Origin of the sequence: Duganella sp. sic0402, assembly GCF_019219065.1 — a bacterium.
Classification (GTDB): Bacteria; Pseudomonadota; Gammaproteobacteria; order Burkholderiales; family Burkholderiaceae_D; genus Rugamonas.
On record NZ_JAHUWK010000001.1, the window covers coordinates 806,627 to 864,297 of the forward strand.

A 57,671-nucleotide genomic window follows, 5' to 3' on the forward strand; every position below is an offset into this window, starting at 1 on the left:
ACGGCATCGCCTTCGGCTTCATCACCTATGCGGGCCTGAAACTGCTGACTGGCCAGGCGCGCCAGGTCAAGCCGGTGGTGTGGGTGATCGCCATCGTCTTCCTGATCAAATACACCTACGTCACCGCCTGACGCAAGCTGTTGTTCACCACCAGGGCCGGCATCTCACGGATGGGCAGGATGCCGATCAGATTATGCAGCCGCATACGGCACAACGTCAGAATATCTTCCTCCGGCGCCGCCAGCCGCACCTGCACCTCCATGCCATAAGGCGTGGCGGTGGTGCGCAGACTGCGCAAATCAATATCCAGCCGCCGTATCACCTGCAACGCCGCCTCCAGCGTGGCGATGGGCGCATCCGGCTCGATGCAGAAGCGATAGCTTTTTTGTGTCGTATCCATGCTCACAGCATAGCCAGAATGGCGAAAAATAGGCTTCCTGTTTTTATCCGATTTTACTCCAGTCGCAGCAAAATATCCTGATCAATGTAAAATATGCAGAATATTCATCTTGGACGACTATGGAAATCGACGAACTGGATCGCCGCATCCTGCGCGAGCTGCGCAACGACGGCCGCCTGAGTAACACCAAGCTGGCGGAAAAAGTCGGCCTCTCCACCACGCCATGCTGGAACCGTGTGCGTGCGCTGGAAGAAGGCGGCATGATCGAAGGCTACGCAGCGCTGATCAGCCAGACCGCGCTGGGCTATCCGGATACGGTGATCATTGAAGTCACGCTGGACCGCCATGATGACGACATCTTCGAAAAATTCGGACTAGCCTTGGCCGGACTGCCGGAAGTGATGGAAGCCTATCTGCTCACCGGCGATTACGACTACCTGATCAAAGTGGCCGTGGCCGGCACAGCGGGCTACGAGGAATTTCTACGTAAAAAGCTCTACAAGCTGCCAGGCCTGAAACACAGCCGCTCCACCTTTGTGCTGCGCTGCCTGAAGCGCGCCCACTCGGTTGAGCCTTAAACATAGTGCGCTTGCGTACAGATGCCATCTGTAAATAGGTTCATGCTTAGGCTTCATCCAATCAGGAGAAGACAATGAACAACACCATTAAAATCGCCGTGGCTGCAGCCGCCATGGGCATGGCCTCGCAAGCCGCTTTTGCACAAATTACCTTCTACGAGGGCGATGGCTGGCGTGGCCGCGCCTACACCGCCAATGGCCAGGTGCGTGACCTGGCCCGCAACGGCTATAACGACCGCGCCTCCTCCGTCGTGGTCGAACGCGGCCAATGGGAAGTCTGCGAAGACGCCAACTTCCGCGGCCAATGCATGGTACTGCGCAAGGGCAGCTACGAAACCCTGCGCGGCATGGGCCTGAACAACCGCATTTCCTCAGTGCGTCCGGTGAAGATGCGCGACCGCTACCAGAACGAAGCCCCGCCGCCGATCGCCCAGCCAAGCTATGAATGGCGCCGCCGCCCAAGCGAGCGGATTATCCAGGTGCCTGTCAGCGACGTACGCGCGGTGGTTGGCTCGGCCGAGCAGCGTTGCTGGGTCGAACGCCAGCAAGTCAGCGAACCTTCGCGCCCTAACGCAGGCGGCGTGATCGCCGGCGCGCTGATCGGCGGCATCCTGGGTCACCAGGTTGGCGGCGGCAGTGGCCGCGACATCGCCACCGCTGGCGGCGCCATCGCCGGTGCAGCGGTCGGCAACAATGTCGCCAACCGCAACAACAGCTACACGCGCGACGTGCGCCGCTGCGAAAACGTCAGCAACCCGCGTCCGGAATACTGGGACGTCAGCTATGACTATCGCGGCGTGCGCCACCATGTGCAAATGAGCACCCCGCCAGGCAGCACCATCGCTGTCAACGCGCAGACTGGAGAACCACGCATGTAATTGCATTAATTGCATGCAAGCGGCTTGCGGCGGCTGTCAGCCTCATGTAAAATGAATGAGAATAATTCCTATTCTCACAAAAATGACAGCCGCCGCAACGCATCCGCATTTCACCGCCCTGTACAGTGACCATCACAGTTGGCTACACCGCTGGCTATGCGTCAAGCTGGGCAACGCCAGCGACGCGGCCGATCTGGCCCAGGACACCTTCACCCGTATTCTCGGCCGCGCCGACCTGGCCGCCCTGCACGAGCCGCGCGCCTTCCTGACCACCGTCGCCAAAGGTGTACTGGTCAACTGGTATCAGCGCCAGGCGCTGGAGCGCGCCTATCTGGAAGCGCTGGCCGCCCTGCCCGAACCTGCGACCCTCTCCCCAGAACAGCGCATGCTGATCCTGGAAACCCTGCACCAGATAGACGCCATGCTGGACGCGCTGCCGCCCAAGGTCAAGCAAGCCTTCCTGATGGCCCAGCTGGACGGCGTCGGCTACGCAGACATCGCCGAGCATCTCGGCCTGTCGCTCATCACCATCAAGCGCTACATGAAGCAGGCATTTTTGCAATGCCTGCTGATGCTGGAGGACGCCGCTTGAGCGCCAGCGTGTCGCCCAAGGCGCTGGAACAAGCCGCCGAATGGCTGGTACGCCTGCAGGACGGCGCCACCAGCGCTGACCGCGCCGCCTGCGAAGCGTGGCGCAGCAGCGATCCGCAGCACGCGTTGGCGTGGGAGCGTGCCGAAAGGCTGCTGGACAAACTGGGCGCGGTGCCGCCGGAACTGGCGATGCCAGTCCTCAACCGCGCGCCGGACAACGCGCGCCGCGCCGCCATCACCCGCATCGTTACGCTGCTGCTGACCGTGCCGGCCGGCTGGGCGGGCTGGCGCTATGCGCAATCGCAGCCCTGGGCCGGCGATCTGCACACCGCTGTCGGCGAACGCCGCATGGTCACGCTGGATGACGGCACCAGTGTGACGCTCAACACCGCCAGCGCCATCGACGTGCGCTTTACCGACGCGGAACGCCTGATCGTGCTGCGCAATGGCGAGATCCTGGTCCGTAGCAGCCATGCGCCGGATGCGCGGCCGCTGCGCGTACGCACCGGCGACGGCGTCATGCAGCCGCTCGGCACGCTGTTCAATGTGCGTCGCCATGAATGCAGCACCAGCGTGTCGGTGCTGGAAGGCGCAGTGCGCATCACGCCAGCCAGCGCCACCAGCGTAGCGCTGGTGATTGACGCGGGCGGCCAGAGCCGCTTCAACGCACGCCACATCGCCCCGGTCCGCGCCGCAGATCCGGCGCGCAGCGCATGGACCACCGGCATGCTGCTGGCCGATCAAATGCGCCTCGATGAACTGGTAGCCGAGATAGCGCGCTACCGCAAAGGATTGCTGCGGGTTGATCCCGCTGTGGCGGCGCTGCGTGTATCCGGCGCCTTCCCGGTGGCCGACAGCGAACGTGCGCTGGACATGCTGGTATCCACCTATCCGGTCGACGCGGTACAGCGCCTGCGCGGCTACTGGATCACGCTGATTCCACGCGATTAAAATATTTTTGCGTTTTGCTGATACTTTTTTGAATCTGAACTGGCATACAGGCAGAAACCATCCATCTGCCACCGAAAGGAAGACCCCGGAATGCCAGCCAACCGCCCTAATCCATCCGAGCGCCGCGTGACGCGCGCCGTCCGCATTGCGCTGATCAGCATGACCCTGGCCGCTGGCCACGCCGCTGTCAACGCGATCGCGGCCGAGACGCCGGCCGCCGCCCAGCAGACTTACCAGCTGCCAGCCGGCCCGCTCGGGCGCACCCTGTCCAGCGTAGCGGTGGGTGCCGGCGTGTCGCTATCCTTCGATCCTGCGCTGACCGCAGGCTTGAACAGCCCACCGCTGCAAGGCAGCTACACGCCGCGCGCCGCGCTGGAACATCTGCTGGCGGGCAGCGGACTGGTATTGGTGGCGCGCACCGATGGCACGCTAACCTTGCACAAGCCTGCCGCCACGCCCAGTCCCAGCGCCAGCCCCGCCGCCAGTGCTACAGCGGCTGCCGCTCCGGCTACGCTGGCACAGGTGGAAGTCCATGGAGTGGCCGACGGCTCCCAAGGGCTAGCCCGCAGCACCGGCGCTACCGGCCTGGATTTGTCGATCCGTGAAACGCCGCAAGCCGTCAGCGTCATGAGCCGCCAGCGCATCGACGATCAGCGCCTGGAAACGCTGCAAGATGTGGTGGCGCAAACCACCGGCATCACGCTGGAGCATTCCTCGGCCAGCCGCGAGACCGACCAGATGTTCTCGCGCGGCTTCGCCATCGACACTTATATGTTCGACGGCATCCCGACCACCAAGCTGGTGGAGCCGGCCGGTTTCGACGCCAGCATCTATGAACGCATCGAGGTGGTACGCGGCGCTGCCGGCCTGATGGGCGGTAACGGCAGCCCGGCCGCCGCCGTCAATCTAGTGCGCAAGCGCCCGTCGCGCGAACTGCGCGCGGAAGCCGAACTGCAAGGGGGCCGCTGGGACAAGTATCGCGCCCAGGCCGACGTTTCCGCGCCGCTCAGCGAGGACAAGCATGTGCGTGGCCGCGTGGTCGTGGCGCAGCAGAACGCCAATTCCTATGTCGACCGCTACCACCAGGACAAGGATCTGTTCTATGGCATCGTTGAAGCAGACCTGGGTCCCTCGACGCTGCTCAGTGCAGGCTTCAGCTATCAGAACGAAAAACTGGATGGCGCCAGCCGTGGTTTCGCTGCTTACTACAGCGACGGCGTCAAGACCAGCTTCCCGCGTTCAATCAACAGCGCGTCCAGCTCCAGCTATTACATCCGCAAGCAAAGCCTGGCCTTTGCCACGCTGGAACACTACTTCGCCAACGAATGGAGCGCCAAGGTCGCGGTCAATTATGCGGCCAACCAGTACGACGCGGTGCAAGGCTACGCTGCGCGCGGTTCGCTGGACCGGCAAACCGGCGCTGGCCTGTCGCTGTGGCAGACCAAGTGGGACAGCAAGCCTGAACAGCTGACCATCGACGCCTTCGCCACCGGTCCGTTTGAGGCATTCGGCCGCAAGCACGAAGTGGTGGTCGGCATCAGCGCCTCGGACATGAAGAACACCGGTCCGAGCTACCCATCGTGGATACTGCCCGGTTACGACGCGGACGTGCCCAACTTCTTCACCTGGAACGGCAACTCGCCCACACCGAACTACGTCGGCACCATCAGCGGCAGCTACACTGAAAAAGAAAAGCAGTTGGCCGGCTATGGCTCGCTGCGTCTGCGCCCAAGCGACGAGCTGTCGTTGATACTCGGCACCCGCATCTCCAACTGGCAGCGCAATACCGAAAGCGTCACCTGGGGCGCGCCTACCATTAAAGATGAACTGAAAACCAGCGGCAAAGCCACGCCGTATGCAGGTGTGGTCTACAACCTGACGCCGCAATGGTCGGCATATGCCAGCTACACCGGCATCTTCCTGCCGCAGACCTACCGCGACCGCAACAACCGCGTCATCGATCCGCTGGAAGGCAAGAACACGGAGGCCGGCGTCAAGGGCGACCTGCTGGACGGCCTGCTGAGCGCCAGCGTGTCGGTGTTCCGCATGCGCCAGGATAACCTGGCTGAAATGGACGCGGACCAGCTGGTGCTGCCGGACGGCTCCAACGCCTACCACACCATCAAGGGCGCCACCGCCAAAGGCTTCGAGGTGGAAGTGACTGGCCAGATCCAGCCAGGCTGGCAACTGACCGCCGGCTATGGCCATTCGCGCATCGAAGACCCGCAAGGCAAGCGCCTGCAAACCAATCAGCCGCTGAACAATTTCAAGCTGTGGACCAGCTATGAGCTCGACAAGCTGACGCTGGGCGGCGGCGTCAACTGGCAAGGCGATATCTATCAGGATGCGGTTGGTCCAAACGGCGAGCGCTTCACGCAGCAAAGCTACGCCCTGCTGGCGCTGATGGCGCGCTACAAGATCAGCAAGGAGCTATCGGCCACGGTGAATGTCAACAATGCGCTGGACAAGCATTACTACTCGTCCGGCTACGGTAACTTCTACGGCGACCCGCGCAACCTGACGGTATCGCTGAACTACCGCTTCCGCTAAGCCGAACAGACATGCTGATCAACCGCATTGCCGCCGCCATTCTCGGCGGCTATCTGTTCGCCTCGACGGCGGCCGCCTTGCTGTCGGCGCTGAACGGTCCGGGCAGCGACGCCATGCTGGGCGGCGCGCTGCTTGGGCTGGCGCTGTACGCTCCCGCCATCATTTGGGCTTTCGCCACCAGCAGCACCCGCCGCGCCTGGGGCGGGCTGCTGGGCGCCAGCCTGGCGTTCGCCGTCATGACGCTGCTTGCCGGAGCATCGTCATGACCGGCGGCCTGCGTCAGCGCATGGCGTGGCTGCACACCTGGACCGGATTATGGGTGTGCTGGCTGGCCTTTGCGATTTTCCTCACCGGCACGCTGAGCGTGTTCGTGCATCCCATCTCGGACTGGATGCGGCCAGAGCAAGCGCAGGAGCACAGGGAGGTACGCTACACCGAACCACTGGATCATTCCCAGCAGCTTAAACATGGGCTGCGCTACTTGCAGCAGCACGCCGCCGATAGCAAGATGTGGGAGCTCTGGCCGCGCGCCGGTGAAGCGGAATTCCAGGTTTTCTGGCTGAACGAGCATGGTTACTACCAGGATGCTCACCTGTCCACGGCCACCGGCGAGGCATTGCCGGAGGAAGTCAGCAAGGTGCGAGACACGCTGGGTGGTACGCATTTCGTCACCTTCCATCACGAGTTACACGCGGGCCTGACGGGACTGTGGATCGTGGGTGCGGCATCAGCGGCAATGCTGGTGGCGCTGATTTCCGGCGTCATCACACACAAGCGCATCTTCCAGGACTTCTTCACCTTCCGTCCCGCCAAAGGCCAGCGCTCCTGGCTGGACGCGCACAATCTCGCCGGGGTGCTGACGCTGCCCTTCCTGTTCATGATCGTCTACAGCGGGCTGGCGATCAGCTGGAGCACCTATATGCCGGCCGTGTCGTGGGCGCAGGAATTGCGCACCGGTGACACCGCGCATGTGCGCGAATATGGCCCCGAAAACAAACCAACCGGAAGGGCCGGCGTACTGACACCGCTAGATCCACTGGTTCGGCAGGCCGAGGCGACCTTCCGCACACCGGCTTTCGCGGTAGTGGTCAACCATCCCGGCGATGCCGCGATGAGCGTGGATGTCTACAGCACCAACACGCCAGCCACCCAGCAGGGCAAGCTGCTGAGCAAGCGTGGCGTGATGAAGTTCAATGGCGTCACTGGCGCGGTGCTGAGCATCGACATGCCGCACCGCGCACCACCCAACGGCGCGCGCGCCACCATGGCCACGCTGGACGATCTGCATCGCCTGCAGTTCGCGGGCGCTGTGATCCGCTGGATCTACTTCGTGGCCGGCATGGCCGGAACCGCGATGATGGCCACCGGTGCGCTGCTGTTCATGGTCAAGCGCCGCAAGAAGGCGTTGAACGAGTTCGGCGCCGCCACGCAGCGCGTCTACCGCCTGATCGAGGTGCTGAATGTGGCCACCATCGCAGGCCTTTGCCTGGCCTGTATTGGCTTCCTGTGGGCCAACCGCCTGCTGCCGCTAAAGCTGGAGGAGCGGCACGAATGGGAAGTCGCGGCATTCTTCGCTGTGTGGCTGCTGGCCTTGGTGCACGCTTGCTTGCGCCGGCCGGCGCTGGCCTGGCGCGAACAGCTGTGGACTGGCGCGGCCATGTGCCTGCTGCTGCCGTTGCTCAATCTGGCCACCACCGGCCAGCATGTGCTAGGCTACCTCGCGCAGCGCGATATCGAACGCGCCGCTGTTGAATTAACCGCCATAGGCATCGGCGTCTTGCTGGCATTTGCGGCAAAGGCGGCCAGAAAGGCTGCATCATGAGTTACGCTATTACTGTCCTGACCGCGCTGGGATTGTGCTTTGCCGGCATGGCCGCGCTATCACTGGCCATCGACCGTCACCACCGCCAGGCTTACGGCGAAGATGCGCCCGCGCGCAAGCGCTATCTGTTCCGCGTCAGCGGCGGCTTGCTACTGGCATTGGCCATTGCGCCGTGCGTGGCGCTATGGGGCCCCGGTGCCGGCCTTGTCGCCTGGCTCGGCATGCTGACCATCGGCGCGCTGCTGGCGGCAGTCCTGCTGCCCTACTGGCCGCGCCGTGTAGCACCGCTGGCGGCAGCCGCCGGCGCATTGAGCCTGGCTAGCCTGGCCGGGCTGGCGCTGACTTGAATCAGGCGCCGGGCAGGCAACCCAGTCCTTTCAGCGTGTCGCGCACTGCCTCGTCCAGCGGCGTGTGCGGCTCGGCGCCCAGCACCGCCAGCAACTGCGTGTTGGACAAGCGCACCGGCTGGCGCCACAGATAGCGCATCTCCCGCAGCTCGCGGAACACCGTAACGAACGGCGCGGCCAGTGTGGCCAGCCACCACGGGAATGCGCCAGCCCGCAATTCGGGCTTGCCAGCCGCCCTGGCGATGGCCGCCGCCATCTGCGTACCGTCAGCATCCCAATGTCCCTGCATCGCATAGCTGGCGACCAGCGGCAGCAGTGCGCTGCGCTCCACCAGCTGCACCATGGTTTCCGCCAGATCCGGCAGATACGTCCACTGGTGGCCCACGCCCGGCGCGCCGGGATTGCTGATCGCTGTCACCGGCTTGCCCGGCTTGATCAGCCCTTGCGCAAACCAGCTGTTGCCAGCCTTGGGGCCAAAGAAATCACCAGCACGCACAATCAATACCGGCAGGCCCGAGTCCTTGAGACGCCGCTCCATCTCGGCGCGTATTGCACCTTTGCGTGTCAGCGGCCGTTGCGGCGCATCTTCGGCGATAAGGGGAAATACCTCCGGGCCATAGTTGTAGACTGTGCCTGGCAGCAGAATCCGTGCGCCGCTGGCGCGGGCCGCCGCAATGGTGTTGTCCAGCATCGGCAGCACCAGCGTTCCCCAGTCACGGTAGCCCGGCGGATTCACCGCATGCACAATCAGCTGCGCGCCCTGCGCCGCGCTGACCACGTCGTCGCGATTCGTCGCGTCGCCGGCCAGCCATTCAAGTCCCTCGCCTTTGCCCGCCGGCGAGCGGTGCAAGGCTTTGACCCGCCAGCCGCGCGCCGCCAGCAAGCGCGCCACTTCGCCACCAATGCCGCCGGTCGCGCCCAGTACCAAAGCCACTTTGTCCATGCCGTTCTCCGTGATGAATGTCGATGGATGCAGTGTCGCCTGGCGCGGGGTAAAAGAAAATTACCGAAACATGCATACCCGCTATACAATTTCGTATGACCTCTCATGAACCTGCCTGGGATTTATACCGCTCCTTCCTGGCCGTGCTGCAGGAAGGCTCGCTATCGGGTGCGGCACGGGCACTGGGTCTGACGCAGCCCACGCTGGGCCGGCATATCGACGCGCTGGAGCAAGCGCTGGGATTATCGCTGTTCACACGATCGCAAGCGGGCTTCATCGCCACCGACGCTGCCATGGCGCTGCGGCCATACGCTGAAACGCTGGCAGCCGCCTCGGCCGCCCTGCTACGTGCCGCCTCCGGCGTTGGACGAGAACAGGAGCAGATACAAGGTACGGTACGCGTCACCGCCAGTGAGGTCATCAGCGTTGAGGTACTGCCACCGATACTGGCCAGGCTGCGCCTCAGCCATCCGCGCATCACCATCGAACTGGCCGTCTCAAACCGAATCGAAAACCTGCTGCGCCGCGACGCCGATATCGCGGTGCGCATGCAGCGTCCGGAACAGGATGTGCTGGTCGCGCGCCGCATCGGCAATATCGATATAGGCTTGCACGCACGCCGCGACTATCTTGCGCGCAACGGCATGCCGCGCACCTGGCAAGAGCTGGCGCGGCATGCCCTGATCGGCATCGACAAGGAAAACGCTTTTACCCGCAAGCTACAGCCACTGCTGGGCGACTTGCCGGCCGGCGCCTACGCGATGCGCAGCGATAGCGATCTGGTACATCTGGCCTCGATCCGGGCGGGGCTGGGCATCGGCATCTGCCAGACGCGCCTCGCTGAACGCGATCCGGAGCTGGTCCGCGTTGCGCCGGACCTGCTGACGATTTCTCTGGACACCTGGCTGGCGATGCACGAAAACCTGCGCAGCAACCCTGCCTGCTCCATCGTCTACACGGCCTTGGCTGCGGGACTGGACGACTACATCAGCGGGAACTGGCCAGGCGTCGCTGGCGATGCGTCTCATCCTGGATCAATAAACTCTGGCGTGCTGCCTGCAAGGTAGCGACATCGGTACTGACCGTCTTGCGCGCGACTGGCCGGGGCAGGTCGGCCCAGCGGCTGCGCGGCGCTGGCGCGGCGGCAATCTGCGTGGTGGCCGCCAATGGCACGTGCTCGACATATGGCTCGCTGCGGCTGCCTTGCGGGCATTCGGTATCAGTCAGCAGCACCTGGCCATCTGCGTCCACGCATTTATTGACCGTGGCGCCGGCCACGCCAGCCATCGCGGCCAGTGCCGCGCACAAGATGAATTTCATGATCGATGCCCCCTGATGCCCCTTTGATAAGAGCCTTCATGATTCACCTTGCGGCGCCCCGCGTCTGTACGGCCTCGCACCCCCAAAGTGCGGCGGTGACGCTCCAGGTCGGGTACAATAACGCCTTCTTTCCGTATCCCGATATGTGGCGCCACCGCGCGGCGCCGCTCCATCTGCCTATGAAATATGTCCTGATCATTTCCGCACTTGCGGCAGCCCACGGCTATGCCGCCGCCGACTCCCTGGACCCAGTCAACGCCAACGGCTGGAATACGTCCGCTGAACTTGGCGCAATTTCCACCTCTGGCAACACGGTCGGTACTTCGGTAACCGGCAAGATCGACGCCAAGCAGGAAACAGCGAAATGGAGCAATGAATACATCCTGGCCGGCTATTTCAAGGACGAAGAAGTCACCAATGACGACGGTGAAAAAGTACGCGAGCGATCGGCGCAGCGTTACTCGGTATCGGCCAAAGCCGGCTACAAGCTGCTGCACGACGACCACGGCAAGCTGTTTGCGCTGGCCACCCACGTTGACGACCGCTTCGGCGCATACACCCGCTATTCGACCATCGGCATTGGTTACGGCACCCAGACCTACCAGTCGGACACCCACACGCTGGACGTGGAAATCGGTCCTGGCTATTTCCGCGGCGTGCGCACCGAAGGCAATGTGCAGACGGTGGAAACCGGCGGCACCATCCGTGGCGCTGCCCTGCTCAAGTGGAAGATCAGCGACAGCGCCCAGTTCAGTCAGAACCTGATCGTCGAACGCGGCACCGACAACACGCATTCGATCGCTGAAACTGCGGTCCGCACCAAAATCAACAGCACCATGCAGATGAAGGCCGCCTTCAACGTGCGCAATGACACCAACGTCCCGGCCGACAAGAAAAACACCGATACGCAAACGTCGGTCACCCTGGTTTATTCTTTCTAACTCAGCTCATCATCCATGAACACTCCACGCACTCTCGGTACGCCCCTGTCCCCAACCGCCACCAAAGTCATGCTGCTCGGCTCCGGTGAACTTGGCAAGGAAGTCATCATCGCGCTGCAGCGCCTGGGCGTGGAAGTCATCGCCGTTGACCGTTATCCGAATGCGCCTGGCCACCAGGTAGCGCATCGCGCCCACGTCATCAACATGACCGACGGCGCCGCACTGGCCGCGCTGATCGAGCAAGAGAAGCCGGACCTGATCGTGCCGGAAATCGAAGCCATCGCCACCGACAAGCTGGCGGAACTGGAAGCGGCCGGCAAGATCACCTGCATCCCGACCGCGCGCGCCGCGCAGCTGACCATGAACCGCGAAGGTATCCGCCGCCTGGCCGCTGAAACCCTGGGCCTGGCCACCTCGCCCTACCACTTCGCCAGCAGCCTGGAAGAGCTGGAAGCCGGCGCCGCATCGGTCGGTTTCCCATGCGTGGTCAAGCCGGTGATGTCGTCGTCGGGCAAGGGCCAGTCGAAAGTCGATTCCGCCGCCGACGTGAAAGCCGCATGGGATTACGCCGCCGCCGGCAGCCGTGTCGACTCGGGCCGCGTAATCGTTGAAGGCTTTATCGACTTCGACTACGAAATCACCCTGCTGACCGTGCGCTCGCTGGGTGCGGATGGCCAGGTGGTGACGCAGTTCTGCGAACCGATCGGCCACGTGCAGGTGCAAGGCGACTACGTGGAATCGTGGCAGCCATGCCGCATGGACCCGGTGGCGCTGGAACGCGCGCGCGACATCGCCGGCAAAGTGACCGGCGATCTGGGCGGCCTGGGCCTGTTTGGCGTGGAGCTATTCGTCAAGAACGATATGGTGTGGTTCTCGGAAGTCAGCCCGCGGCCGCACGATACCGGCATGGTGACCATGGCGACCCAGGTACAAAGCGAGTTCGAACTACACGCCAAGGCCATCCTCGGCTTGCCGGTCAATGTGGCGCTGAAAGCGCCGGGCGCGTCGGCCGTGATCTATGGCCAGCACGAAGCGGCCGGCATCGCTTTTGAAGGCGTGGCCGATGCACTGCGCGTGCCGGACACCGATATCCGCCTGTTCGGCAAGCCGGAGTCGTTCGCCCGCCGCCGCATGGGCGTGACGCTGGCGACTGCCACCGATGTGGAAACCGCGCGCGTCAACGCCAAGCTGGCCGCCTCCAAGGTCAAGCCAGTCGTCAAGTAAGCATCCCCGCTACATCCCCCGGAACAGGTCAACGTAGTTACGGCTGACCACCAGCTGTTCCGGGCGGCCTTTCAGCTGCACCATCAGGCGTCCACGGAAGTCCTGCTTGGTGCCCGCCACATACTGTGCCGCGACGATCACGCTGCGGTGTATCTGCCAGAAACGCTGCTCATCGAGCTGCTCGCGCAGCTTGCTGATCGGCGTGCGTATCAGGCTCTCGCCATCGGCAACGAACACGCTGGTGTATTTGTCATTGCTCTGGAAGTAGATCACATCGTCGATGGGGATCAGCCGCGTCTCGTCGCCGTGCGAGGCGCGTATCCATTGCAGCGGGGCAGCCGCCGGTGCTGGTGCGGCAGCAGCCACCGCGCCGCCCGCCGCCAACTGCGCCAGCAAGGCCTGCAATGCCGCTGCCGGCACCGCACTCTCGCCACCGCTGGCGGTAGCAGGCTTTAGCCGCGCCTTCAGCTTGGAGGCAGTCCGCTCCAGCCGCTCAAGGCTGGCGGGTTTCAGCAGATAGTCCGCAGCCGAATGCTCAAACGCGTCCACTGCATACTGCTCATAAGCAGTGACAAACACGATGTGCGGCGGCTTGGGGCTGTCCAATAGTCTGGCGGCGACATCCAGGCCGGTAAGGCCGGGCATGCGGATATCGAGAAAGGCCACATCAGGCGCTTCCTCATCTATCATGCGCAGCGCCTCAATGCCATTGGCGGCACGGGCGACCACCCGCAATTCCGGCCAGACGGATTTCAGCTGGCCTTCCAGGTATTCGCGCAGATGGGCTTCATCATCTGCGATCAGGGCACGGACGGTATCGATGTCAAACTCGCTTTCAAAGGCAGCGTCAGGCGTACCGTCATGCCGCAGGGTTGATTTTCCAGTAATTCTACCTTGGCCGCAGCGCCATATAAGCTGCGCAGGCGCTCGCGTATATTACTCAGCCCCACGCCGCCGCCTGGCTTGCGCGGGGCGGCCTCATTCAGGCCCACGCCGGTATCGCTGACGCGGATGGCGACATGTTCGCCTTCGACGCGCGCGCTGAGCGTAATTTCGCCGCCCTCCACTTTCGGCTCCAGGCCATGCGCGATGGCGTTCTCCACCAATGGCTGCAACAGCATCGGCGCAAAGCGGAACTGGCGCAGTTCCTCCGGCACATCGATGTGGTAGCGCAGGCGCTCGCCCATGCGCACCGCCAGCACATCCAGATAGGCGGCGATCAGCGTGGATTCGCTCGCCAGTGTCGCCTCTTCGCCACGGCTGGCAGCCAGGCTGGCGCGCAGATAATCGATGAAGCGCTCCAGCATGTGCTGCGCCTTTGCCGGCTGCGGGCCAATCAGGCTGACCACATTGGCCAGTGTGTTGTACAGGAAGTGCGGCTCGATCTGCGCCTGCAAGGCGCGCAGCCGCGCTTCAGCCAGCATGCGCGCGCTGGCTGCGGCAAATTCCTTCTGCTTTGCCTCCGCCACCGCCCGCGCAGCGCGCCGCTCGCTGGCGCTGCGCACTGCGTACAGCAGCAGCGCCACCACGGCCGCGACGATCAGCCCTTGCGCCAGGATACCCCGGTGCGTCAGCACCTTGATCGGGTCCACACCTTTCAGGATCAGATTCCCCACGCTGATCCCGAACAGCACACTGAAGCTCATCAACGCCATGCTGAACAGCACGCGCGGCAAACCCCGCGCGCGGCGCGGCCATCCATTCAGCAGATAATTCAAAATCGAGGTGCCGAAGTGGATCATGGCGCCGATCAGGTTCGACATCAGCAACATCGGCCATATGCGTCCGCTCAGCGGCTCGTGGTAGCCCAGCATGATTTCAATGGCCAGAAACACCACGGCCATGGCGCAGCTCCATATGACGGTGTACAGCACATTGCGGAACCACGATGGCTGCCAGCGGCGAAACAACGGTATCAGTTCCATTGGATGCGCCATTGGCGGGATGTTTTTTTGTTCACTCATACTTGAAAGTTACCATGAAAACAAACTGGCGCGCGATAAGGTAGTCGCGCCAACGCCACCGGGCCGGCCTTGATGTTGTGCGCATCAAACACCGTCAGCACACTCTGCGCGCGGCGCGTGTCCTGCGCCACGCCAACGACATAGCCATCGGTTTCCGAACGCGCGCCGCGACGCGGCACCAGCACATGCTCCTCGACCTGCCAGCCGGGGCCGAAGGCATAGCCGTCCACCTTGCCACTGTCGGTGTCGATCAGATTGACGCTGTCCAGTATCAGTTCGCGGCCAGCGGCGCCCAGCACCAGCAGCTTGCGATGGCGAGACGAAATCACTTGCGGCATCACGCGCGGGAATTCGCTGACGCCGAACAGCCGCGCCTCGCGCGCCTGGCCGCTGGCGTAATCCAGCGTGATCTGCACCGTGCTCGCCGGATTATCGGACACCATGCGGCTTGCGCCATGCATCGGCAGGCCGACCTTGCGCAGCGCGTCGCCTTCATGCAGCACCGCGTCAAAGCGCGTACAAGCGCCGTCCTCGTAGGCGTTCCCGAAGTGGAAAACCGAGCGTGCCGGGAGTTCGAACACCTGGCGGATTGCCAGCGTGTCCTTGGAAATCACCACCGCACGCAAGGCACGCTTGTCGCCCACCCACTGCATGCTGTCGGCAAAGCTGGGGTCGGCGCCGGCGCGCATATCGTAAGGGGCGATCAGGAAGATCAGGTGGCGGCCGCTGACGACGAAGTCATGCACCATATTCAGCTGCGCCACCTTCAGCATGGCGGTACGCGTCACTTCGCCGGCCGCGTTCAGGCGGTAGATAATCAGTTGATTCGCGCCCGGCATGGTGCCGAAGTTCCACAGGCCGCCGTCCGGGTCCATCTTCGGATGCGCGGAAAACGGCATGGCCTTCAAGTCGCTGCGCCAGGTTTTAATGCCGCGCGTGGCCAGCGTCTGAGGATCCAGTTCGGTGGCTGATCCGCCTTCCCACAAGGCGTACACACTACCGTTCAGCGCCACCAGGTTGGTATTGGCGACGTTGCCGGTGTCACTGTTCTTCAAGCCTTTGCGGCCGACGCGGGTGCCGAAGGCGTCATACAGGAACTGCCCCGCCTTGCTCTCCTCGACAAACTTCTGGCTGGCGACGAAGCGGCCAAGGTGGCTTACCTTGCCATCGCGGATCTGCCAACGCTGCGCGAAACCGTCACCATCGAACCAGTGGTGGTAACGCTCGCCGCCCAGCTCAAAGCGTCCCGGCCCGTTGCGGTAGAAGACGCCATTCAGGTCGCCAGGCATGCGGCCCAGTACCGTGGCCTCGCCAGCCAGGTCGCCGCCGCTATGATCGGCATACACCGACAGCCGCGCATTCTGTTCCAGCGCATTGTGGAAGCTGCGGTAGGTCAGGCTGTCCGCCAGCGCCGATGAGGAGGCCAGGCCCAGGGCGGCGAAGCTGAGGAATTGACGACGGCTATTCATGGCGGCCTCCACTCAGCGCAGGTTGACAACGGCGGCGGCGCCGGCTTCCGGCAGCGCGAAGCGCGCATCCTCGTAGCGCGGCGCACCGCGTTTGCCCAGGGCGTTATTGCTGAACGCGTAATCCTCGGTCGGCATGCCCATCATATTGCGGTCCATTTTGCCGTTGTTATTGGCGTCGTGGTACACCGCCAGCGCGTATTCGCCGGCAGGCAGGTTCTTGACAGTCATCTGCACGCTGCCCTCGCGGGCGGGTGCTTCGGCGCCGCCCACCGGCTTGGCGAGGAAGGTGTCGGCCGAGTTGAAAATGGCGACCTTGATATTGCCTTCGGCATTGGCCACGCCGTCAACACGGATGGTCAGGTCAGCGGCGTGGGCTGGCAGGACAGCGGCGAACAACAGGACTAAGATCAGTTTGGACATCATGGGCTCCCAGTGAATGAAGAATGATGTCACTGTAGCCATGCGCCGGCGGCCGCGTGCCGGCTTGCGATGAAATGCGTTTAAGCGGCGCGAATTGCATCCCGGTGGCGCGAAATAATCTCCAGCATCTGCTCCGCATCCACCGGCTTGGCGATGAAGTCGTCCATGCCAGCGGCAGTACACTGGTCCTGTTCGGCCTTCATCACTCCTGCTGTCATCGCCAGCACCGGCAATTGCAGGCCGAGTTCGCGCCGGATGCGGCGCGTGGCCTCGTAGCCGTCCATGACCGGCATCTGCACGTCCATCAGCACGATATCGTAGTCGGCGGCGCGCTCGCGCAGCCGCTCTACTGCCAGTTGGCCATTCTCCACCACCTCCACCTGCGCCCCGGCATGCTCCAGCATGCCGCAAGCCACCACCTGGTTCAGCGGATGGTCTTCCACCAGCAGCAGGCGCAAGCCAGCCAGGCGGCCAGGCGCGATGACCGGTGCCTCGGCATCGGCCGCGACTGGCGAAGCCGCCGGTGCCGCTGACGGCATCCAGCTTTCTGCCGCCCTGCCTCGCCACAGCGGCTGCTCAGGCAGCGCATTTTCATCCGCCACCACAAACGGCAGCGTCACGACAAATTCGCTGCCGTCGCCGGGGATGCTGCGCACGGTGATGCCGCCGCCCATCAATTCCGCCATGCGGCGGCTGATCGCCAGCCCGAGGCCAGTACCGCCGAAGCGCCGCGTGGTCGATGCGTCGGCCTGGTTAAAAGCCGCAAACAAACGGCTCTGCTGCTCCAGATCCATGCCGATGCCAGTATCCCGCACCGAGAAGCGTACGCAGGCAACGCCGCCCTGAACCTCCCCATCCAGCTGCACCATCACCGATACGCCACCGCGCTCAGTGAACTTGACCGCGTTGCCCACCAGGTTGATCAGAATCTGCCGCAGCCGCATGGCGTCGCCGACCAGTACCGGTGGCACATCATCGCCAGCGCTCATCTCCAGGCTGATGCCGCGCGCGTCAGCGGGTAGTAGCATCACATTGGACAGCGCCTCCAGCACCTCGGCCAGAATAAAGCGCTGCGGCGCCAGCTCCATGCGGCCCGCTTCGATCTTGGAAAAATCCAGCACGTCGTTCAATATCCCCAACAGCACCTGTCCCGATGAACGTATCATGCCCACATATTCTTTTTGCGCCTGGCTAAGCGGCGTATTCTCCAGCAGGTAGGCCACGCCCAGCACCGCGTTCATCGGGGTGCGGATCTCGTGGCTCATATTGGCCACGAACTCGCTCTTGGCGCGGCTGGCCGCCTCCGCGCGCTGCTCGTTATTCTTGCGGTCCGTGATGTTCATGGAGGTCAGGTAGAAGCCTTTCACCTTGCCATCCGGGGCCACGTCCGGTATCAGATCGACCAGAAAATGGCGCACGCCTTCAGCGCCGCTGAAGTCACGCTCGAAATGCAAGCGACGCCCCGCCAGCGCCGCACGCAAGTCTTCCAGCCACGAATCGGCCGCCGGGCCGAATACTTCGCTGACAGTCCTGCCCAGCATGGCCTCTGGCTCCAGGCCGAACTGGGTGCGGAAATGCTCATTGGCGAAGCGGTAGCGCAGATCGGGGTCCACGTAGGCGATCAGGATAGGCAGTGTGTCGGCCAGCACGCGTGCGCGCCGCTGGCTTTCCTCTGTGCGCTGCTGCGACGCTTCAAGCCGGGCTTTCTGACGAGCGTTGCTGAGCAGGGACAGCAGGCCGGCCAGCGCCGCGCACACCACCGACACGGCGACAATCAAGGTATCGCTGGGAGGCAGGGACAAGGTTCACTCACTATAAACAGGATGACAAAATATACCCCGCGATGCGCCAATCTGCCAAACCATTATGACAATATTTACGTTATAGTGGCTCATCGTCGACAACCGTAGAATACCGCTATGCGCGCGCTTCTGCCGCTCACGCTGCTCACGCTGTGCTACGCAATGACTGCCCACGCCAGCCTGCTGCTGGCGTTCGCGCATACCAATGCGACGCCGGTATGGCCGCCGTCGGGGATTGCCTTCGCAGCGCTGCTGATCATGGGCTACCGCGCCTGGCCGGCTATCTTTCTGGGAGCCTTGATTGCCAACCTCACCACCTTCTACGCCAACGGCGTCGCACTGCATGGCAACACGATATTCGCGTCGCTGCTGATCGCCTTCGGCAATGTGCTGGAGGGAGTGGCCGGCGTGTGGATGGTGCGGCGCTACTTTGATATCAAGGCTCCCATGGGCCAGCAGCAGAATGTGTACAAATTCGCGCTGGTGGCCATGTCCATGTGTGCGGTCAGCGCCGGCATCGGCAGCACCACGCTGGTGCTTAGCGGACTGGCCCCGGCTGCGGCCCAGGCTTCGATTGCGCTGACCTGGTGGGTCGGCGACACCGCTGGCGTGCTGCTGGTCGGGCCGGCCATCATCGTCTGGTGCGTACGGCGGCCGCCGCGGCTGAGCTGGCGCGGCGCGGTTGAGGTGACGTTGTCGATACTGGCGCTGGTGGCGCTGTCGTATGCGGTGTTCGGCCGCCGCTACGCGCCCGACGATGGACTGGGCTGGCTACCCTATCTGTTCGTGCTGGCCATCGCCTGGTCTTCTTTCCATCATGGCCTGCGTGGCGCCAGCATGGTCTGCATGATTGCCGCCATCGGCGCGGTAACTGGCACCATTCACGGTGTAGGACCATTCGCAGTCGGCACGCTCAATGACGCGCTGATCGCGCTGGCCAGCTTCATCATGCTATGCAGCCTGATCGCCATGGTGCTGTGTGCCGATGCCAATGAACGCAAGCGAGCCGGCGATGATGCGGTCAGCTACAGCGCTACACAATGGAGTACGCTGCTGATCGGCGTCGGGCTGACGGTCGCGGTATGGCATCTGCTGTCGGCCAGCACCGAGCGCCGCGCGCAGGAACAATTCGAGGCCGAATGCGCCGACATCGCCAAGCGCATCGTACGCCGCATGACGCTGTACGAATCCGGCTTGCGCGGTGCGCAGGCGCTGTTCAAGGCGCAGCAAGACCCCAGCCGCGACCAGTGGCGCGACTTCGCCGAGGGCATGGACCTGCAACGCAACTTCCCTGGCGTGATGGGGCTAGGCTACGGCAAACTGCTGCGGGCAGACCAGCGCGCGGCGGCGGAAAAGGATATCCGCACCCAGGGTTACGAAGACTTCCATATCTGGAGCTATCGCCAGGGCGGCGCCGATCCCGGCATGTCGGTGGTAGTGATGTATCTGGAGCCTTTCTCAGGCCGCAATCTGCGCGCCTTCGGCTACGACATGATGTCGGAGCCGACCCGCCGCGCCGCGCTGGTACAGGCCGCGTACAGCGGCGCGCCGGCGCTGACGGCCAAGGTGGTGCTGGTGCAGGATGAGCAGAACGCTGGTCTGCCAGGCTTCCTGATGTACTTTCCAATCTACCGCAAGGAAGCCTACCTGAAGCCGGACGCCACGCCCGCCCAGCGCATGGCGGCCTTGCAGGGATTCGCCTACAGCCCGATACGCGCCGATGAACTGATGCGCGATCTGCTGGGCCCCACCGATCGCACGGTGCGGCTGGAGATTTTCGACGGCACGGCCGCCACGCCTGGCGCGCTGCTGTATGCCAGCGAGCGCGCGCCAGCCGATCCGCAGCAATATCCCAATCCCTACCAGCGCGTGCTGCCGCTGGAACTGCTGCACCATCAATGGACCTTGCGCTTTGCTTCGCAGCCGGCCTTCGAGGACTCCATCGACCGGCAGAAATCCCACATCGTGCTGCTGGCCGGCGTGATCATCAGCCTGCTGTTCTTTGCCGTGGTGCGCGCGCTGACGGCACGCCAGGCCTACGCCACTGCGCTGGCCCGGCAGATGACAGGCGCGTTGCGCAAGTCGGAAAGCTCGCTGATCGCGGCACGCGACCAGGCGGAAGCGGCCAGCCGCGCCAAGAGCGAATTTGTGGCCAACATGAGCCACGAGATCCGCACGCCGCTGAACGCGGTGCTGGGCATGACGCACTTGCTGGGCAATACCACCTTGTCGCAGGAGCAGTTGAAGTATGTGGAGATGATACGTTCGTCCGGCAATTCGCTGCTCAGCATCCTCAACGACGTGCTGGACTTCTCCAAGATCGAAGCGGGACGCATGGAACTGGCACCGGCGCCGTTCCAGCTCTCGTCCGTGCTGGAAGCCATTGCCAACATCATGACCGTCAACGCCGGTGAAAAGGATCTGGAACTGGCGATCGGTGTCGAGCCGGACGTGCCGCAGTCGCTGCTTGGCGATGGCCACCGCCTGCAACAGGTGCTGGTCAACCTGGTTGGCAACGCCATCAAATTCACCGAGAAAGGCTCGGTCTCGGTGCTGGTGGAACTGGCGGAAGCGCCGGCCACGTTGCGCTTCACAGTGCGTGACAGCGGCATCGGCATCGCGCCCGAACGCGTTGCGCAGCTGTTTGCGCCCTTCTCCCAGGCCGATGCATCGATGACGCGCCGCTTCGGCGGCACCGGGCTGGGACTGGCGATCTCGCGCCGCATCGCCGCACTGATGGGCGGCGTCATCGAGGTGCGCAGCAAGCCAGGCGCGGGCAGCGAATTCATCGCCACGCTGCCGCTGCAAGCCGGCGTGGCGCCTGAGCGCGTGGGCACGGTACAGCACTTCCTGGTGGTGGATGATGACGGCGCCAGCGCGGACTACCTGTGCCGCAGCATACGCGCACGCGGCTGGCGCTGCGACAGCGCCGGCACCGGCGCGCAGGCCCTGGCCTTGCTGCGCCGTCCAGGTGCGCGTTATGACGGCGTGCTGGTGGACTGGGATATGCCGGTGCTATGCGGCCTGGCCACCATGCAGGCCATCCGCGCGGATGAAGCCATCGCCAAGACGCCGCTGATACTGATGATCAGCGTCTTCGGCCAGGGCAAGCTGCTGCACGCCGATGGCGCGCACACGCCCGATGCGGTGCTGCTGAAACCGGTGACGGTCACGCGGCTGGCGGAAACGCTGCAACAGGCGCTGAACAATGCGCGCGACACGCTGCCGGCCGCCGAGGCGGAAACCGGCCAGCGCCTCGACGGCATCCGCATCCTGCTGGTGGAAGACAATCCGGTCAACCAGCTGGTCGCCAGCACCATGCTGACGCACGCTGGCGCGCTGATCGAGGCGGTTGACAACGGCCGTGCCGCCGTCGACCATCTGCGCACCGAGGCACATCGCTACGATCTGGTGCTGATGGATGTGCAAATGCCTGAAATGGACGGCTTTGAGGCTACCGCCAAGATCCGCGCCGAACTCGGTTTGCGCCTGCCGGTATTGGCCATGACTGCCGGTGTCATGGCCTCCGAGCGCGAACAGTGCATCGCCTGCGGCATGGATGACTTCATCGCCAAGCCTATCGATGTCGATGAAATGCTACGCGTGATCGCACGCAACCTGCCGCCATCCCGGCGCGCCGCCAGCGGCGGCTGATTAATCTTTCGCGTGCAAGGATTTCAAATTTAATGTAGTATTTCACATATATCTTTAAGCCATCAAACAACCATGAACACGCCGCTGCCACTGAATCCCGCATCGATCGCCACGCTGGTGCACCAATTCTACGACGGCGTGCGTGCCGATCCTGAGCTCGGACCGGTGTTCGACTCCGCTATCGGCGCCAACTGGGACCCGCATCTGGCCCGCATGGTGGATTTCTGGAGCACGGTAATGCTTGGCAGCCGCAATTTTCAGGGCAATGTCTACGGCAAGCATATGCTGTTGAACGGCATCACGCCGGACCACTTCCTGCGCTGGCTGCAAATGTTTGTCGCCACTACCAACCAATTGTTCTCAACGGCCGATGCCGAGGAATTCCAGACCGTCGCCCGTCGTATCGCCGCCAGCCTGCAACTGGGCTTTTTCGGCGAAGTCAAAGTCGCATAACCCAAGGAGGATCACCATGAAAACCATCCCAGACACCGTCGCCTTCTACAAAAGCACCCCCATCTTCACGCAGGACAGCCTGCCGTCCGCCATTCAGCGCGGCCACACCACCGCCGAGGATGTATGGGCGCGCATCCGCATTCTGGAAGGCAGCCTGATATACCGCATCACCGATCCGCGCGTGCCGCCGGAAGAAGTATTGCTGACGCCCGACCTGCATGGCGTGGTCGAACCGCATATCGAACATGAAGTCCAGGTAGTTGGCCCGGTACGCTTCCAACTGGACTTCCATCGCTGATCACCACGGAGCATCACCATGAACATCGACAAATTCAAGCATCAGCACATCGACATCCTCAGCGCCATCGCCGACCTGCGCCGGCTGGTCCAGGAAGGCATCAGCACGCACGCGTCCGAAATTGCCCGGCGCATCGTGTCCATGAGCAGCATCATCCGTCTGCATCTGGCGGTGGAGGACCGAGTGCTGTATCCAGCACTGGAAGCAAGCGGCAACCGCGCGATGGCAGGCATGGGCCAGAAATACCGCGACGAGATGGAGGGCATCGCCGGCAGCTACCTGGACTTCGCTTCCAAATGGAATACGCCGCGCATCCTGGTGTCGGAGCCGGAAACCTTCCGCGCCGAAGCCAACCAGGTTTTAAAAGCCCTGTACGAGCGGATGAAGCGCGAAGACCACGAATTCTATCCGGCCATCGAAGCGATCTAGCCTTCAATCACCAGTGGATCACGCAGCCGTTTGCGCGAGCTTCGGGCGTGCGGCACCCAGGCGTGGGTCTGCCAGCGGCGCCACATAATCAGGCCGCGTATCCATTCGTCAGCGGCGTAGGCGATCCAGACGCCGGGCAAACCCCAGCCCAGCACCACGCCGAACAGCCAGCTGCCGCCGGCCAGCACGAACAGCATCGAGAAAGCACCCGCCATCACCGGGAAACGCGCATCACCGGCTGCGCGCAGCGCGTTGATCACGACCAGATTGAAGGTGCGGCCGGGTTCCAGCAGCACCGTGATCCACAGCAGCGTGGCGCCGGCTGCAAGAATCTCCTGATCCTGCGTGAACCAGCCCAGCAACCAGCGGCCCAGCAGCGCCGCGCAGGCGGCAATCAGCAAGCACACCAGCAGCCCACGCGCCAGCGAGCGCTTGACCACGCGGTGCGCCTCGCGCAGCTGGCCCGCGCCGATCAGGTAGCCGACCACGATTTCCACCGCCAGCCCGGTGGCGATACTGAACATCATCACACCGCCCATCAGCTGTAGCACATAAGCCTGTGTCGCCAGCGCCTTGGCGCCCAGCTCCGCCGCCGTCGCCACGCTGACCATGAAAGCCAGGCGCCAGGCGATGTTCTCGGCAGCTCCCGGCAAGCCGATATGCAGCACCGCCGCCAGCTCGCGGCGCGGCAGCTGCCACCAGTCCGCGCGCACCAGCGTGATGCCCAGGTGGACGCGCCACATCAGCAAATGCAGCGCCAGACCGACCATGCGGCTGACCGCCAGCGCCAGCGCATAACCCGGCAGGCCGAGCGCAGCAACCGGCCCCCAGCCGTACATCAGCGGCAGCGCCAGCAGCAGATGGGTGACGTGCATGATAATCAGCACCACCAGCGTATCACGGGTGCGCAAGTGGGCGCGCATCACGCCGGCCATCGAGGCGTTCCAGGCGTCGAACAGCAAGGCCGGGCCCAGCGTCACCAGAAATGGCGCGGCCAGCGGCAACACTTCGGCGGGAGTATTCAGCAGATGCAGCAAGCCATGCGAACCGGCCATCGCAATCACGGCGGTCACCACACCCAGCCAGGTACTGGCGCCAACCACCGCGCGAGCGACCTTGTTGGCCGCCTCGCGCTGGCCGCCGCCCATATTCTGCGTGACCACCACGCTGACGCCGGCGCCGATAATGCGAAACAGGATGAACAGCGCCGCCGACACCTGGCTGGCGATCGCAAACGCACCGCCTGCTTGGTCCGAAATGCGCGAGGCCAGCGCGGTGCCGATGATGCTGGAGGCAATCGCCAGCCCCAGTTCCACCAGCAGCGGCCAGGCAAGGTTGAACATCGGGGGCGTGTGGACTGGCCTGCGGGAGGAAGACATGGGATTTTGATATAAATTATTGCCAACTGTATTGCCAGCTGGCCGTAGTTTATATCAAGTTTCAATCCAGAAAGTCAGAATACTCTTTTTGTGCGTAGCCTTTGAGTTTTTGCCACGGCAAATCGCGGGTCAGGCCGGGCTGCACGGCGATTTCCACGCGATTGATGAAGGTTCCCGCCTTGTCGCCGCTTTCAATCATCAGCGGGATCTGGCGCTGCTCGTCCCACAGCACGCGCTCGAACAGGCTCTTGTCCTCACGCTCGCGCCAGCGGGCGCCGGCCACGGACGATGCGCGTGCGGACAGCTTCATGGTTTGCAGGCGCTTGCTGTCCAGCAGGTAGTAGGCATGGTCCCAGGAACCGTCGAAGCTGACGTTGCCGAATTCGGCCGGCGGAATGGATACCACCTGCCTGTCATGCGTGTCGATGAATTGGATGCGCGTTTTGCCGCCCTCCTGCACCACATGGCGGGCCAGCACCACGTGGTTGAAATGCTGGTGCGCGCCCGGCTGGTGGTCTTCATGCGCGGCGTGGGCCGGCAGAACGCGCATGGTCCAGACGTGGCCGGCGCGGCGCAGCATGTTGTCTTCATAGCGCGCTTCGCGGGTGACGCCCTCGGGCGTGACGACCTTGCTGTAGTAGGCAATCTTCAGGTCCAGATCGGTGGCGGAAGCGCAAAAAGCCACGCTCAACGTGGCTGCAAACAGTAACAGTTTTTTCATACAACTCTTCAAGTAAACAGGGAGCAGGCAGCGCCCGCTCCCTCTGTCATCATAAGCCGAAGGCCGATTTCAGCAGGCTGAACACCTTGGTGTTGTCCAGCGTGCCCTTGAACGGCTTGGCGCCGGCGCCGCTGGCGAACAGCTTGACGTCGCCGCCGCCGTGGGTTTCGCTGGCCAGGCGCACGCCGGTTTCCTGCAGATAGTTATCCGCCAGTACCGTTGCGCTGTCCAGGCTGGCGCGGGTGTTCGGACGGTTCGGACCGTTACCGAATACCAGCGTGGTGTAGGTATTGCCGTCTGCATCCTTGCTTGGCTGGTTGTCGCGGTAGCCACGGTTGATATCCAGGATAGGATTGCCCTTCTTGCCGTAGCCGTTGAAGGCCAGCGTGTGGTCGTGGTCGGCGGTGACGACGATCAGCGTGTTGGCCAGCGTCGGGTCGGTCAGCTTGGCCTTGTCCAGCGCGGCCTTGATAGCGTCGTCGAAAGCGATGGTGTCGCTCAACGCGCGCTTGGCGTTGGTGCCGTGCAGCGCGTGGTCGATACGGCCGCCTTCCACCACCAGGAAGTAGCCATTGGTGTTGGACGACAGCAGGTCCATGGCCTTGACGGTCATCTCGGCCAGGCTAGGCTGGCTGGCGCCCTCGCCCAGCGGTGGCGTGGCGGTGCGGTCCAGTTCATATTCCAGATGGCTCTTGGTGCTGTACAGGCCGATGAACTTCTTGCCGGTGGCGGCAGTCATCTCGGCCTTGCTGGCGGCCACGGTGTAGCCCTTGGCGGCCAGCTCGGTCAACAGGTTGCGGCCGTCGGCGCGGCCGGTGGTGTTGGTGGCGCTGTACGGGGTGAAGTGGTTGCGGCCACCGCCCATCAGCACATCGACGCCATCGCCCAGCGCGCTATTGAACCCGGTGCCGCCCGGCACCAGTTGCGCGGCGATGTGGTACTGCGCGTTGCGGTTGCAGATGTGCGACCAGGCGGTTGCCGGCGTGGCGTGGGTCAGCTCGGTGGTGGTGATGGTGCCGACTGCCTTGCCCTTGGCCTTGGCCAGTTCCAGGATAGTCACGGCGCTGGCGCCGTTGCTGGCGGCGCAGTTGTTGACGCCCAGGTTGCCATTGGCGTCGCGGCCAGGGCTGGTGGCGACGGTTTCCGGCGACATCGAGATGACTTCGTTATTCATCTTCACGCCGGTCATGTAGGCGGCCATCGACGGTGCGCTGTCGGTGGTTTGCGCGTCATTCGAGTAAGTCTTGATGCGCGCGGTACGTTCCAGCGTGTCCATGGTCAGGCTGCCCGCTTCGCCGTATTTGTAGATGCGCGATGCGGTGATGGTCGAAGGACCCATGCCGTCGCCGAGGAAGAAGATGATGTTCTTGGCCTCGCCGGCCGCCTGTGCGGCTTGAGCGAAGGACAGCGTCAGCGCGGCGGCTAAGAGTGTACGTTTCATGTGCAAAGTTCCGTTATAAAAGTATGCAAGACTCACAGGCCAGCTGCGCTTTTCACCAGCGAGAACACCTTGGTGTTGTCGATCGTGCCGGTGAACGTTTCCGATCCCTTGCCGATGGCGCCCAGGAAGACATCGGTGCCGCCGTGGGTTTCACCGCCGACGGCGACGCGCACCACCGCTTCCTGGTGATACAGATTGGCGCCGGTGACGCTTTCGTCCAGCGAAGCCTGGCTGGCCCGGCTGCCTTGCGTGCGATTCTCGCCGTTGCCGAAGCCGATGATCGAGTACGGTGCGCCATCCAGATCCTTGTCGACAGCGCCGGTCACATAGTTTTTCACCACGCCCAGCACGCCGGCGTTGGCGGCGGTGGTTTTACCGGTGCGCTTGGCGTAGCCGTTCAACACCAGCGTGTGATCGTGGTCGGCGGTGACGACGATCAGCGTATTGGCCAGCGTCGGATCGGTCAGCTTGGCCTTGGCGATGGCGGCCTTGATCGCGTTATCGAAAGCGACCGTGTCTTGCAGCGCTTTCTTGGCGGTGGTTTCGTGCAGCGCGTGGTCGATGCGGCCGCCTTCAACCATCAGGAAATAACCCTTGCTGTTACGGGCCAGCACGTCCATGGCCTTGGTGGTCATCTCGGCCAGGCTTGGTTCCTTGGACGCATCGCGGTCCAGGTCATAGCTCATGTGGCTGGACGTGAACAGGCCGAGCAGCTTGTCGGTCTTGGTGCCGTCGATGGCGTTGAACTCGGTGCTATTGCTGGCGTAAGCGTAGCTTTTGGCTTTCAGCTCGGCGATCAGGTCGCGGCCGTCGGCGCGCTTGCCGCCATCCTTGACCGGTTTGAAGAACTGGCTGCCGCCGCCGACGATCACGTCCAGGCCGGTGGTTCCCAGCGCGCTGTTGTAGCCGGCTCCGCCAGGCACCAGCGCTGCAGCGATGTCGTTTTCCAGATCACGGTGGCAGATGTGGGCGTAGGTCGTGGCTGGCGTCGCGTGGGTGATGCGCGCGGTGCTGACCACGCCGGTTCCCAGGCCCGCAGTCTTGGCCAGTTCCAGCAGCGTGGTAGCGGCGGTACCATTGCTCGCGCCGCAGTTGTTACCCAGTTTATTGCCGGCCGAATCGGTGATCGGGTCGATGGCGGTGGTGTTCTGCGACATCGAGATCACTTCGTTATTCATTTTGACGCCGGTCATGTAAGCAGCCATCGATGGTGCGCTGTCGGTGACTTGGGCGTCGTTGGAGAAGGTCTTGACGAAAGCCGTTTCCGGCAGCGTATCCATGGTCAGCTCGGCGTCTTCGCCGACGGAATAGATGCGCGCGGCGGTCATGGTGGTCAGGCCCATGCCGTCACCGAGGAAGAAGATCACATTCTTCGGTGCGGCAGCCACAGGAGGCGTGGTCGGCGTCGTGGTGGCAGGCGTGTTGTTGTCGCTGCTGCTGCAAGCGGCCAGGAAGGCGGCGCTCAATGCAGCGATCAGAAGCTTACGGTTCATGTCGTCAATCCGGCTTGTTATAAAGATTTTCAAGATAACAAGCCTTTATGACAAGGCAATGACGGCAGCGATCTATGTTCTATTGCGTTATACGACATCGCTCAAGGCCTTGCGAACCAGGCCATTTCAAAATCAAGCATGATGACAATAAACAAGGGCTGGCCCGGAAATGGGGGTTCAGGCCCGCTGGCCGGCGCGATCGGCATCACAGATATTTGCTCTGTTTACTTAGAGATGAGGCGCCTCTGTTCTTCGATATGGACGACAAGTGTGTACTGATCTTGCTTTTGCCAGACCTGGAACCGGCAGCATTCGAGCGTTATCTGGTCGATGCGAGCAATGCCGTTCCAGATTACGCCGCCAGTATCCAGCGCTTTCCGTTGATGAAACTACTAAAGCACGCTTTTCATCAAAGTGTATCGACTACTGGCCTGAAAAAGCGCTGGCCTGGATGGATGCCAGATCAGCCGCCTATTGCCAGCGGGCGTACATCAGCGATGCGCGCGGTTCAGGGCTGAGGTTGGGGATGATGGTGTGTCGCTCCAACCTGCCTTCGCGGACAAAGCCGGATTTCTCCAGCGTGCGCGCGGACGCTGCATTCTCCACATCGCAGGTGGCCTGGACGCGAAAATACTCAGGCAGCGATAGCGCAACTTCGCTGAACGCGCGCATCGCTTCCGGCATCAGGCCCGCACCCCAGTATTTACGCTGCAGGACATAGCCGATGTCGATGGTATGCGACTGCAAACGCGCTTCCAGCATGCCTATCGGTACATCATCATGATCGTGCGGGACCAGTAAATATGCGCGGCTGCGGTCTTCCGCCCAGCCACGCAGGCAATAATCAATAAAGCCTTCGGTCTGCGACAGCAAGGTATGCGGACGCCAGGTCATGTAGCGCGCCACTTCCGGGTCTTGGGTGTAGGCGGCAAACAGATGCGCCGCATCGGAGGGACGCGGCGCGCGCAACATCAGTCTTTCGGTATGTAGCTGCTTAGGAAGCGATACGGGCATGAAGTTCACAAGCGTTGTAGGACACAGCACATATTAGCTCATGCGGCGTAACGCAGTGGTGTTTTAGCAGGGGCCGGCAATGCCGCGTGAACCGGTAATGCCTGAACCTGGGCGCTAACTTGCGCATCATTCAGCTTGAACGAGCCGACCAGTTCAGCCAGTTCGCGCGCCTGCGCCTGCATCGCGGCGGCTGCGGCGGCTGCCTCTTCCACCAGCGCAGCGTTCTGCTGGGTGACATCGTCCATATCGCTGATCGCCGTGTTGACCTGCAAGATGCCATGTTCCTGCTCACTGCTGGCGGTGCTGATCTCGCCAATGATGGCCGTGACCTTCTGCACGCTGTCGACGATGTCATTCATCGTGACGCCCGCCGTCTCCGCCAGTGCAGCGCCGCTGGCCACGCGCTCGGCCGAATCGTTGATCAGCTTCTTGATTTCCTTGGCCGCTTCCGCCGAACGATGCGCCAGGCTGCGTACCTCGCCCGCCACCACGGCAAAGCCGCGCCCCTGCTCGCCGGCGCGCGCCGCCTCCACCGCCGCATTCAGCGCCAGGATATTGGTCTGGAACGCTATCCCGTCAATCACGCTGGTGATGTCGACAATCTTGTGTGCATAGTCGTTGATGCTGGCCATGGTCTTCACCACTTCCGACACCACCGCGCCGCCCTTGCCTGCCACGCTGGACGCCGACAGTGCCAGCTGATTCGCCTGGCGCGCGTTGCCGCTATTCTGTTTGACCGCCGACGTCAGCTCCTCCATCGCCGACGCGGTTTCCTCCAGCGCGCCCGCCTGATGCTCGGTGCGGCGCGACAGATCCATATTGCCGTTGGCGATTTCGCGCGAGGCCGAATCAATCGCTACCGCTCCATCGCGCACCCGGCCGACGGTGTCCGCCAGCCGCGCCGTCATGTGGCTCAGCGCGTCAAATAGTTTGCCGATTTCATCGCTGCGGCCGTGCCGGATAGCCGCGCGCAGCTCGCCGCCAGCCACCTGTTCAGCCAGCGACACCGCCTGCATCAACGGCCGCACGATGCTGCGCGTCAGCAGCCAGGCCAGCAGCGCGCCCAGCACCAGCGTCGCCAGGCCGAAGCCCATCAACAATGCACGGCTGCTTTCAAACTGGCTGTCCGATTGCACCGTCAGCGCCCTGGCCTGTTGCGTCTGATATGCCAGCAGCTTTTCCAGCGCGCCCGCGTAGCCCTTGAACACGGCCGGCCACTTGTTATCCAGCAGGTCGCTGACTTCCTGGATGCGGCCGGTGTCCTTGAACTTGAACAGCTCACCGCGCATAGTCATGAACGCCGCTTTGCTGCTGGCCACCGTGCGCAGCAGCGCGGCTTCCTCGCCGCTCGCCTGCATGGCCGCCAGCTTGCGCTCCATGTGCGCCGCCAGTTTATCGCCGGCTGTCAGCTGCGCCTGGAAGATATCCGACACCTCCAGACTGTCGCTGCGGCCAATCGAAATCGCGCGCAGGCCATTCAGCTCGGTCACGCCCAGTAATTCCGAGGTCAGCTGCTGACGCGCCAGTTTCTCGTTGACCAGGTTGTGTGCCGTGTCGTTGGCCGATTGCAGCCGCCACAGCGACACCACCGACATGCAGGCCATGACGAATAACAGGACGGCAAACGACGCCACCACGCGCATGCCGGTATTCAATTGAGGGAAGTTCATCGCGACTCCATGTGAGAGAAAATGCGCCTTGTGCGCGAATTCTCACCAATATACACAGCGAATATGACCAAAATATTACCTTGAGGCAATATGCGAGAGAAATAATTTAATGTTTCCCGTAAAACAATAATGTAATCATGATGTAACAATTTCTCGGTAGCATGAAAGCCTTAGTGTTGATCAAGGGTTACCGGCCGTGGAGTTCAATGCCTCTCGTTTGCACCTGCCCCGCTTTCGTCTGTCCATCGCAGCCGACCTGTGCGTGGAGACGATTTCGGTGGTGTCCGACACGAGCAATTTCGCCGTTCTGGAACTGTTCACCGAACGCCGCGACCTGATGAGCCTGCCGGTCATCGAAATCGACCGCCCGATCGGCCTGATCAGCCGCAACATCTTCATGTCGCAGATGTCCAAGCCCTTCTACCACGAGCTGTACGGCAAAAAGAGCTGCATCGCCTTCATGGACAAGGAACCGCTGATCGTCGACGCCAATATGAGCATCGAAGCGCTGACTTTCCGCGCCGTGGAATCCGGCGAGAAAGCGCTGGCCGACGGATTTATCGTAACGCGTGACGGCGCACTGGCCGGCGTCGGCTTCGGCCTGCAGCTGATGAACGTGGTGGCCAATATGCAGGCCGAGAAAAACCGCCAGATCATGCACAGCATCGACTACGCCAGCGTGATCCAGCGCTCGCTGCTGCGCCCATCCAATCTGGCGCTGTCCGATGCGCTCGACGACGCCCACCTGGAATGGCAGCCGCGCGACGTGGTCGGCGGCGACTTCTATCATTTCGCCAGATACGAAGACGGCTGGTTCGCCGCCATCGCCGACTGCACCGGCCACGGCGTGCCGGGCGCCTTCATGACGCTGATTTCTTCGTCAACGCTGACGCAGGCCTTGCAACAACTGGGGCCGCGCGATCCCGCCGCGCTGATCGCCGAAGTCAATCGCGGCGTCAAAGGCATGCTGGGCCAGATCGAAGGCCACGGCCAGGCGGAATCCAACGACGGCCTGGACGCCGCCTTCCTGTGGTTCGACCATGCCACCCGCCAGCTAAGCTTTGCCGGCGCCAAGCTATCGCTGTTCCAGCTCGACCCGGACCAGCAGGCGGTGCAGACGGTAGACGGCGAACGCATGGGCGTCGGCTACGTCGACACGCCGATGGACTATCAGTGGGAGAACAAACGCATCCACATTCCCGAAGGCAGCCTGCTATTCCTCACCACTGACGGCCTGATCGACCAGATCGGCGGTGCCAAGGACATCGCCTACGGCAAGCGCCGCATGCGCGACGTGCTGCTGGGCCAGCGCACCGAATGCGCGCGGCATGTGGCGCAGGCCATGCTGGACGATTACCAGGCGTGGCAAGGCGAACAGCCGCGCCGCGACGACCTTACCTTTTTCTGTCTACGCCCCTAAGAGGAGCACAAGTTGTTGTACCAAGAATTCAGCGATTTTTATGACGTGGCCCGCAAGCGCCACATCATCTTTTTCTACGTGGGCTATTTCTCGCAGCACGTGGTGGCGGCCATTTCGGAGACCATCAAGGCGCGCCTGGATACCGCCGGTGCGGCGGGTCCGACGCGCCGCCGCATCTTCTCGTCGTTTGTCGAAATGTCGCAGAACATCATGCACTATTCGTCGGATACGCTGACGCCGGATGAAGCCACCGAGAACCAGATGCGCCGTGGCTCATTCTGCATCGGCATGAAGGGCGAAAGCTTCTTCCTGCTATGCGCCAATCCAGTCGATAGCAAGAACGTCGAACGCATCCGCGGCCGGCTTGACCCGCTGCACACCATGACCATGGAAGAAATCAAACAGGCCTACAAGAAGGCGCTGCGCGAAGACACGCCGGCCGACAGCAAGGGGGCCGGACTGGGCTTCCTGACCATGGCGCGCGACGCCAGCGAACCGCTGGAATTCGAGTTCGTGGCGGATGAGCACAATCCCGAGGCCACGGTATTCTGCATCAAAGCGATTATCTGAACCAAATACAGAGAACTACAATGGAACCACTTTTCATCGCCGCTTCGCCCACTTCGCCGGAAGTCGATTTCCGCTTTGACCAGCACACGCTGTCGATCAAGGGCGAGTCCTATCCGGAAAACGCTGCCGCCTTTTACGGTCCTGTGATCGCGCGCGTGCAGGCTTATCTGGACAACTGCGGCGACGCCGAGATCACCGTGCACGTTTCGCTGGCCTATTTCAACAGCTCCAGCACCAAGATGCTGTTCACTTTCTTTGAAGCGCTGAACAACGCCGCCATGGCCGGCAATCAGGTGCACCTGAACTGGTATCACGACGAGGACGACGACACCATCCTCGAATTCGGCCAGGAATTGCAGGACGATTTCGGCGCGCTCGACTTCCACGACCACGCCGTGAGCAACTAATGAAACCCATGGCCGAGGCCGACCTGTTTGCGCTGGAAAGCGCCGCGCTGGCGAACGCCAAGGCGGCGCACGCCAATCCAGACGCGGACGCCCGCGCGGCCCTGGCTGAAATGATTGTCCACTACGAACGGCTGATGCGCGAAAGCCGCCGCCTGATCCGCCGCAGCGATCGCGCGGAGCTGGATATGACCCAGATGAACCGCCAGCTGCACGAGCTGGCGCAGCAGCTGGAGTACCGCGCCACGCACGATCCGCTGAGCGGTGCGCTGAACCGCGCGGCCGTCATCGATAAGGCCACGGCCTGTTTGCAGCAGGCGGACATGGCGCTGATCGTGCTGGACATCGATCACTTCAAATGGATCAACGACGACTTCGGCCACCCGGCCGGCGACACCGTCATCAAGACTGTGGTCAGCTGCCTGCGCACGCTGCTGGGGCCTGACGTGGCGGTCGGCCGCGTCGGCGGCGAGGAGTTTTCCGTCATCTGGCCGACATCGGATATCGACGAGGCGCGCGAGGTCGGGCACCACATCTGCAACGCCATTGCCGACCAGGTATTCGGCGCGCCGATCGACCGGCAGATCACCGCCAGCGTCGGCGTCAGCTGGAATCCGCAGGACACGGCTTTTGAACTGGCCTATAGCCATGCGGATGAAGCGCTGTACGCCGCCAAGCGCGCCGGCCGCAACTGCGTGAAAGTATATTCACATCTGCCGCTGCCGGTCACCCCGCCGCCACCGGCGCCCGAAGACGCCTCGGCACCCTGCCTTTAAAGAACAGGCGTCAGCAGCGGCTGACCGGCGAAATGTGCGCGCAGATTGTCGACCACCAGCTGGCCCATGGCGTGACGGGTTTCCACCGTCAGGCTGCCGACGTGGGGCGTCAGCACCACATTTTCCAGTTCACGCAAGGCCGCCGGCACGCGGGGCTCGTCGGCAAACACGTCCAGCGCGGCAAAGCCCAGCGTACCCTCGCGCAGCGCGGTGATCAGCGCCGCTTCATCCACCAGCGAACCGCGCGCGATGTTGACCAGCGTGCCTTGCGGGCCGAGCGCCGCCAATACCTCGGCGCTCACCGTATGGCGGGTAGCCGGGCTGCCTGGCGCCGCCACCACCAGATAATCACTGGCTTGCGCCAACGCCAGCAGCGATTCGGCGCGCGGCGCACTCGCGCCCTCGATGGCGCGTGGCTGGAAGTACTGCACCTGCATGCCAAACGCCGCGGCCCGTGCGGCGATGGCCTGGCCGATACGCCCATAACCGTACACCCCGCAGACTTTGCCGCGCAGGGCGCGGGTGCTGGCAATCGGTTTGCCAGCCTGCCATGAACCATTGCGCACAAACGCATCCAGCGCCGGCAGCCTGCGCGCGGCCGACAGCAGCAAGGTCAGCGCCAGGTCGGCCACATCATCGGTCAGCACGCCGGGGGTGTTGCTGACCAAAATACCACGCGCGCGGGTCGCCGCCAGATCCACCGCGTCGGTGCCGATGCCATTAACGGCGACGATTTCCACCTTGGGCAGCTGCGCCAGCAGGTCCGCCTGGATGCCGATCGCGCCAGTGGTCAGCACGCCGCGTGCATTCGGCGCCACAGTCGCCAGCCATGCCGCCTGCTGTTCCGCTGCCTGCTGCCACAGATGGTGACAATGGAAATGCTGCTCCAGCTGGGCCATCACGTCGGCCGAAGGACTGGCCGCCATCACTAATACATCAGGTTTCATATCAATACCTACTTTGGTTTGCATGTGGCGATTGTACAAGCGCTACGGATTTCCCGTTGCCAGTCATAGACTTTCGGTCAGCATTTCCGTATGCTTGAATCATCAAACAGAGGAGCGCGCCCTGAGTTGAACCATCACGCCCCCACCCGTCCCGCTGTGGCGGCCGCGTTGCGCTGGCTGCGCGCCGCCATGTCGATGCTGGCCGTCTGCCTGGCCAGCTTGCTGCTCGCCGGTACCCCCGCGGTCGCCGCGCCGGAGCGCTGGGACCAGCTGGCCACGCCGCTGTTTGAGCACCTGGGACTGGACCAGGGCTTGCCGCACCCTGTCGCCATGACGCTGGCGCAGGACGCCGATGGCTATATCTGGATCGGCACGCAGAGCGGCCTGGCGCGCTGGGATGGCTACCGCGTGCGCAGCTTCCATAACAGCGCCGACGATCCGGGCAGCCTGCCCGGCGATTTCGTCCAGTCGCTGCACCAGGACAGCACCGGGCGCCTGTGGGTCGGCACCGCCGCCGCCGGCCTGGCCATGTATGACAAACTCAGCGAACAATTCATCCGCCCGGTAGACGAACTGACGCGCGGCCAGATCAGCGCCATTGCCAGCGACAGCAAGGGCCATTTATGGATAGGCACGCCGGATGGGCTGAAATACTACGACACCGTCAACCGCAGCATCCGCCGCTACAGCCACGAGGACACGCCCGGCCTGCCCGACAATCAGATCCGCTCCCTGCTGACCGACCACGCCGGCAATCTCTGGATAGGCACCGCCACCGGCCTGGCGCGCATGAAGCCGGGCGGCACCATCACGCGCATTGCCATCACCGGCGAAGCGCCTGGGGCCTGGAGCGACAGCGTGCTGGCGCTGGGTGAAAACAGCCGTGGCCAGATTGCGTTCGGCACGCTGAAAAGCGGTATCGGCATCGTCGATGGGCGCGCCGACAGCGGCCGCATCGTCTCGCTCAAGGGCGTGAAGGACGCGCGCGCCAATATGGTGCTGGCGGTGACAGAGACGGTGCCGGGCATCTGGTGGGCCAGCACCTACGGCGGCGGCGTCATCGAATACCGCACCGCCGCCAACAACAGCGTGCGCATATTGCACCAGCCGGCCGTTCCCTTCAGCCTCAGTAACGACCGCACCGCCGCCATGCTGCGCGACCGCAGCGGTATGGTCTGGGTGAGCACAGAACGCGGCGTCGACATCTTCAACCCCTATACCGAAGCAATCGACGCGGTGTTCGGCGCCCACGGGCTGCTGGAAGCCAGTGTCTCGGCGCTGATGACCGATACCCATGGCGACGTGTGGATAGGCTTGGCCGACCAGGGCGTCGACATCGTACCCACCGACGGTCCGCGCCGGGCGGCGCTGCGCCCCGACCCCAACAACCCGGACGGCGCGCTGCCGAACCGCATGATCCTGTCGATGGCCGAAGCCGGCGTCGGCGAAGCGTGGATAGGCACGCAACTTGGCCTGTACCGTACCAGCCAGCATGGCGCCGAAGTGCGGCGCGTGCCGCTGCCGCAGGGGAATCCGCATCCACGCGTCGGCACCATCCTGGTCCGCAAAGGCGAGCTATGGCTCGGCACCTTTGAAGGCCTGCTGCGCTACAAGCCGGCTACTGGCTCGGTGATGCAGTATGTACAGGGCGGCCAGGGCGCCGGCGGGCTGACCGATAACCGTGTCCACGCGGTGACCTCCGATGTCGACGGCAGCCTGTGGATTGGCACCCGCAATGGCTTGAACCATCTTGATCCGGAAAGCGGCAAAGTGGAGCAGATCAAGGCAAATCCCGGCAAGCCGGACGGCCTGTCCGAACCAGTGATCAACGCGCTGACGCTGGACCGGCGCGGGCGGCTGTGGATAGGCACTTTCGGCGGCGGCATTTGCGTGATGACCGGCCGCGACGCGCTGGGCGATCCTGTATTTGAGCGCGTCGGCATGGATGCGGGGCTGTCCTCCAGCACCATCCTGGCGCTGCGCTCGGACCCGCTGGGCCGCATCTGGGCCACTACCTCGGACAGCATCGCCGTCATCGATGCCAGCACGCTGCGCGCACGCACGCTGAGCCGCGCCGACGGCCTGGCGTTCCGCAGCTTCTTTATCGGCGCCAGCACGGTCACGGCCGAGCACGACCTGATATTCGGCGCCTCGTCCGGCATGGCAGTCGTCTATCCGGGCCGCCTGAATGACTGGTCGTATCGCCCGCCGCTGGTGATCAGCGCGGTGCGGCTGGACCAGCGGCCGGTGTCGCCCGCCGAACTGGCTACCAAGGATGGGCCGACGCTGGTGCTTCAGCCGGACAACCAGAGTTTCGATGTCGAGCTGGCGGCGCTGGACTACTCGGCGCCGCAGCGCAACCGCTACGCCTATACGCTGGAAGGCTTCGACCAGCGCTGGATTGAGGTGGATGCCAGCCGCCGCATCGCCACCTACACGCATCTGCCGCCCGGCCACTATGTGCTGCGTATGCGCGGCAGCAACCGCGACGGCTTGTGGAATGTCGAAGAGCTGATCATGCGCGTGGTGGTTCTGCCGGCCTGGCATCAGACCTGGTGGGCGTGGCTGCTGTACTTCGTGATCACCTGCGTGCTGGCCTGGACCCTGATACGCTGGCGCGTGCTGCATCTGCACCGCAAGCAGGAAGCCTTGCAGGCGGTAGTGTATTCGCGCACGCAGCACCTGGAAAAACTGAACGCCATCGTCAAGAGCATCAACGAGCAAATGGATTTTGACGCGCTGCTGCAAACCATCCTGCACGAATCAACCATCATCAAGGGCATCGACTCGGCGCTGGCGCTGGTGCGCGAGCAAGGCACCGACACCCTCAGCCTGCGCGCCGCCTGGGGCCGTATCGACGCCACCGCCGACGCTTACCGCATCGACTTGCGGCAGGCGGAGCTGCGTTATGCGCCGGCCGACTGCATGATCGCGCCCGACATCTTTGAAGTGCACCATCCGAATTCGCTGCCGGGCGACGTCTGCGCGCTGCTGTCGGTGCGGGTGGTGATCGACGGCCAGGTGGAGGGCTATCTGATCTTTGAGAACTACCAGTACCAGGCCACCTTCGCCGCCGACGACCTGGACCTGCTGAAGGCGCTGAAGGAGCCGTTCACCTCCGCCTATCTGAAGGCGCGCGCCATGCGCGTGATCGAGAAAGCGCGCGCCAACGCCGAAGCGGCCACCCAGGCCAAAAGCGAATTCCTGGCCAATATCAGCCACGAGATCCGCACCCCGATGAACGCCATCCTCGGCTTCGCCGGCCTGGGCACGCATCTGGACCTGCCGGCGCAGCCGCTGGACTACTTCCGCAAGATCAGCCGCGCCGGCCAAAGTCTGCTACAGATCATCAACGATGTGCTGGACTTCTCCAAGATCGAATCCGGCAAGCTGGAGCTGGAAGCCCTGCCCTTCGACCTGCCGGACACACTGAACCAGATCGCCGACCTGTTCGCCTGGCGTGCCGCCGAACGCGGCCTGGAGCTGGTCATCGGCGCGGCGCCCGATGTGCCATGCAATCTGCTGGGCGATCCGCTGCGGCTGGGACAGATCCTGGTAAACCTGGTCGGTAACGCACTCAAATTCACCGCACGCGGACATATCGAACTGCGGGTCGAGGTCGAACCCGGCAGCCTGCCAGTAACGCCCGGCGGGCCGCTGGTGTTGCGCTTTATCGTCGAAGACACGGGACTTGGCATTAGCGAAGAACAGCAGGCGCGCCTGTTCCAGGCCTTTGCGCAAGCCGACGCCAGCACCACCCGGCTGTATGGCGGCACCGGCCTTGGGCTGGCGATTTCGCAGCAGCTGGTGCGCAAGATGGGCGGCGAATTCCGGGTCGACAGCGAACCTGGGGTCGGCAGCAGTTTCAGTTTCACGGTGCAGCTGCAGGCAGCAGCCGACCAGACTGCGCGCGTGCAGCCGGTGCCGCCGGCCGCGCAGGACAAGCGCGTGCTGGTGGTGGACGACAGCGAAGCCACGCGCTATATGCTGAAAGCCCAGCTCAGCATGCTGGGACTAAAAACGCGCGCCGTCCCCTCCGGCACTGCGGCGGTGGCGGCGATGCAGCTCGATCCCTACGATGTGCTGCTGATCGACGCCGACATGCCGGACCTGGACGGCATCGACACGCTGCATCGTATCGCCACCGATCCCGAACTGGCTGCCGTACCGGCGGTACTGATGGTGACCGCGTATGCGCGCGAGCATGACAAGGAAGTCATCGAACAGACCCGCGTGACGCCCTTCCTTGACAAGCCGGCCAATCCGCAGCAGCTGCGCAGTGCCGTGCTGTCGGCGCTGGGACTGGAGACGCTGCAGCCGGCAATTCCCATGCATGCGCCACCCTCGGTGGCGACCCAGCGCATCCGTGGCGCGCATGTGCTGGTGGTGGACGACAACTCGATCAACCAGCAAGTCGCCAGCGAGATACTGCAACGCGCCGGCGTGCGCTCGGACCTGGCCAGCAGCGGCGAGGAAGGCGCGCGCATGGTTGATGCAGGCAGCTACGACGCAGTGCTGATGGATATCCAGATGCCGGACATGGACGGCTACCAGGCAACAGCGCTGATACGCAAGAACGAGCGCCACGCCACACTGCCGATCATTGCCATGACCGCGCACGCGGTCGCTGGCTATCGCGAACGCTGCCTGGAACGGGATATGAACGACTACGTGACCAAGCCGATCGACCCGGACACGCTGTACGCCGTGCTGGCCACCTGGGTGCAACCGGACCTGAGCCGTTCGGCCACCGCCGATGCAATCGAAGCCGACGCCGCAGCCGCGCGCGCCGCCTCGGCCACCATGGCGCCAGTGGCCGGCATCGATCTCCAGGCGGCGATGGAAAGGCTGGGCGGCCACAGCGCCTTGCTGTCGCAACTACTCAGCCTGTTCGCCAATGACTTCAACGCATCCTTGCAGCAGATACGCGCCGCCGTCGATGCAGGCGACCTGGCGCAAGCGGCTGAGCTGGTGCACAAGATACGCGGCGCGGCCGGCAATCTGTCGGCCAATGAGCTGTTCCGCGCCGCCAGCACGCTGGAAGACCGGCTCAGAGCCGAGCCGCCATCGATGCCCCAACTGCTACAGAGCTTTGTTCAGGAGTTCGACGTGGTGATGGACAGCGCCCGCAAGAAACACTGATCGCGCGCTCAGAAACGCCAGCGGGCAAGGACGTTGTAAGGCCGCGCCTGGCCGATGTGGCTATGCAGTAGCAGCAGCTCGCGCACCGGCCATTCAACCGGCTCGACGCCCTCCGGCGCGGCAGTCACATCGTCATACAGCAGCGTGAGGTGCGGCGTGTAGCTCGCAGGATTGCCGCTGATGCCAGCCTTGAGCAGGCCGCCCGCAAGGTTGCGGTATAGCGCAGTCACACCAGTCACGCCATCACCGCCGGTCAGCACGAATGGGCGGTTGCGGGCGCGATTGATAAAGGTCTGCGCGGTATCGAAGCTGACGCTGAAAGCGTGCGTGGAAGCCGCCACCAGCGCAGCAGCCTGCGTGGCGCGCGCCAGCAAGGCGTCCGGCATGCCGGTGAAATCGCCCAGGTTGCACAGGGTGCAGTGCAGCTTGGCGTCGGCAATGGCGCGTCCCTGCATGCCGTGCCGCGCTTTCAGCTGGGCGGTCAGCGCGCCAATCTGCGCAATCGCCTGGGCATCCGGCGCGATGGCGAAGAAAATCCGCTCGGTCAGCTTGGGCGGCGGTTCAAAGTCGAATAACGATCCCTGGCTCATTTGACACGCTGCTTTTCCAGCTTGCGCGCCAGCGTGCGGCGGTGCATGCCCAGGCGGCGCGCGGCCTCGGAGATATTGAAGTCGGTTTCGGCCAGCACCGCGTGGATGTGCTCCCACTCCAGCGTCTTCACCGAGGTCGCGCGCGAGGTCAGTTCCAGCTCGGACGCGCCGGCGACGTGTTCGAAGGCCGCCTCGATATCGTCGGTATTCGACGGCTTGGCCAGGTACTGGCAGGCGCCCAGCTTGATCGCCTCCACCGCCGTGTTGATGCTGGCGAAGCCGGTCAGCACCACGATCAGCATCTCGCTGTCATGCTCATGCAGCATCTGCACGCAGGCCAGGCCGGACGAGTTGCCTTTCAATTTCAGGTCGACCACCGCGTAGCCGGGCGAGTTATCGACCAGCAGCGCGCTGGCCTCATCGACATTCTCCGCCAGCAGCACCCGGTAGCCGCGACGCTCAAAAGAACGCCCCAAAGTCCGGGCAAAGGCCGCATCATCTTCCACCAGCAGCAGTACTCGCTCGTCTGTAGTCATCGTTTATTGTTGTTCCGGTTTGATCTCGATGGCGGACAAGGGCAGCGTCAATCGCACCATCGCCCCGCCCTTTTCCATATTGGTCGCCGTGACTTCGCCGCCGAGCGTGCGTGCCACGTTCACCACCAGGAACAAACCCAGCCCGCCGCCCGCGCGGCCTTTGCTGGAATTATAGGGCTTGCCAAATTCCGACAGTATACCGGGCGCAAAGCCCGCACCGTTGTCGGTGACCTGCAATACCAAGGTGCCGCCTTCTATGCTGGCTTCCATGCGCAGCCACTGCGGCGACGCTTCCAGCGCATTATCCAGCACATTGCAGATCATTTGCTTGAGCGTGGAATCGGACACCACCGGCAGGTCCAGCGAAATGCGGTTGTCAAACTCGAACATCACCACCGGGCGGCCGACGCGCCATTCCGCCACCACCTCATCGAGGAAGGTGTTGATGGTGGTGGCGGCAGACGATTCGCCGCGCGCCTCGCCGGCCGACATCAGGATGCCGCTCACAATGGATTTGCAGCGCTTCAGCTGCGTCTGCATTTCACCGATTTCCTCCAGCAGCACCGGATTGCCCTTGAATTCGGGCATGCGCTTCCAGTCGCCCAGGATCACCGCCAGCGTGGCCAGCGGCGTGCCCAGTTCATGCGCCGCGCCGGAAGCCAGCAATCCCATGCGGACGATGTGCTCCTCCTCGGCCGCGCGCTGGCGCAGGTCCGACAGCGTGGCCGCGCTGCTGCGCATATTTTGCATGATGCGGGTGATGAAGATGACCAGCAGCGCCGCATCGAGGATGAAGCAGATCAGCATCCCCTGCACATACAGGCTGAAGATGCCCAGCGCGTGATCCTGCGGCAGCGGCAGCGGCTCAGAGAACAGCGCCAGCCCGGCAATACACGCGCCGGTAACGATCACAATGGTCCAGGTGGACCAGGTTTCCAGCAGCACCGCACCCAGGATCACATGCAGCAGGTACAGGAACACAAAGGGATTGGTGGCGCCGCCGCTCAGATACAGCTGCGCCGTCAGGCTGGCCACGTCCACCGTCAGCGCCAGCAGCAGTTCGCTATTGGACACCACCTGGTTTTCCTGCCAGCGCAGGATGCTGGCGACGTTGAAGGCGATCAGGCAGGCCAGCACATTCAGCATGGCCGGCATCGGCAGACGTACGCCGAGCAGGATAGACGCGGTGGCGATGGTGGTGATCTGGCCGATCACGGCGATCCAGCGCAGCTGGATCAGCTGCTGCATGTTTTTATGACCGGCCGCGTGGCTGATATTGCTGGCGGAGGCGTTGGCCGACGCCAGCGGTTCGACTACCGGCAGCCGCATGCGGCCGCCGTCGTAAGGATTATGATTTTTGTTTGCGCGCATCTCGGATGACCCATACCGTCGCAGCCGCCACCATCAGGGCCAGTGCGTACCAGGTGATAGCATAAACCAAATGGTTGTTGACGAAGGAAATAACCGTCAAACCGCCCTTCGGCTGTTCACCTTCCACCGGTCCCGCCGCCAGCGCGCTGGGCGCGTCGGCATCGATAAAGTATGGTGCGACCGCCGGCAAACCGCGCGCCTGCGCCAGCGCCTGCACGTCGCGGGTGTACCAGTAATTCCGGCCCGGTTCGTTCTTGCGCAGCCGGCCCGGAATCTCGCTCATGCGCAGCAAGCCGGTCACCGAAACTGCCGGACCTTGCGCGCTGCGGCACGCGTCGGCCGCAGCCGCCGGTGGCGCCGGCTGCGGTTTCCAGCCGCTGACGCCAGCCGGAATGAAGCCACGGTTGATCATCACGATGCCGCCGTCCGGCGTGCACAGCGGGGTCACCGCCCAGTAGCCGATACCGCGTTCCAGCGACGCCAGCACCTGTGTGGTCGCGCCTTCCAGCAGCACGCCGCTCAGCTGCACCGGACGGTAGTCGTCCGCTTCAGCGTTGAGCTGCGGCCATTGGCCGATCGACGGCGCCGCTGCGGGTGCGCCATGCACGCGCTGGTCAACCCGTTCGATCAGCGCCAGTTTCCATTGCAGCCTGAATACCTGCCACGTCCCTAAAGCAAAAAACCCTGCAAACATCACCCCGGCCACGAGGGCCAGGATGACGCGCAGGGCGCGGGAACGTTGGCGCTTAGTTGCGCCGTCCGTCATTGCATGTCTTGCATGTTATGAACATCGTTGCCCATCGAAGGCATCATGTTCTTGTTCATGTGGTACATGACCCAGATCGAACCAGCCAGCACGATCACCAGCAGCACCACGGTGAACAGCGTCGACAGCATCGACCAGCCGCCTTCCGCCTTGTTGTTCATGTGCAGGAAGTACTTCATGTGGACCAGTACCTGCACTGCCGCGAAGGCCAGGATGACGATGGCGGTGGTGCTCGATTTGTCGATCACTTTGCCCATCACCAGCCAGAACGGAATCGCGGTCAGGATCACCGACAGGATGAAGCCGATGGCGTAGTCCTTCAGGCTGCCGTGGTTGCCATCATCGTGTTCGCCGTGATGGTCGTGGTGATCATGCTCAGAGTGGTTATGTGGTGCGCTCATGGCAGAACTCCCATCAGGTAGACAAAGGTAAATACACCGATCCAGATCACGTCCAGGAAGTGCCAGAACATCGACAGGCACATCATGCGGCGGCGGTTCTCAACGGTCAGGCCGTGCTTTTTCAGCTGGAATACCAGCGTGATCAGCCAGATGGTGCCGAAGGTCACGTGCAGGCCGTGGGTGCCGACCAGCGCGAAGAACGAGCTGAGGAACGCGCTGCGCTGCGGACCGGCGCCTTCGTGGATCAGGTGCAGGAACTCATACATCTCCAGATACAGGAAGGCCAGGCCGAACACGCCGGTGACCAGCAGCCAGCCGATGGTCGCCTTCAGGTTCTTGCGCTGGGTGGCGATCATGGCGAAGCCATAGGTGATCGACGACAGCAGCAGGAAGCCGGTATTGATAGCCACCAGCGACAGATCGAACAGTTCCGCGCCCGACGGGCCGCCCGCATAGCTGCGGCCCAGGACTGCGTAAGCAGCGAACAGGCCCGAGAAAAGCAGGCAGTCGCTCATCAGGTAAATCCAGAAGCCCAGCAGGGTGCCGTTTTCCGGATGGTGGTCACGCACGTAGTAACGCGCGCTTGGGTCTGCGCTCAGGGCGCCGTTTGCGTTAATTTCAGACATGGCTTTCCAGGAAACGAGTATGCGCGTCTTCGGTACGAGTGACTTCATCAGCTTTGATGTAGAAATCGCGCTTGTAGTTAAAGGTGTGAACGATGATCGCGCCGATCATGACCGCGAACGACACGGCTGCCGGAATCCACATCTGCCATACCATGGCGAAGCCGAACACGAACGACAGCGCCGAGATGATAAAGCCAGCGCCGGTGTTTTTCGGCATATGGATATCGACGAAGCCTTTCAGCGGACGCTGATAGTGGTTGGCTTTCATGTCTGCCCAGCTGTCGCTGTCGTGCACCACCGGGGTGAACGCGAAGTTGTAGTCTGGCGGTGGCGACGAGGTAGCCCACTCCAGCGTACGGCCGCCCCAAGGGTCGCCGGTAACGTCGCGCAGTTTCTCGCGGTCTTTCCAGCTCAGGAAGATCTGCAGGATGAAGGCACCGATACCACCAGCGATAATCACAGCACCAATTGCAGCGATGACGAAGTAGATCTGCAGCGATGGGTCATCGAAGTGGTTCATACGACGGGTTACGCCCATGAAGCCCATGATGTACAGCGGGGTGAACGCAACCCAGAAGCCCACCAGCCAGCACCAGAACGATACCTTGCCCCAGAACTCGTTCAGCTTGAAGCCGAAGGCTTTCGGGAACCAGTAGTTGATACCGGCGAACAGACCGAACACCACGCCACCGATAATCACGTTGTGGAAGTGAGCGATCAGGAACAGCGAGTTGTGCAGCACGAAGTCGGCTGGAGGAACGGCCAGCATCACGCCGGTCATACCGCCGATGACGAAGGTCAGCATGAAGCCCACGGTCCACATCATCGGCACGGTGAAGCGAATGCGGCCTTTGTACATGGTGAACAGCCAGTTGAAGATCTTGGCGCCGGTCGGGATCGAGATGATCATCGTGGTGATGCCGAAGAACGAGTTCACACTTGCGCCGGAGCCCATGGTGAAGAAGTGGTGCAGCCATACCAGGTAGGACAGCACGGTAATCACGACGGTTGCATACACCATCGAGGTGTAGCCGAACAGGCGCTTCGACGAGAAGGTCGATACGACTTCAGAGAAGATACCGAATACTGGCAGTACCAGGATGTAGACCTCAGGGTGGCCCCAGATCCAGATCAGGTTGACGTACAGCATAGGGTTACCACCGAGTTCGGTGGTGAAGAAATTGAAGCCGGCGATACGGTCCAGCGACAGCAGTGCCAGGGTGATGGTCAGGATCGGGAAGGTCGCGACGATCAGCGCATTGGTGCACAGGGCGGTCCAGGTGAATACTGGCATTTTCATCATCGACATGCCAGGCGCGCGCATCTTGACGATGGTGGCGATCAGGTTGACGCCGGATAGTGTTGTACCGACACCGGCGACCTGCAAGGACCAGATGTAGTAATCGACCCCGACATCAGGCGACGCCTCGATACCCGACAGTGGCGGGAAGGCCAGCCAGCCGGTCTTGCCGAATTCGCCGACGAACAGCGACACCATGGTCAGCATCGCGCCGAAGGTGGTCATCCAGAACGAGAAGTTGTTCAGGAACGGGAACGACACGTCGCGCGCGCCGATTTGCAGCGGCACCACGTAGTTCATCAGGCCGGTGACCAGCGGCATGGCGACGAAGAAAATCATGATCGTGCCGTGGGCGGTGAACACCTGGTCATAGTGGTGCGGCGGCAGGAAGCCGGCATTGTCGCCAAAGGCGATCGCCTGCTGTGCGCGCATCATCAGTGCGTCGGCAAAGCCGCGCAGCAGCATGATGATGCCCAGTATCATGTACATGATACCGATTTTCTTGTGGTCGATCGAGGTGATCCAGTCGCGCCACAGCGGACCCCACAGGCGGAATTTAAACATGACGGCCAGCAGCGCGAGGCCGCCGATTGCCACCATGGCGAAAGTGCCGATCAGGATAGGCTCGTGGTATGGAATTGCTTCCAGCGACAGCCGTCCGAAGATCAGATTGGTCAGGTTCAGATCAGACATGGTCATTCTTTACGGGTAGGTTGAGCAGTTGCGGCGACTTCGGTCGGCTCGCACACCTCGTCTTTAGGCAGCTTCTGCGTGGCCACGGCAGCCTTGATGCGGGTAGCATCCTGGTGCATCTGGACATTCATGCAAACTTTGCCGTCAGCGACGCAACGGTTCACGACACGGCTGAACAGGTCAGCATCGACGCTACCGAAATGCATGATCGGATGCTTGATGGTCGGTTTGTCCAGCGCCATGAATTCAGCACGGTCCAGCTTGGCGGTCGAAGCCTTGGTCTTGGCAACCCAGGCGTCAAAATCGCCCTGCGACACGCCGTGGTACTTGAAGCGCATCTGCGAGAAGCCGGCGCCGCTGTAGTTGGCCGAGAAGCCGTCATACACGCCTACCTTGTTCATTACCGCATTCAGCTGCGTTTCCATGCTAGGCATGGTGTAGACCATGCCGGCCAGCGCAGGAATGTAGAACGCATTCATCACCGTGGTCGAGGTCATGTGGAAGCGCACCGGCACGTCGATAGGCGTCACCAGTTCATTCACGGTAGCGACACCCTGCTCCGGATAAATGAACATCCATTTCCAGTCCATCGCCACCACTTGCACTTCCAGCGGCTTGACATGCGGCGCCAGCGGACGATTTTCATCGATGCGGCTCAGCGGACGGTAAGGATCGAGCAAGTGGGTATAAATCCACGTGATCAGGCCCAGCACGATGATGATCAGCAGCGGCGCGCCCCAGATCAGCAATTCGAGCTTGGTCGAGTGGTCCCAGTCTGGCTTGTATTCAGCGGCGGTATTTGACTTTCTATAGCGCCAAGCGAACAGACAGATCAAGAACATGACAGGTACGATGATCAACAGCATCAGCAAAGTTGACACAACAACAAGGTGTGCCTGCTGCGCTGCGATATCCCCGGACGGATTCAGCACGACCATATCGCAGCCAGCAAGCCACAATAACGGTGCGAGGAGCAATCCACGACGAACGATAGGAGGAATCATGCGGTAATTTAGATTACAGATTGTTGGGATCATGCTACTGTACTCACGACGGACTGTTCTTGCCATTGGACACTTTGTCCTACCCGCCTGGACATCGCCGTGATAACAATTACTTAACACGAGACAAGAGACTATGGCTAACACGACTTCTATCAGTGACGTCCAAGCTGGCGTCCACGAACATCATCAAACGAGCCCAGGCGCACGCAGCATCAACGCCAGGGATGGGCATATCTCTCCCGGAGAAATTGCAATTGGCGTGGTCATCGGGCGCGCCTCCGAGTATTTCGACTTCTTTGTCTACGCAATCGCCTCGGCCCTGGTCTTCCCGTCGGTATTCTTTCCATACGACAGTAGGCTTGACGGCACACTATACGCCTTTGCGATTTTTGCGCTTGCGTTTATTGCTCGGCCGATAGGAACTGTCGCATTTATGGCAGTTCAACATCACTTCACCCGTGAAACCAAGCTCACGCTGGCCTTGTTGCTGATGGGCGTCTCCACCGCCGGCATCGCCTTCCTTCCGGACTACGCCAGTTTGGGTACGGCCTCGATTGTCATTCTGGCGCTATTGCGGATTGGTCAAGGCATCGCCCAAGGCGGTTCCTGGGACGGCCTGCCGTCGCTGCTGGCGCTGAACGCGCCCGAGCACAAACGCGGCTGGTACGCGATGCTGGGCCAGCTGGGTGCGCCGATCGGCTTCGTGATTGCCGCCGGCCTGTTCTCTTACATGCTGGCCAATCTCAGCTCGCTGGACTTCCTGGAATGGGGCTGGCGCTTCCCCTTCTATGTGGCCTTTGCCATCAACGTGGTGGCGCTGTTTGCCCGGCTGCGCCTGGTGACCACGCACGAGTACTCGCACCTGCTGGACGAACACCAGCTCGATCCGGTGCCGGTCGGCGAACTGATGAGCTCGCAAACCCGCAACGTCATCATCGGCGCGCTGGCTGCGCTGGCCAGCTATGCGCTGTTCCACCTGGTGACGGTGTTCCCGCTGTCGTGGATTACCTTGACCTCGCAGCGCTCACTTGCCGGCTTCCTGCAAGTGCAGATGGTGGGCGTGACGCTGATGGCGATTGGGATTGTCATTTCCGGCTACGTGGCTGACCGTGTCGGCCGCCGCCGCACGCTGGGCACGCTGGCCACGATGATCGGCATCTTCAGCCTGGCCGTGCCATTCCTGATCGGCAGCGGTGAAACCGGCCAGGACGCATTCATCCTGATCGGCTTCTCGCTGCTGGGCCTGTCTTACGGCCAGGCCGCTGGCGCGGTGACGGCGCAGTTCCCGCAACGCTTCCGCTACACCGGCGCGGCCCTGACCAGCGATGTCGCATGGCTGGTCGGCGCAGGCTTCGCACCGCTGGTGGCGCTGGGCCTGTCGTCGCACTTCGGCCTGGCCTACGCCGGCGTCTACCTGTTCTCCGGCGCTGCCGCCTCGCTGGCTGCCCTGAGCATTAACCGCGCCTGGAATATCCGCGACAATTAAACCCTGCAGCACACCCGGCCGCCCCACGCGGCCGGGCCTCTCCCAGCGCACGTTATCGCTGCGCAATAGTCGCCCCCACCGATAGAATCAAGCCACATTCTTCCATTTTTAGTGAGGTGTGGCATGGCGACAACAGTGGGCGACTTCATCTTAAAAAGACTATCAGCATGGGGTGTGACCCGTGTTTACGGCTATCCCGGTGATGGTATTAATGGTGTAGTTGGAGCCTTCGGACACAGCGATACAGGCATCGAATTTGTGCAGGTGCGTCATGAAGAATTGGCCGCTTTCATGGCCTGCGCCCACGCCAAGTTCAGCGGCCAACCGGGCGTCTGCCTTGCCACTTCCGGTCCTGGCGCCATCCACCTGCTCAACGGCCTGTATGACGCCAAGATGGATCACCAGCCGGTGGTGGCCATCGTCGGCCAGCAAAGCCGCATGGCGCTTGGCGGCGACTACCAGCAGGAAGTCGACCTGCTCACCCTGTTCAAAGACGTCGCCCACGATTTTGTGCAGATGGCCACCACGCCGGAGCAAGTGCGCCACCTGATCGACCGCGCCATGCGCATCGCCATCGAGCGCCGCACGGTCACCTGCGTGATACTGCCCAACGACGTGCAGGAACTGAAGGCAGTGGAAACCCCGCCGCGCGAACACGGCACAGTCCACAGCGGCATCGGCTACACTGGCCACGCGGTCGCGCCACGCCACGAAGACCTGCAACGCGCAGCGGCAGTGCTCAACGCCGGCAAGAAGGTCGCCATCCTGGCCGGCGCCGGCGCGCTGCACGCCACCGACGCGCTGATCGCCGTGGCGGACCGGCTGGGCGCCGGCATCGCCAAGGCGTTGCTGGGCAAGGCCGCCGTGCCGGACGACCTGCCCTACGTCACCGGCTCCATCGGCCTGCTTGGCACCAAGCCCAGCTGGGACCTGATGAACGAATGCGACACCCTGCTGATGGTTGGGTCGGCCTTCCCTTATTCCGAATTCCTGCCCAAGGAAGGCAAGGCGCGCGGCGTGCAGATCGATATCGACGCGCGCATGCTGAATATCCGCTACCCGATGGAAGTGTGCCTGACCGGCGACAGCGCGGCCACGCTGGAAGCGCTGCTGCCGCTGCTGGAGCAGCAGACTGACCACCACTGGCGCCGCCGCATAGAAAACAATGTCGCCGACTGGTGGCAGGTGCTGGCGGCGCGCGCGATGAACGAGGCCAGGCCGATCAATCCGCAGCGGGTGTTCTGGGAACTGTCGCCGCGCCTGCCGGACAATGTGATACTGACTTGCGACTCCGGCTCCTGCGCCGGCTGGTACGCGCGCGACCTGAAAATCCGGCGCGGCATGGATGCCTCATTGTCGGGCGGGCTGGCATCGATGGGTTCGGCCCTGCCGTACGCGCTGGCGGCAAAATGCGTGCATCCGGAGCGTCCGGTGGTGGCGCTGCTGGGAGATGGCGCGATGCAGATGATCGGCATTAACTCGCTGATCACCATCGCCGCGCGCTGGCGCGCGTGGAGCAATCCGCAGATGGTCATCATGGTGCTCAACAATGGCGACCTGAACATGGTCACCTGGGAACAGCGCATCACCGAAGGCGATGCAAGATTACCGGCATCGCAAGATCTGCCCAACTTCCCCTATGCCGCCTATGCCGAGCTACTGGGGCTGCGCGGCATCCGCGTGGAAGATCCGGAGCAGATTGCCGCCGCATGGGAACAGGCACTGTCCTCGCCGGTGCCGACGCTGCTGGAAATGGTCACCGATCCCGACGTGCCGCCGTTGCCGCCGCATGTGTCAGCCAAACAGGCGGCCAATTACGTCCGCGCCATGCTGCGCGGCGACCGCGAGGCCGCCGGCATCATCACCGCCACCATCAAGGAAGTGTGGGACGGCTTGTTCCCCGGCCGTCCCAACAATGAGAACTAGAACTGCTCCCAGTCGCCACCGCCGGCGGCCACGTTGCGAGCGGCCGCGCGTGGCGCTGCCAGCTGGCTGACGCGCGCCGTGGACGCAACCGTCTTCAGGCGTGCGCCGTGTGGTGCGACAGCCTGACTCGCATCAAGCTTGAACGCATCGACCACCTGCGCCAGGCTGACAGCCTGTTCCTGCATGGATTCGGCGGCAGCGGCAGCCTCTTCCACCAGCGCCGCATTCTGCTGCGTCACCTGGTCCATTTGCGAGATGGCCTGATTGATCTGCTCGATGCCGGCATTCTGTTCCTGGCTGGCCAGCGAGATATCGGCCATGATGTCGGTCACGCGCTTCACACTGTCGACGATCGCGACCATCGTCTCACCGGCCTGGTCGACCAGTCTGGCACCGGCATCAACCTTGCTCACCGAGTCGTCGATCAGCTCTTTGATTTCCTTGGCGGCCGAGGCTGAGCGCTGCGCCAGCGTGCGCACTTCCGACGCTACCACAGCAAAGCCACGCCCCTGCTCGCCCGCCCTCGCCGCTTCCACCGCCGCGTTCAGTGCCAGAATATTGGTCTGAAAAGCGATACCGTCAATCACGCCGATGATATCGACAATCTTCTTCGACGATTCATTAATCGCCCCCATGGTCTGCACCACTTGCGACACCACCGCACCGCCGCGCACCGCCACCTCGGACGCCGAATTGGCCAGCGCGTTCGCCTGCTGGGCATTGTCCGCGCTCTGCTTGACGGTCGAAGTCAGCTCTTCCATCGACGAAGCAGTTTCCTCCAGTGAGCTGGCCTGTTCTTCGGTACGCGATGACAGGTCCTGATTGCCAGTGGCGATCTGGCGCGACGCGGTGCTGATCGTTTCAGTGCCGGCGCGCACTTGGCCGACGATACTGGCCAGGCTGCCGTTCATCGCCTTCAGCGCAGTCAGCAGCTGGCTGACTTCGTCGCGGCCGGTCACAGCGATGTCGTGGGTCAGGTCGCCAGCAGCCACGGTCTGCGCCAGCACTACCGCCTCGTTCACCGGACGGGTGATGGACCGGGTGATCGCCACCGCCATGACCACCGCCGCCACCACCGCCAGCAGCGCCGTGCCGAGCAGCACGCGCACAGCAAACTGGTAGTCGCGGTCGATCTGCTCGATCTGATTGTGGTTTTGCAGTTCCTGCAACTCCACCATGGAGGTGATCAGCGCAAGCGTGCCGTCCTGCTGCTTCTGCACCGAATTCAACAGGAAGGCAGGGGCCTCGGCGGCCTTGCCTTCGTTGACGATCTGCATCACCTGACTCAGCAGGCGCAGCGTTTCCGGCGACTGCGTTTTGATGTCTGCATACAGCTGCCTGGCTTTTTCAGTGCGCACCAGCGTCCCCAGTTTCTCGGAGCTGGCCAGGAAGTTTTTTTGCGCGCCTTCGATGCGGCCTTGCATTTTGGCCTGCATATCCTTGTCGGCGTACAGTATGTAGTTGCGGGCCGAGCGCGCGATCAGGTTCAGCTCCAGCAGCATGGTGTTGGACAGCGCGATCTTGGTGTTGTTCTCATTGACCACCACGTCCATGCGCGCCTTGTTGCTGGACAGCGAAGACCAGCCTATGCCCGCGATAACGATCAGCAATACCAGCACCGCGCCAAAAGCCAGGTTCAGGCGCGTGCCTATCTTGAAATTGTTCATTGAATTCTCTAGTGCTTAATTGGGAGGAAGATTTCGGCGGGGTAGAGGCCGAAGACGCGATCTGGCGACCGGTAACGCAACGCGGCGGGGTAATATCAGGCGCGCGTGACAGTGTAAATTGATTATTACCATATAGCAAGTATTTTGACGATTGCGCAAACATTTGCGTCATCGGCCTGTCATATTTGTTGCGTAATCTGCCCCTCAACTGAAAATGAGGAGTATTGCGTGAACCTGAACGAGCACGAATTGCTGGACCGCGTCAGCCGCGAACTGACTGACAGCTACGACGAAGAACTGGAAATGGAGCTGGAAGACCGCGAAATCGATCCGCTGACCAAGCAGGTGGTCGAGCGCGAGCGCGGCGAACAGGCCAAGGAAGAGCGCCGCCTCTACTTCCGCGAGCTGTTCCGCCTGCAAGCCGAGCTGGTCAAGCTGCAGGACTGGGTGGTCCATACCGGCCACAAAGTCGTGATTCTGTTCGAGGGCCGCGACGCCGCCGGCAAAGGCGGCGTCATCAAGCGCATCGTGCAGCGTTTGAATCCGCGCGTCTGCCGCGTGGCCGCACTGCCAGCACCGAACAACCGCGAGCGCACGCAGTGGTACTTCCAGCGCTACGTCTCGCACCTGCCGGCCGCCGGCGAAATCGTGTTGTTCGACCGCAGCTGGTACAACCGCGCCGGCGTCGAGCGTGTGATGGGTTTCTGCACCGACGAGCAATACGAGGAATTCTTCCAGACCGTACCGGAATTCGAGCGCATGCTGGCCCGCTCCGGCATCCAGGTCATCAAATACTGGTTCTCCATCTCCGACGAAGAACAGAACGCCCGCTTCCTGGGCCGCATCCACGATCCGCTGAAACAGTGGAAACTCAGTCCGATGGACCTGGAGTCGCGCCGCCGCTGGGAGGAGTACACCCGCGCCAAGGAAGTGATGCTGGAGCGTACCCATATTCCGGAAGCACCGTGGTGGGTGGTACAAGGCGTGGACAAGAAAAAGGCGCGCCTGAACTGCATCCACCACCTGCTGTCGCAGATGCCGTACGAAGAAGTCAGCCATCCGGAAATCCATCTGCCGGAACGCGAGTACCACGACGACTACGTGCGCCGCCCGGTGCCGCAGGAAATCATCGTCCCCGAGGTGTATTAATCGCCAAGCAGTACAAGCACGCCCGCCCCGGCGTCGAGGAAGTGCCGTGGGGCGGCCGTGCAATGACGATCAAGGATACGGCAGGCAACCATTTGGTGTTCTATCAGGCTTCCCAGAATCCCCGCTTGAGCGCGATGGTGACCGCGTGGGTGCGGTCGCGCGCGCGTAGCTTGGCCAGAATGCTTTTCATATAGGCCTTGATCGTGTCTTCCTTCAGGCCCAGCTGGCTGGCGGCACGCTGGTTGGAGTGGCCTGTTGCAACCAGCTTGAGCACATCGGTTTCGCGTGGCGTCAATGGTTCCATCGTCAGCACATTCGGCAGGCTGCGCGTGACTTCCAGCGGCAGCCGGCTATCGCCCTCATGCACGCTGACCAGGTAATCCAGCAATTCCGCACGCGCCATGTTTTTTAGCAGGTAGCCGCTGGCGCCGGCCTTCAGGCCACGGTAAATCTGCGCGTCGCCGCTGAAGGTGGTCAGGATGATGATGCGCGCCTGCGGATCGATGGCGCGGATGGCGGCAATTGCCTCGATACCGCCCAGGCCCGGCATCTGCAAATCCATCAATGTGATGTCGGGGCGATGCTGCTGAAACAGCGCAACCGCCGCGTCGCCATCTTCCGCTTCCGCCACTACCGTTACTTGCGGACTACGCGCCAGCACCGCCGCAATGCCACTGCGCAGCAACGGATGATCGTCAGCGATCATCACCCTGATCTCCCCTGCACTTCTGTCGGACATGGTCCTGCTCCTTAAGCCATATAAACAGTGTAGCACCCTCTCCACGCGGCGCTGCTACCCGATCGGGTGTAGTGAGTAATTCGCTGGTCGCCTACGATGGCTGGTCTTATCACCAAGGAGCATGCTATGAACATCCCATCCGCCAAGTCGCTGTACAGCGGCTTCCTGTTGCTGCTGGCCGCGCTGACGCTGGCGCCAGCCCAGGCCCAGGCGCCGAAAAGCAATTTCGCCGAAGTCAACGGCGTCCGCCTCCACTACCTGTCCGCCGGCAAGGGCGATCCGGTCATCCTGCTGCACGGCTATACCCAGTCCAGCCACATGTGGCTGCCGCTGATTGCCGAGCTGGCCAAGGATCACCTGGTAATCGCGCCTGACCTGCGCGGCTTCGGCCAATCGGCCACGCCGGCCGGCCCGTACACCAAGTCGGTGATGGCGCAAGACGTGCACGCGCTTGCCACCAGCCTGGGCATCAAATCGGCCAAGGTAGTCGGCCACGACATCGGCCTGATGGTGGCCTACGCCTACGCCGCCCAGTATCCGAAGGAAGTCAACAAGATCGCACTGATGGACGCCTTCCTGCCCGGCGTCGGCAACTGGAAGGATGTGTGGCTGCTGCGCGACCTGTGGCACTTCCACTTCTATGGCGAAACGCCGCTGGCGCTGGTGGCGGGCCGCGAACGCACCTACTTCGAACACTTCTGGAACGACTTCGCGGCCGACAAAACCAGGTCGCTGAGCGAAGCCGACCGCAAGTTCTACACGGCGGAATACGCCAAGCCCGACCACATGCGCGCCGGCTTTGAGGTGTTCCGCGCGTTTGAGAAGGACGCCGCCGAATTCGCCGCCTACGCCAAAAAGCCGCTGGATATCCCGATGCTGGTGCTGACTGGTGAAAAAGCCTCCGGCACCGTGCTGATCGACCAGGCGCGCCTGGTCGACAGCAAGGTCGAAGGCGTGATCATCAAAGGCAAAGGCCACTGGCTCATGGAAGAAGCCACCAGCGAAGTAGTGCCCAAGCTGGTGCAATTCCTGAAGTAACAAGCTAGTTGCTGATATAGAATGTGTCGATCCCCTCGACACATTCCAGATGATGGTGCTACGCCGGCTTTTCCCTTTGCTGTTGCTGCTGTTGCTGCTGTTGCTGCTGTTGCTGCTGATCCGCATGCCGTCCGCCCTGGCCACGCCGGCGCAGATCGATATGCATCACATGAGCTGGGCCGCGCGCGACGGTGCACCGCAGATGGTGCTGACCATGGCGCAGACGCGTGACGGCTGGCTGTGGCTGGGCAACAACAACGGCCTGTTCCGCTTCGACGGCGTACGTTTCGAACGCTACGCCGAACCTGGCCACAAGCTGCCGGGCAGCGCAGTCGCCACGCTCACCAGTTTTGACGACGGCGCCCTGTGGATAGGCTACCGCTATGGCGGCGTCAGCGTACTGGAGCGCGGCGTGCTGCGCCACTACAACGAACGTGACGGCCTGCCGGCGAGCGGCGGCGTCTGGGGCCTGGAACGGGATGGGACCGGCCGTACGTGGGCAGCCACGGCCCAAGGCATGTTCTATCTTGACCACGCGCGCTGGCACGCCGCCAGCGATACATTTGCGCTTCCCGTGACCGTCTACAAAACCCTGCTGCGCGACCGCCACGGCGATCTGTGGACGCAGGGAAACGAAGGCGTATACCGGCTGACAGCAGGCGCACGCCAGTTCGTCAAGGCAACGCCGGAGGCCGGTATCGGCGTGGTGCTTGAGGCGCCGGACGCCAGCGTGTGGAGCTGGAACGCGCCAGGCGCCAAGCTGCGCCAGCTCGCCGCGCCGGCAGCCGGCGCAGTGTCGCGCCGCTGGGCCATCGACGGCAATGTGACCAGCATTATGTTCGACAGCCATGGCGACGCCTGGGTCGGACGCACGGACGGCGTGGAATATCACACGCAGCACGGCTTGCAGCGAAACGGCTACCAGCAGGGACTCAGCGGCCCCTGGGTAACCGCCATGTTTGAAGACCATGAGGGCAATATCTGGATCGCGACCTCCACCGGCATCGACCGCTTCCGCCACAAGCGCATCGCCACGGTTCCAACGCCGGTGCAATTCAATATCCGGCCGCTGATGGCTGACAGCGACAACAGCGTGTGGATCGGCCGCCTCAACTACACCCCGAAGCCGGACGGCACATTCAGTATGGCGCCGGTGTGGCGGGACAGGCCCGGCAACTGGGGCACGGACCCGGTCAGCATCCACCGCGATTCTGCAGGCGTGCTGTGGCTGGCGCCCTACGGCGAGCTGTGGCGCAAGCAAGGCAGTGCGCTGCGGCGTGTTCCGCTGCCGCAGGAAGGCGGCATGATACTCAGCATGGCCAGCGGGGATGACGGCGCCTTATGGGCGGCGTTCCTGACGCTCGGCGCATACCGCCTGGGAGCGGACGGCGGCTGGCAGCATATGGGGCCGGCCACCGGGCTGGCCGACGAAGCACCGTCGGTGCTGAGCAGCGCGCCCGGACGTGGCCTGTGGCTGGGCTATCCGCGCAGCCGCCTGCTGCATCTCCAGAATGGACAATGGCGGCGCTACGGGCCGGCCGAGGGCCTGGCGCTTGGCATGACACAAGCCATCCACCTGAAAGGCGCCAATGTATGGATAGGCGGCGAAAACGGCGTCGCTCTGCTGCGCGAAGGCCGCATCATCCCGGTCGCGGGAGCCGGCGGCCTGAACTTTGAGGGTGTGTCCGGCATCGTGGAACTGGACGATGGCGATCTCTGGCTGCACGCAGCCAACGGCCTGTTCCACGTACGGGCGGCGGAAATCGCCCGGCTGCTGCGCACCCGTGGCTACCAGGTGGGCTATGAGCGCCTGGACAGCGTCGATGGACTGGATGGCATCGCACCGGCGCGGCTGCCGGTGCCGTCGATGATACAGGCGGCCGACGGCCACCTGTGGCTGTCCACCACGGCGGGCGGCTTTCGTTTCGATCCGCTGAGCCGCCCCGCGCCGGCACCGCCGGTGGCGGTGCAGATTCGCGCCATCGGCCAGCCAGGGCAACTGGCGCCGGCGCAGCAAGGCCAGCGCCTGCCGCAAGGCACGACTGCGCTGCAAATCGACTATACCGCGCTGGCGCTGGCGATGCCGGAACGCGTGGACTTCCGCTACCGGCTCGATGGCGTCGATACGCAATGGCAGCAGGCTGGCACGCGCCGCACCGCCTACTACAACAATCTCGGTCCCGGCGACTACCGCTTCAGCGTACAGGCGACCAGCTATGACGGCGTCTGGGGCGAACAGGCCAGCACACTCAGCTTCAGCATCGCGCCAACCATCACGCAAAGCCGCTGGTTCAACGCCGCGTGTGCATTGCTGCTGCTAGCCGCGTGCTGGGCGCTATACCGCTGGCGCCTGCACACATTCGCCGCC

Annotated in this window: 52 protein-coding genes (2 of these 52 running past the window's edge); 27 read left to right on the plus strand and 25 right to left on the minus strand. The window is 62.9% G+C overall.

The features are described from left to right. Nucleotides 1-131: the 3' end of an NCS2 family permease gene (locus KW842_RS03410; RefSeq protein ID WP_218302660.1), read on the plus strand. It extends 1,168 nt beyond the left edge of the window; 131 of the gene's 1,299 nt are visible here — the last part of the coding sequence; the start codon falls outside the window, past its left edge; the stop codon is at nucleotides 129-131. On the opposite strand, the gene KW842_RS03415 is transcribed toward KW842_RS03410, so the two are convergent. Beyond that, on the minus strand, nucleotides 116-400 hold the full coding sequence (locus KW842_RS03415; RefSeq protein WP_218302661.1) for a hypothetical protein: 285 nt from the start codon (nucleotides 398-400) through the stop codon (nucleotides 116-118). The two genes, KW842_RS03410 and KW842_RS03415, sit on opposite strands and share 16 nt — an antisense overlap. Nucleotides 401-519: 119 nt before the next feature. On the opposite strand from KW842_RS03415, the gene KW842_RS03420 reads away from it, so the two are divergent. The 8 genes from KW842_RS03420 to KW842_RS03455 all read left to right on the plus strand — a co-directional run bounded on the left by KW842_RS03420 (nucleotide 520) and on the right by KW842_RS03455 (nucleotide 8,117). After that, nucleotides 520-978 (plus strand): Lrp/AsnC family transcriptional regulator, encoded by a 459-nt coding sequence (locus KW842_RS03420; RefSeq protein ID WP_218302662.1) that lies wholly within the window; start codon nucleotides 520-522, stop codon nucleotides 976-978. A gap of 74 nt (nucleotides 979-1,052) precedes the next feature. Continuing rightward, nucleotides 1,053-1,856 (plus strand): beta/gamma crystallin-related protein, encoded by an 804-nt coding sequence (locus KW842_RS27700; RefSeq protein WP_218302663.1) that lies wholly within the window; start codon nucleotides 1,053-1,055, stop codon nucleotides 1,854-1,856. Nucleotides 1,857-1,938: 82 nt separating this feature from the next. Next, nucleotides 1,939-2,448 carry a sigma-70 family RNA polymerase sigma factor gene (locus KW842_RS03430; RefSeq protein ID WP_218302664.1) on the plus strand — a complete coding sequence of 170 codons (510 nt, stop codon included), beginning with the start codon at nucleotides 1,939-1,941 and terminating at the stop codon, nucleotides 2,446-2,448. Then, nucleotides 2,445-3,398, plus strand: a complete 954-nt coding sequence (locus tag KW842_RS03435) for a FecR domain-containing protein (protein ID WP_229223458.1) — start codon at nucleotides 2,445-2,447, stop codon at nucleotides 3,396-3,398. The genes KW842_RS03430 and KW842_RS03435 overlap by 4 nt, the downstream gene beginning before the upstream one ends. A gap of 90 nt (nucleotides 3,399-3,488) precedes the next feature. Continuing rightward, nucleotides 3,489-5,948: a TonB-dependent receptor gene (locus tag KW842_RS03440; protein ID WP_218302666.1), complete on the plus strand. Its 2,460-nt coding sequence runs from the start codon at nucleotides 3,489-3,491 to the stop codon at nucleotides 5,946-5,948. A gap of 11 nt (nucleotides 5,949-5,959) precedes the next feature. Beyond that, complete coding sequence (locus KW842_RS03445; protein ID WP_218302667.1) at nucleotides 5,960-6,214, plus strand: DUF3649 domain-containing protein; 255 nt, start codon at nucleotides 5,960-5,962, stop codon at nucleotides 6,212-6,214. Continuing rightward, the gene (locus KW842_RS03450) at nucleotides 6,211-7,770 is read left to right on the plus strand and encodes a PepSY domain-containing protein (protein WP_218302668.1); all 1,560 of its coding nucleotides are present in this window, start codon (nucleotides 6,211-6,213) and stop codon (nucleotides 7,768-7,770) included. Before KW842_RS03445 ends, KW842_RS03450 begins: the two co-directional genes overlap by 4 nt. Beyond that, the gene (locus tag KW842_RS03455; protein WP_218302669.1) at nucleotides 7,767-8,117 is read left to right on the plus strand and encodes a DUF3325 domain-containing protein; all 351 of its coding nucleotides are present in this window, start codon (nucleotides 7,767-7,769) and stop codon (nucleotides 8,115-8,117) included. The genes KW842_RS03450 and KW842_RS03455 overlap by 4 nt, the downstream gene beginning before the upstream one ends. A gap of 1 nt (nucleotide 8,118) precedes the next feature. Here KW842_RS03455 and KW842_RS03460 read toward each other — a convergent pair whose 3' ends face one another. After that, a complete protein-coding gene (locus KW842_RS03460) occupies nucleotides 8,119-9,060 on the minus strand; it encodes an NAD(P)H-binding protein (protein WP_218302670.1) in 942 nt (313 codons plus the stop codon). 95 nt (nucleotides 9,061-9,155) lie between these two features. On the opposite strand from KW842_RS03460, the gene KW842_RS03465 reads away from it, so the two are divergent. After that, nucleotides 9,156-10,127, plus strand: a complete 972-nt coding sequence (locus tag KW842_RS03465; protein ID WP_218302671.1) for a LysR family transcriptional regulator — start codon at nucleotides 9,156-9,158, stop codon at nucleotides 10,125-10,127. Here the strand turns inward: KW842_RS03465 and KW842_RS03470 are convergent. After that, nucleotides 10,048-10,380: a DUF4124 domain-containing protein gene (locus KW842_RS03470; protein WP_218302672.1), complete on the minus strand. Its 333-nt coding sequence runs from the start codon at nucleotides 10,378-10,380 to the stop codon at nucleotides 10,048-10,050. The two genes, KW842_RS03465 and KW842_RS03470, sit on opposite strands and share 80 nt — an antisense overlap. Nucleotides 10,381-10,559: 179 nt before the next feature. Between KW842_RS03470 and KW842_RS03475 the strand changes: the two genes are divergently transcribed. Continuing rightward, a complete protein-coding gene (locus KW842_RS03475) occupies nucleotides 10,560-11,321 on the plus strand; it encodes a YdiY family protein (protein ID WP_218302673.1) in 762 nt (253 codons plus the stop codon). A 15-nt stretch (nucleotides 11,322-11,336) separates the two neighbouring features. Continuing rightward, a complete protein-coding gene (purT, locus tag KW842_RS03480) occupies nucleotides 11,337-12,545 on the plus strand; it encodes a formate-dependent phosphoribosylglycinamide formyltransferase (RefSeq protein ID WP_218302674.1) in 1,209 nt (402 codons plus the stop codon). A gap of 9 nt (nucleotides 12,546-12,554) precedes the next feature. Here purT and KW842_RS03485 read toward each other — a convergent pair whose 3' ends face one another. The 5 genes from KW842_RS03485 to KW842_RS03505 form a co-directional block, all read right to left on the minus strand. Further along, nucleotides 12,555-13,325: a LytTR family DNA-binding domain-containing protein gene (locus KW842_RS03485; protein WP_229223511.1), complete on the minus strand. Its 771-nt coding sequence runs from the start codon at nucleotides 13,323-13,325 to the stop codon at nucleotides 12,555-12,557. A gap of 20 nt (nucleotides 13,326-13,345) precedes the next feature. Beyond that, entirely contained in the window at nucleotides 13,346-14,509 is a 1,164-nt protein-coding gene (locus KW842_RS03490; protein ID WP_218302675.1) for a sensor histidine kinase, read from the minus strand. Then, nucleotides 14,506-15,978 (minus strand): carotenoid oxygenase family protein, encoded by a 1,473-nt coding sequence (locus KW842_RS03495; protein WP_218302676.1) that lies wholly within the window; start codon nucleotides 15,976-15,978, stop codon nucleotides 14,506-14,508. Before KW842_RS03495 ends, KW842_RS03490 begins: the two co-directional genes overlap by 4 nt. A gap of 12 nt (nucleotides 15,979-15,990) precedes the next feature. Continuing rightward, nucleotides 15,991-16,401 carry a DUF2141 domain-containing protein gene (locus KW842_RS03500; protein ID WP_218302677.1) on the minus strand — a complete coding sequence of 137 codons (411 nt, stop codon included), beginning with the start codon at nucleotides 16,399-16,401 and terminating at the stop codon, nucleotides 15,991-15,993. Nucleotides 16,402-16,478: 77 nt separating this feature from the next. Continuing rightward, a complete protein-coding gene (locus tag KW842_RS03505) occupies nucleotides 16,479-18,200 on the minus strand; it encodes an ATP-binding protein (RefSeq protein ID WP_218302678.1) in 1,722 nt (573 codons plus the stop codon). A gap of 117 nt (nucleotides 18,201-18,317) precedes the next feature. On the opposite strand from KW842_RS03505, the gene KW842_RS03510 reads away from it, so the two are divergent. The 4 genes from KW842_RS03510 to KW842_RS03525 all read left to right on the plus strand — a co-directional run bounded on the left by KW842_RS03510 (nucleotide 18,318) and on the right by KW842_RS03525 (nucleotide 23,034). Then, complete coding sequence (locus tag KW842_RS03510) at nucleotides 18,318-21,854, plus strand: CHASE domain-containing protein (RefSeq protein WP_218302679.1); 3,537 nt, start codon at nucleotides 18,318-18,320, stop codon at nucleotides 21,852-21,854. A 72-nt stretch (nucleotides 21,855-21,926) separates the two neighbouring features. Beyond that, a complete protein-coding gene (locus KW842_RS03515; protein ID WP_218302680.1) occupies nucleotides 21,927-22,307 on the plus strand; it encodes a group III truncated hemoglobin in 381 nt (126 codons plus the stop codon). A 16-nt stretch (nucleotides 22,308-22,323) separates the two neighbouring features. Beyond that, nucleotides 22,324-22,605 (plus strand): DUF1971 domain-containing protein, encoded by a 282-nt coding sequence (locus KW842_RS03520; RefSeq protein ID WP_218302681.1) that lies wholly within the window; start codon nucleotides 22,324-22,326, stop codon nucleotides 22,603-22,605. A gap of 18 nt (nucleotides 22,606-22,623) precedes the next feature. Next, nucleotides 22,624-23,034: a hemerythrin domain-containing protein gene (locus tag KW842_RS03525; protein WP_218302682.1), complete on the plus strand. Its 411-nt coding sequence runs from the start codon at nucleotides 22,624-22,626 to the stop codon at nucleotides 23,032-23,034. Here KW842_RS03525 and KW842_RS03530 read toward each other — a convergent pair. From KW842_RS03530 to KW842_RS03555, 6 genes are all read right to left on the minus strand, one after another. Then, nucleotides 23,031-24,413: an MATE family efflux transporter gene (locus KW842_RS03530; RefSeq protein ID WP_218302683.1), complete on the minus strand. Its 1,383-nt coding sequence runs from the start codon at nucleotides 24,411-24,413 to the stop codon at nucleotides 23,031-23,033. The two genes, KW842_RS03525 and KW842_RS03530, sit on opposite strands and share 4 nt — an antisense overlap. 61 nt (nucleotides 24,414-24,474) lie before the next feature. Further along, nucleotides 24,475-25,134, minus strand: a complete 660-nt coding sequence (locus tag KW842_RS03535) for a hypothetical protein (RefSeq protein WP_229223459.1) — start codon at nucleotides 25,132-25,134, stop codon at nucleotides 24,475-24,477. A 49-nt stretch (nucleotides 25,135-25,183) separates the two neighbouring features. Then, nucleotides 25,184-26,575 (minus strand): alkaline phosphatase, encoded by a 1,392-nt coding sequence (locus KW842_RS03540; protein WP_218302685.1) that lies wholly within the window; start codon nucleotides 26,573-26,575, stop codon nucleotides 25,184-25,186. 32 nt (nucleotides 26,576-26,607) lie between these two features. Next, on the minus strand, nucleotides 26,608-28,068 hold the full coding sequence (locus tag KW842_RS03545) for an alkaline phosphatase (RefSeq protein ID WP_218302686.1): 1,461 nt from the start codon (nucleotides 28,066-28,068) through the stop codon (nucleotides 26,608-26,610). A gap of 471 nt (nucleotides 28,069-28,539) precedes the next feature. Further along, a complete protein-coding gene (locus KW842_RS03550; RefSeq protein ID WP_218302687.1) occupies nucleotides 28,540-29,040 on the minus strand; it encodes a GNAT family N-acetyltransferase in 501 nt (166 codons plus the stop codon). An 80-nt stretch (nucleotides 29,041-29,120) separates the two neighbouring features. After that, entirely contained in the window at nucleotides 29,121-30,752 is a 1,632-nt protein-coding gene (locus KW842_RS03555) for a methyl-accepting chemotaxis protein (RefSeq protein WP_218302688.1), read from the minus strand. 217 nt (nucleotides 30,753-30,969) lie between these two features. On the opposite strand from KW842_RS03555, the gene KW842_RS03560 reads away from it, so the two are divergent. Genes KW842_RS03560 through KW842_RS03575 form a run of 4 tightly spaced genes read left to right on the plus strand, consistent with a single transcriptional unit; the run spans nucleotide 30,970 to nucleotide 33,922 of the window. Further along, nucleotides 30,970-32,172, plus strand: a complete 1,203-nt coding sequence (locus tag KW842_RS03560) for a SpoIIE family protein phosphatase (RefSeq protein WP_229223460.1) — start codon at nucleotides 30,970-30,972, stop codon at nucleotides 32,170-32,172. A gap of 12 nt (nucleotides 32,173-32,184) precedes the next feature. After that, complete coding sequence (locus KW842_RS03565; RefSeq protein WP_218302690.1) at nucleotides 32,185-32,742, plus strand: SiaB family protein kinase; 558 nt, start codon at nucleotides 32,185-32,187, stop codon at nucleotides 32,740-32,742. Nucleotides 32,743-32,762: 20 nt separating this feature from the next. Next, nucleotides 32,763-33,149, plus strand: coding sequence for a DUF1987 domain-containing protein (locus KW842_RS03570; protein WP_218302691.1), 387 nt, complete (start codon nucleotides 32,763-32,765; stop codon nucleotides 33,147-33,149). A gap of 8 nt (nucleotides 33,150-33,157) precedes the next feature. After that, nucleotides 33,158-33,922: a GGDEF domain-containing protein gene (locus KW842_RS03575; RefSeq protein ID WP_218303092.1), complete on the plus strand. Its 765-nt coding sequence runs from the start codon at nucleotides 33,158-33,160 to the stop codon at nucleotides 33,920-33,922. Here KW842_RS03575 and KW842_RS03580 read toward each other — a convergent pair. Further along, nucleotides 33,919-34,869: a 2-hydroxyacid dehydrogenase gene (locus KW842_RS03580; RefSeq protein ID WP_218302692.1), complete on the minus strand. Its 951-nt coding sequence runs from the start codon at nucleotides 34,867-34,869 to the stop codon at nucleotides 33,919-33,921. The genes KW842_RS03575 and KW842_RS03580 overlap by 4 nt on opposite strands. A 126-nt stretch (nucleotides 34,870-34,995) precedes the next feature. Here KW842_RS03580 and KW842_RS03585 point away from each other — a divergent pair, with 126 nt between their 5' ends. Continuing rightward, entirely contained in the window at nucleotides 34,996-40,011 is a 5,016-nt protein-coding gene (locus KW842_RS03585) for a response regulator (RefSeq protein ID WP_229223461.1), read from the plus strand. 8 nt (nucleotides 40,012-40,019) lie between these two features. Here the strand turns inward: KW842_RS03585 and KW842_RS03590 are convergent, their stop codons facing one another. From KW842_RS03590 to cyoA, 8 genes are read right to left on the minus strand one after another with little or no spacing between them, the layout of a single operon-like run. Further along, on the minus strand, nucleotides 40,020-40,601 hold the full coding sequence (locus tag KW842_RS03590; protein ID WP_218302694.1) for a 2'-5' RNA ligase family protein: 582 nt from the start codon (nucleotides 40,599-40,601) through the stop codon (nucleotides 40,020-40,022). Continuing rightward, a complete protein-coding gene (locus KW842_RS03595) occupies nucleotides 40,598-41,137 on the minus strand; it encodes a response regulator transcription factor (protein WP_218302695.1) in 540 nt (179 codons plus the stop codon). Before KW842_RS03595 ends, KW842_RS03590 begins: the two co-directional genes overlap by 4 nt. 3 nt (nucleotides 41,138-41,140) lie before the next feature. Next, a complete protein-coding gene (locus KW842_RS03600; RefSeq protein ID WP_218302696.1) occupies nucleotides 41,141-42,508 on the minus strand; it encodes an ATP-binding protein in 1,368 nt (455 codons plus the stop codon). Next, nucleotides 42,486-43,274: an SURF1 family protein gene (locus tag KW842_RS03605; RefSeq protein WP_218302697.1), complete on the minus strand. Its 789-nt coding sequence runs from the start codon at nucleotides 43,272-43,274 to the stop codon at nucleotides 42,486-42,488. Before KW842_RS03605 ends, KW842_RS03600 begins: the two co-directional genes overlap by 23 nt. After that, on the minus strand, nucleotides 43,271-43,675 hold the full coding sequence (cyoD, locus tag KW842_RS03610) for a cytochrome o ubiquinol oxidase subunit IV (protein ID WP_218302698.1): 405 nt from the start codon (nucleotides 43,673-43,675) through the stop codon (nucleotides 43,271-43,273). Before cyoD ends, KW842_RS03605 begins: the two co-directional genes overlap by 4 nt. Next, complete coding sequence (gene cyoC, locus KW842_RS03615) at nucleotides 43,672-44,301, minus strand: cytochrome o ubiquinol oxidase subunit III (protein WP_218302699.1); 630 nt, start codon at nucleotides 44,299-44,301, stop codon at nucleotides 43,672-43,674. Before cyoC ends, cyoD begins: the two co-directional genes overlap by 4 nt. Beyond that, the gene (cyoB, locus tag KW842_RS03620) at nucleotides 44,294-46,294 is read right to left on the minus strand and encodes a cytochrome o ubiquinol oxidase subunit I (protein ID WP_218302700.1); all 2,001 of its coding nucleotides are present in this window, start codon (nucleotides 46,292-46,294) and stop codon (nucleotides 44,294-44,296) included. Before cyoB ends, cyoC begins: the two co-directional genes overlap by 8 nt. A gap of 2 nt (nucleotides 46,295-46,296) precedes the next feature. Beyond that, complete coding sequence (gene cyoA / locus KW842_RS03625) at nucleotides 46,297-47,298, minus strand: ubiquinol oxidase subunit II (protein ID WP_218302701.1); 1,002 nt, start codon at nucleotides 47,296-47,298, stop codon at nucleotides 46,297-46,299. Between the two features lie 133 nt (nucleotides 47,299-47,431). Between cyoA and KW842_RS03630 the strand changes: the two genes are divergently transcribed. Together KW842_RS03630 and KW842_RS03635 are read left to right on the plus strand one after the other, a co-directional pair. Continuing rightward, nucleotides 47,432-48,784, plus strand: a complete 1,353-nt coding sequence (locus tag KW842_RS03630) for an MFS transporter (RefSeq protein WP_218302702.1) — start codon at nucleotides 47,432-47,434, stop codon at nucleotides 48,782-48,784. A gap of 123 nt (nucleotides 48,785-48,907) precedes the next feature. Next, nucleotides 48,908-50,710: a thiamine pyrophosphate-requiring protein gene (locus tag KW842_RS03635; protein ID WP_218302703.1), complete on the plus strand. Its 1,803-nt coding sequence runs from the start codon at nucleotides 48,908-48,910 to the stop codon at nucleotides 50,708-50,710. Here KW842_RS03635 and KW842_RS03640 read toward each other — a convergent pair. Further along, nucleotides 50,707-52,377 (minus strand): methyl-accepting chemotaxis protein, encoded by a 1,671-nt coding sequence (locus KW842_RS03640; RefSeq protein ID WP_218302704.1) that lies wholly within the window; start codon nucleotides 52,375-52,377, stop codon nucleotides 50,707-50,709. The two genes, KW842_RS03635 and KW842_RS03640, sit on opposite strands and share 4 nt — an antisense overlap. A gap of 303 nt (nucleotides 52,378-52,680) precedes the next feature. Between KW842_RS03640 and ppk2 the strand changes: the two genes are divergently transcribed. Both ppk2 and KW842_RS27835 read left to right on the plus strand, forming a co-directional pair. Further along, the gene (gene ppk2 / locus KW842_RS03645) at nucleotides 52,681-53,526 is read left to right on the plus strand and encodes a polyphosphate kinase 2 (protein WP_373925134.1); all 846 of its coding nucleotides are present in this window, start codon (nucleotides 52,681-52,683) and stop codon (nucleotides 53,524-53,526) included. Next, nucleotides 53,526-53,720: a glyoxalase superfamily protein gene (locus tag KW842_RS27835; RefSeq protein WP_373925135.1), complete on the plus strand. Its 195-nt coding sequence runs from the start codon at nucleotides 53,526-53,528 to the stop codon at nucleotides 53,718-53,720. Before ppk2 ends, KW842_RS27835 begins: the two co-directional genes overlap by 1 nt. Here the strand turns inward: KW842_RS27835 and KW842_RS03650 are convergent. Then, entirely contained in the window at nucleotides 53,630-54,265 is a 636-nt protein-coding gene (locus tag KW842_RS03650) for a response regulator transcription factor (RefSeq protein WP_229223462.1), read from the minus strand. The two genes, KW842_RS27835 and KW842_RS03650, sit on opposite strands and share 91 nt — an antisense overlap. 126 nt (nucleotides 54,266-54,391) lie before the next feature. On the opposite strand from KW842_RS03650, the gene KW842_RS03655 reads away from it, so the two are divergent. Both KW842_RS03655 and KW842_RS03660 read left to right on the plus strand, forming a co-directional pair. Next, nucleotides 54,392-55,303, plus strand: a complete 912-nt coding sequence (locus tag KW842_RS03655; RefSeq protein ID WP_229223463.1) for an alpha/beta fold hydrolase — start codon at nucleotides 54,392-54,394, stop codon at nucleotides 55,301-55,303. Between the two features lie 76 nt (nucleotides 55,304-55,379). Continuing rightward, on the plus strand, nucleotides 55,380-57,671 hold the 5' portion of the coding sequence (locus KW842_RS03660) for a sensor histidine kinase (protein WP_218302706.1). Its footprint extends 657 nt past the window's final position; 2,292 of the gene's 2,949 nt are visible here — the first part of the coding sequence; its start codon is at nucleotides 55,380-55,382; its stop codon lies beyond the right edge, outside the window.

Coding starts and splice junctions, on each gene's coding strand:
- KW842_RS03465 (WP_218302671.1), top strand. CDS start 9,156: ATGACCTCTCATGAACCTGCCTGGGATTTATACCGCTCCTTCCTGGCC.
- KW842_RS03475 (WP_218302673.1), top strand. CDS start 10,560: ATGAAATATGTCCTGATCATTTCCGCACTTGCGGCAGCCCACGGCTAT.
- KW842_RS03650 (WP_229223462.1), bottom strand. CDS start 54,265: ATGTCCGACAGAAGTGCAGGGGAGATCAGGGTGATGATCGCTGACGAT.
- ppk2 (WP_373925134.1), top strand. CDS start 52,681: ATGGAGCTGGAAGACCGCGAAATCGATCCGCTGACCAAGCAGGTGGTC.
- KW842_RS03635 (WP_218302703.1), top strand. CDS start 48,908: ATGGCGACAACAGTGGGCGACTTCATCTTAAAAAGACTATCAGCATGG.
- KW842_RS03520 (WP_218302681.1), top strand. CDS start 22,324: ATGAAAACCATCCCAGACACCGTCGCCTTCTACAAAAGCACCCCCATC.
- KW842_RS03445 (WP_218302667.1), top strand. CDS start 5,960: ATGCTGATCAACCGCATTGCCGCCGCCATTCTCGGCGGCTATCTGTTC.
- KW842_RS03515 (WP_218302680.1), top strand. CDS start 21,927: ATGAACACGCCGCTGCCACTGAATCCCGCATCGATCGCCACGCTGGTG.
- cyoB (WP_218302700.1), bottom strand. CDS start 46,294: ATGTCTGATCTGAACCTGACCAATCTGATCTTCGGACGGCTGTCGCTG.
- KW842_RS03440 (WP_218302666.1), top strand. CDS start 3,489: ATGCCAGCCAACCGCCCTAATCCATCCGAGCGCCGCGTGACGCGCGCC.
- cyoC (WP_218302699.1), bottom strand. CDS start 44,301: ATGTCTGAAATTAACGCAAACGGCGCCCTGAGCGCAGACCCAAGCGCG.
- KW842_RS03500 (WP_218302677.1), bottom strand. CDS start 16,401: ATGATGTCCAAACTGATCTTAGTCCTGTTGTTCGCCGCTGTCCTGCCA.
- KW842_RS03570 (WP_218302691.1), top strand. CDS start 32,763: ATGGAACCACTTTTCATCGCCGCTTCGCCCACTTCGCCGGAAGTCGAT.
- KW842_RS03525 (WP_218302682.1), top strand. CDS start 22,624: ATGAACATCGACAAATTCAAGCATCAGCACATCGACATCCTCAGCGCC.
- KW842_RS03535 (WP_229223459.1), bottom strand. CDS start 25,134: ATGAAAAAACTGTTACTGTTTGCAGCCACGTTGAGCGTGGCTTTTTGC.
- KW842_RS03450 (WP_218302668.1), top strand. CDS start 6,211: ATGACCGGCGGCCTGCGTCAGCGCATGGCGTGGCTGCACACCTGGACC.
- KW842_RS03530 (WP_218302683.1), bottom strand. CDS start 24,413: ATGTCTTCCTCCCGCAGGCCAGTCCACACGCCCCCGATGTTCAACCTT.
- KW842_RS03600 (WP_218302696.1), bottom strand. CDS start 42,508: ATGCGCGCAAACAAAAATCATAATCCTTACGACGGCGGCCGCATGCGG.
- KW842_RS03470 (WP_218302672.1), bottom strand. CDS start 10,380: ATGAAATTCATCTTGTGCGCGGCACTGGCCGCGATGGCTGGCGTGGCC.
- KW842_RS03575 (WP_218303092.1), top strand. CDS start 33,158: ATGGCCGAGGCCGACCTGTTTGCGCTGGAAAGCGCCGCGCTGGCGAAC.
- KW842_RS03630 (WP_218302702.1), top strand. CDS start 47,432: ATGGCTAACACGACTTCTATCAGTGACGTCCAAGCTGGCGTCCACGAA.
- KW842_RS03640 (WP_218302704.1), bottom strand. CDS start 52,377: ATGAACAATTTCAAGATAGGCACGCGCCTGAACCTGGCTTTTGGCGCG.
- KW842_RS03455 (WP_218302669.1), top strand. CDS start 7,767: ATGAGTTACGCTATTACTGTCCTGACCGCGCTGGGATTGTGCTTTGCC.
- KW842_RS03460 (WP_218302670.1), bottom strand. CDS start 9,060: ATGGACAAAGTGGCTTTGGTACTGGGCGCGACCGGCGGCATTGGTGGC.
- purT (WP_218302674.1), top strand. CDS start 11,337: ATGAACACTCCACGCACTCTCGGTACGCCCCTGTCCCCAACCGCCACC.
- KW842_RS27700 (WP_218302663.1), top strand. CDS start 1,053: ATGAACAACACCATTAAAATCGCCGTGGCTGCAGCCGCCATGGGCATG.
- KW842_RS03605 (WP_218302697.1), bottom strand. CDS start 43,274: ATGACGGACGGCGCAACTAAGCGCCAACGTTCCCGCGCCCTGCGCGTC.
- KW842_RS03590 (WP_218302694.1), bottom strand. CDS start 40,601: ATGAGCCAGGGATCGTTATTCGACTTTGAACCGCCGCCCAAGCTGACC.
- KW842_RS03655 (WP_229223463.1), top strand. CDS start 54,392: ATGAACATCCCATCCGCCAAGTCGCTGTACAGCGGCTTCCTGTTGCTG.
- KW842_RS03490 (WP_218302675.1), bottom strand. CDS start 14,509: ATGAGTGAACAAAAAAACATCCCGCCAATGGCGCATCCAATGGAACTG.
- KW842_RS03415 (WP_218302661.1), bottom strand. CDS start 400: ATGGATACGACACAAAAAAGCTATCGCTTCTGCATCGAGCCGGATGCG.
- KW842_RS03420 (WP_218302662.1), top strand. CDS start 520: ATGGAAATCGACGAACTGGATCGCCGCATCCTGCGCGAGCTGCGCAAC.
- KW842_RS03595 (WP_218302695.1), bottom strand. CDS start 41,137: ATGACTACAGACGAGCGAGTACTGCTGCTGGTGGAAGATGATGCGGCC.
- KW842_RS03540 (WP_218302685.1), bottom strand. CDS start 26,575: ATGAAACGTACACTCTTAGCCGCCGCGCTGACGCTGTCCTTCGCTCAA.
- cyoA (WP_218302701.1), bottom strand. CDS start 47,298: ATGATTCCTCCTATCGTTCGTCGTGGATTGCTCCTCGCACCGTTATTG.
- KW842_RS03550 (WP_218302687.1), bottom strand. CDS start 29,040: ATGTTGCGCGCGCCGCGTCCCTCCGATGCGGCGCATCTGTTTGCCGCC.
- KW842_RS03430 (WP_218302664.1), top strand. CDS start 1,939: ATGACAGCCGCCGCAACGCATCCGCATTTCACCGCCCTGTACAGTGAC.
- KW842_RS03495 (WP_218302676.1), bottom strand. CDS start 15,978: ATGAATAGCCGTCGTCAATTCCTCAGCTTCGCCGCCCTGGGCCTGGCC.
- cyoD (WP_218302698.1), bottom strand. CDS start 43,675: ATGAGCGCACCACATAACCACTCTGAGCATGATCACCACGACCATCAC.
- KW842_RS03545 (WP_218302686.1), bottom strand. CDS start 28,068: ATGAACCGTAAGCTTCTGATCGCTGCATTGAGCGCCGCCTTCCTGGCC.
- KW842_RS03555 (WP_218302688.1), bottom strand. CDS start 30,752: ATGAACTTCCCTCAATTGAATACCGGCATGCGCGTGGTGGCGTCGTTT.
- KW842_RS03580 (WP_218302692.1), bottom strand. CDS start 34,869: ATGAAACCTGATGTATTAGTGATGGCGGCCAGTCCTTCGGCCGACGTG.
- KW842_RS03510 (WP_218302679.1), top strand. CDS start 18,318: ATGCGCGCGCTTCTGCCGCTCACGCTGCTCACGCTGTGCTACGCAATG.